This window comes from Nostoc favosum CHAB5714 (genome assembly GCF_020829495.1).
GTDB lineage: Bacteria > Cyanobacteriota > Cyanobacteriia > Cyanobacteriales > Nostocaceae > Nostoc > Nostoc favosum.
Genome location: NZ_JAIVFQ010000047.1, coordinates 1 through 55205, shown reverse-complemented (window position 1 = coordinate 55205; position 55205 = coordinate 1). Strand labels below are relative to the sequence as shown.

Annotated in this window: 44 protein-coding genes and 5 pseudogenes; 25 read left to right on the top strand and 24 right to left on the bottom strand. The window is 41.9% G+C overall.

Annotated features, from left to right (window positions below; genetic code table 11):
- Nucleotides 1–306: 306 nt before the first annotated feature.
- Nucleotides 307–1794 (bottom strand): annotated as a pseudogene (locus tag LC586_RS24610) (DUF3131 domain-containing protein).
- A gap of 147 nt (nucleotides 1795–1941) precedes the next feature.
- Here LC586_RS24610 and LC586_RS24605 point away from each other — a divergent pair.
- Both LC586_RS24605 and LC586_RS24600 read left to right on the top strand, forming a co-directional pair.
- Nucleotides 1942–2517 carry a TIGR04376 family protein gene (locus tag LC586_RS24605; RefSeq protein ID WP_229487267.1) on the top strand — a complete coding sequence of 192 codons (576 nt, stop codon included), beginning with the start codon at nucleotides 1942–1944 and terminating at the stop codon, nucleotides 2515–2517.
- 682 nt (nucleotides 2518–3199) lie between these two features.
- Nucleotides 3200–4318 (top strand): hypothetical protein, encoded by a 1119-nt coding sequence (locus tag LC586_RS24600; RefSeq protein ID WP_229487266.1) that lies wholly within the window; start codon nucleotides 3200–3202, stop codon nucleotides 4316–4318.
- A 246-nt stretch (nucleotides 4319–4564) separates the two neighbouring features.
- Here the strand turns inward: LC586_RS24600 and LC586_RS24595 are convergent, their stop codons facing one another.
- The gene (locus LC586_RS24595; RefSeq protein WP_229487265.1) at nucleotides 4565–4969 is read right to left on the bottom strand and encodes a DUF4112 domain-containing protein; all 405 of its coding nucleotides are present in this window, start codon (nucleotides 4967–4969) and stop codon (nucleotides 4565–4567) included.
- A 192-nt stretch (nucleotides 4970–5161) separates the two neighbouring features.
- Nucleotides 5162–5592 (bottom strand): annotated as a pseudogene (locus LC586_RS24590) (pyridoxamine 5'-phosphate oxidase family protein); the annotation flags it as partial.
- 43 nt (nucleotides 5593–5635) lie between these two features.
- Here LC586_RS24590 and pdxR point away from each other — a divergent pair.
- Together pdxR and LC586_RS24580 are read left to right on the top strand one after the other, a co-directional pair.
- Nucleotides 5636–6685: pseudogene (pdxR, locus tag LC586_RS24585) on the top strand (MocR-like pyridoxine biosynthesis transcription factor PdxR); the annotation flags it as partial.
- Between the two features lie 550 nt (nucleotides 6686–7235).
- The gene (locus tag LC586_RS24580; protein WP_229487264.1) at nucleotides 7236–7796 is read left to right on the top strand and encodes an ABC transporter permease; all 561 of its coding nucleotides are present in this window, start codon (nucleotides 7236–7238) and stop codon (nucleotides 7794–7796) included.
- A 3-nt stretch (nucleotides 7797–7799) separates the two neighbouring features.
- Here LC586_RS24580 and LC586_RS24575 read toward each other — a convergent pair.
- A pseudogene (locus LC586_RS24575) lies at nucleotides 7800–9216 on the bottom strand (collagen-like protein).
- Nucleotides 9217–9426: 210 nt separating this feature from the next.
- On the opposite strand from LC586_RS24575, the gene LC586_RS24565 reads away from it, so the two are divergent.
- The 3 genes from LC586_RS24565 to LC586_RS24555 all read left to right on the top strand — a co-directional run bounded on the left by LC586_RS24565 (nucleotide 9427) and on the right by LC586_RS24555 (nucleotide 13512).
- Nucleotides 9427–10803: an aliphatic sulfonate ABC transporter substrate-binding protein gene (locus LC586_RS24565; RefSeq protein ID WP_267921724.1), complete on the top strand. Its 1377-nt coding sequence runs from the start codon at nucleotides 9427–9429 to the stop codon at nucleotides 10801–10803.
- Between the two features lie 17 nt (nucleotides 10804–10820).
- The gene (gene ssuD, locus LC586_RS24560) at nucleotides 10821–11957 is read left to right on the top strand and encodes an FMNH2-dependent alkanesulfonate monooxygenase (protein ID WP_229487263.1); all 1137 of its coding nucleotides are present in this window, start codon (nucleotides 10821–10823) and stop codon (nucleotides 11955–11957) included.
- 187 nt (nucleotides 11958–12144) lie between these two features.
- Nucleotides 12145–13512: an LLM class flavin-dependent oxidoreductase gene (locus LC586_RS24555; RefSeq protein ID WP_229487262.1), complete on the top strand. Its 1368-nt coding sequence runs from the start codon at nucleotides 12145–12147 to the stop codon at nucleotides 13510–13512.
- Nucleotides 13513–13616: 104 nt separating this feature from the next.
- Here LC586_RS24555 and rbp read toward each other — a convergent pair whose 3' ends face one another.
- The 3 genes from rbp to LC586_RS24540 all read right to left on the bottom strand — a co-directional run bounded on the left by rbp (nucleotide 13617) and on the right by LC586_RS24540 (nucleotide 16081).
- Nucleotides 13617–13916: an RNA-binding regulator gene (gene rbp, locus LC586_RS24550; protein ID WP_100902586.1), complete on the bottom strand. Its 300-nt coding sequence runs from the start codon at nucleotides 13914–13916 to the stop codon at nucleotides 13617–13619.
- A gap of 706 nt (nucleotides 13917–14622) precedes the next feature.
- A complete protein-coding gene (locus LC586_RS24545; protein WP_229487261.1) occupies nucleotides 14623–14982 on the bottom strand; it encodes a VOC family protein in 360 nt (119 codons plus the stop codon).
- Between the two features lie 394 nt (nucleotides 14983–15376).
- The gene (locus LC586_RS24540; RefSeq protein WP_229487260.1) at nucleotides 15377–16081 is read right to left on the bottom strand and encodes a class I SAM-dependent methyltransferase; all 705 of its coding nucleotides are present in this window, start codon (nucleotides 16079–16081) and stop codon (nucleotides 15377–15379) included.
- Between the two features lie 195 nt (nucleotides 16082–16276).
- Between LC586_RS24540 and LC586_RS24535 the strand changes: the two genes are divergently transcribed.
- From LC586_RS24535 to LC586_RS24515, 5 genes are all read left to right on the top strand, one after another.
- Nucleotides 16277–17356 carry a sulfonate ABC transporter substrate-binding protein gene (locus LC586_RS24535; RefSeq protein WP_229487270.1) on the top strand — a complete coding sequence of 360 codons (1080 nt, stop codon included), beginning with the start codon at nucleotides 16277–16279 and terminating at the stop codon, nucleotides 17354–17356.
- A 12-nt stretch (nucleotides 17357–17368) separates the two neighbouring features.
- Nucleotides 17369–18103 (top strand): class I SAM-dependent methyltransferase, encoded by a 735-nt coding sequence (locus LC586_RS24530; protein ID WP_229487259.1) that lies wholly within the window; start codon nucleotides 17369–17371, stop codon nucleotides 18101–18103.
- A gap of 397 nt (nucleotides 18104–18500) precedes the next feature.
- Nucleotides 18501–20366 (top strand): bifunctional metallophosphatase/5'-nucleotidase, encoded by a 1866-nt coding sequence (locus LC586_RS24525; RefSeq protein ID WP_229487258.1) that lies wholly within the window; start codon nucleotides 18501–18503, stop codon nucleotides 20364–20366.
- Between the two features lie 136 nt (nucleotides 20367–20502).
- Nucleotides 20503–20997 carry a protein-tyrosine phosphatase family protein gene (locus LC586_RS24520; RefSeq protein WP_229487269.1) on the top strand — a complete coding sequence of 165 codons (495 nt, stop codon included), beginning with the start codon at nucleotides 20503–20505 and terminating at the stop codon, nucleotides 20995–20997.
- 44 nt (nucleotides 20998–21041) lie between these two features.
- Nucleotides 21042–21731, top strand: a complete 690-nt coding sequence (locus tag LC586_RS24515) for an SAM-dependent methyltransferase (protein ID WP_229487257.1) — start codon at nucleotides 21042–21044, stop codon at nucleotides 21729–21731.
- A gap of 77 nt (nucleotides 21732–21808) precedes the next feature.
- Here the strand turns inward: LC586_RS24515 and LC586_RS24510 are convergent, their stop codons facing one another.
- The gene (locus tag LC586_RS24510) at nucleotides 21809–22153 is read right to left on the bottom strand and encodes a type II toxin-antitoxin system PemK/MazF family toxin (protein WP_229487256.1); all 345 of its coding nucleotides are present in this window, start codon (nucleotides 22151–22153) and stop codon (nucleotides 21809–21811) included.
- Nucleotides 22126–22386, bottom strand: a complete 261-nt coding sequence (locus LC586_RS24505) for an AbrB/MazE/SpoVT family DNA-binding domain-containing protein (RefSeq protein ID WP_229487255.1) — start codon at nucleotides 22384–22386, stop codon at nucleotides 22126–22128. The genes LC586_RS24510 and LC586_RS24505 overlap by 28 nt, the downstream gene beginning before the upstream one ends.
- An 85-nt stretch (nucleotides 22387–22471) precedes the next feature.
- Here LC586_RS24505 and LC586_RS24500 point away from each other — a divergent pair, with 85 nt between their 5' ends.
- On the top strand, nucleotides 22472–22645 hold the full coding sequence (locus LC586_RS24500; RefSeq protein ID WP_229487254.1) for a hypothetical protein: 174 nt from the start codon (nucleotides 22472–22474) through the stop codon (nucleotides 22643–22645).
- 84 nt (nucleotides 22646–22729) lie between these two features.
- On the opposite strand, the gene LC586_RS24495 is transcribed toward LC586_RS24500, so the two are convergent.
- From LC586_RS24495 to LC586_RS24480, 4 genes are all read right to left on the bottom strand, one after another.
- Nucleotides 22730–23698: an FTR1 family iron permease gene (locus tag LC586_RS24495; protein WP_229487253.1), complete on the bottom strand. Its 969-nt coding sequence runs from the start codon at nucleotides 23696–23698 to the stop codon at nucleotides 22730–22732.
- 256 nt (nucleotides 23699–23954) lie between these two features.
- Entirely contained in the window at nucleotides 23955–24389 is a 435-nt protein-coding gene (locus LC586_RS24490; protein WP_100901802.1) for a ferritin-like domain-containing protein, read from the bottom strand.
- Nucleotides 24390–24620: 231 nt separating this feature from the next.
- Nucleotides 24621–25658 (bottom strand): 4-helix bundle domain-containing protein, encoded by a 1038-nt coding sequence (locus LC586_RS24485; RefSeq protein WP_229487252.1) that lies wholly within the window; start codon nucleotides 25656–25658, stop codon nucleotides 24621–24623.
- A gap of 172 nt (nucleotides 25659–25830) precedes the next feature.
- Nucleotides 25831–26856 carry a multicopper oxidase domain-containing protein gene (locus LC586_RS24480; RefSeq protein WP_229487251.1) on the bottom strand — a complete coding sequence of 342 codons (1026 nt, stop codon included), beginning with the start codon at nucleotides 26854–26856 and terminating at the stop codon, nucleotides 25831–25833.
- A gap of 827 nt (nucleotides 26857–27683) precedes the next feature.
- Here LC586_RS24480 and LC586_RS24475 point away from each other — a divergent pair.
- The 4 genes from LC586_RS24475 (at nucleotide 27684) to cofH (ending at nucleotide 32781) form a co-directional block, all read left to right on the top strand.
- Entirely contained in the window at nucleotides 27684–27875 is a 192-nt protein-coding gene (locus tag LC586_RS24475) for a CbtB domain-containing protein (protein ID WP_229487250.1), read from the top strand.
- A 307-nt stretch (nucleotides 27876–28182) separates the two neighbouring features.
- The gene (locus tag LC586_RS24470; protein ID WP_229487249.1) at nucleotides 28183–29352 is read left to right on the top strand and encodes a hypothetical protein; all 1170 of its coding nucleotides are present in this window, start codon (nucleotides 28183–28185) and stop codon (nucleotides 29350–29352) included.
- A 577-nt stretch (nucleotides 29353–29929) separates the two neighbouring features.
- On the top strand, nucleotides 29930–31531 hold the full coding sequence (locus LC586_RS24465) for a glycosyltransferase family 39 protein (RefSeq protein ID WP_229487248.1): 1602 nt from the start codon (nucleotides 29930–29932) through the stop codon (nucleotides 31529–31531).
- A 104-nt stretch (nucleotides 31532–31635) separates the two neighbouring features.
- The gene (gene cofH / locus LC586_RS24460) at nucleotides 31636–32781 is read left to right on the top strand and encodes a 7,8-didemethyl-8-hydroxy-5-deazariboflavin synthase subunit CofH (protein ID WP_438822931.1); all 1146 of its coding nucleotides are present in this window, start codon (nucleotides 31636–31638) and stop codon (nucleotides 32779–32781) included.
- Here the strand turns inward: cofH and LC586_RS40810 are convergent.
- Nucleotides 32778–32909 (bottom strand): hypothetical protein, encoded by a 132-nt coding sequence (locus tag LC586_RS40810; protein WP_267921723.1) that lies wholly within the window; start codon nucleotides 32907–32909, stop codon nucleotides 32778–32780. The genes cofH and LC586_RS40810 overlap by 4 nt on opposite strands.
- A 57-nt stretch (nucleotides 32910–32966) precedes the next feature.
- On the opposite strand from LC586_RS40810, the gene psb27 reads away from it, so the two are divergent.
- Complete coding sequence (gene psb27 / locus LC586_RS24455; RefSeq protein WP_229487247.1) at nucleotides 32967–33371, top strand: photosystem II protein Psb27; 405 nt, start codon at nucleotides 32967–32969, stop codon at nucleotides 33369–33371.
- A 269-nt stretch (nucleotides 33372–33640) separates the two neighbouring features.
- Here the strand turns inward: psb27 and polA are convergent, their stop codons facing one another.
- Entirely contained in the window at nucleotides 33641–36580 is a 2940-nt protein-coding gene (gene polA / locus LC586_RS24450; protein ID WP_229487246.1) for a DNA polymerase I, read from the bottom strand.
- 425 nt (nucleotides 36581–37005) lie between these two features.
- On the opposite strand from polA, the gene LC586_RS24445 reads away from it, so the two are divergent.
- Together LC586_RS24445 and LC586_RS24440 are read left to right on the top strand one after the other, a co-directional pair.
- Nucleotides 37006–37713 (top strand): choice-of-anchor E domain-containing protein, encoded by a 708-nt coding sequence (locus LC586_RS24445; RefSeq protein ID WP_229487245.1) that lies wholly within the window; start codon nucleotides 37006–37008, stop codon nucleotides 37711–37713.
- Nucleotides 37714–38042: 329 nt separating this feature from the next.
- On the top strand, nucleotides 38043–38912 hold the full coding sequence (locus tag LC586_RS24440; protein WP_229487244.1) for a Cof-type HAD-IIB family hydrolase: 870 nt from the start codon (nucleotides 38043–38045) through the stop codon (nucleotides 38910–38912).
- Nucleotides 38913–39091: 179 nt separating this feature from the next.
- Here the strand turns inward: LC586_RS24440 and LC586_RS24435 are convergent, their stop codons facing one another.
- A complete protein-coding gene (locus LC586_RS24435; RefSeq protein WP_306423288.1) occupies nucleotides 39092–39784 on the bottom strand; it encodes a DALR anticodon-binding domain-containing protein in 693 nt (230 codons plus the stop codon).
- A 525-nt stretch (nucleotides 39785–40309) separates the two neighbouring features.
- Here LC586_RS24435 and LC586_RS24430 point away from each other — a divergent pair.
- Nucleotides 40310–41029, top strand: coding sequence for a Crp/Fnr family transcriptional regulator (locus LC586_RS24430; protein ID WP_100901811.1), 720 nt, complete (start codon nucleotides 40310–40312; stop codon nucleotides 41027–41029).
- A 79-nt stretch (nucleotides 41030–41108) separates the two neighbouring features.
- Here the strand turns inward: LC586_RS24430 and LC586_RS24425 are convergent, their stop codons facing one another.
- From LC586_RS24425 to LC586_RS24405, 5 genes are all read right to left on the bottom strand, one after another.
- Nucleotides 41109–42155, bottom strand: a complete 1047-nt coding sequence (locus LC586_RS24425) for a PstS family phosphate ABC transporter substrate-binding protein (protein ID WP_229487242.1) — start codon at nucleotides 42153–42155, stop codon at nucleotides 41109–41111.
- 421 nt (nucleotides 42156–42576) lie between these two features.
- The gene (locus LC586_RS24420; protein ID WP_229487241.1) at nucleotides 42577–43980 is read right to left on the bottom strand and encodes an ABC transporter substrate-binding protein; all 1404 of its coding nucleotides are present in this window, start codon (nucleotides 43978–43980) and stop codon (nucleotides 42577–42579) included.
- A 65-nt stretch (nucleotides 43981–44045) separates the two neighbouring features.
- Nucleotides 44046–45092, bottom strand: coding sequence for a PstS family phosphate ABC transporter substrate-binding protein (locus tag LC586_RS24415; RefSeq protein WP_229487240.1), 1047 nt, complete (start codon nucleotides 45090–45092; stop codon nucleotides 44046–44048).
- A gap of 22 nt (nucleotides 45093–45114) precedes the next feature.
- On the bottom strand, nucleotides 45115–46515 hold the full coding sequence (locus tag LC586_RS24410; RefSeq protein ID WP_229487239.1) for a serine/threonine-protein kinase: 1401 nt from the start codon (nucleotides 46513–46515) through the stop codon (nucleotides 45115–45117).
- 333 nt (nucleotides 46516–46848) lie between these two features.
- The gene (locus LC586_RS24405; RefSeq protein WP_229487238.1) at nucleotides 46849–47862 is read right to left on the bottom strand and encodes a LysR family transcriptional regulator; all 1014 of its coding nucleotides are present in this window, start codon (nucleotides 47860–47862) and stop codon (nucleotides 46849–46851) included.
- Between the two features lie 212 nt (nucleotides 47863–48074).
- Between LC586_RS24405 and LC586_RS24400 the strand changes: the two genes are divergently transcribed.
- The 3 genes from LC586_RS24400 to LC586_RS24390 all read left to right on the top strand — a co-directional run bounded on the left by LC586_RS24400 (nucleotide 48075) and on the right by LC586_RS24390 (nucleotide 51914).
- The gene (locus tag LC586_RS24400) at nucleotides 48075–48797 is read left to right on the top strand and encodes an NnrU family protein (protein WP_229487237.1); all 723 of its coding nucleotides are present in this window, start codon (nucleotides 48075–48077) and stop codon (nucleotides 48795–48797) included.
- Nucleotides 48798–49211: 414 nt separating this feature from the next.
- Complete coding sequence (locus tag LC586_RS24395; RefSeq protein WP_229487236.1) at nucleotides 49212–49598, top strand: thioredoxin family protein; 387 nt, start codon at nucleotides 49212–49214, stop codon at nucleotides 49596–49598.
- A 213-nt stretch (nucleotides 49599–49811) separates the two neighbouring features.
- A complete protein-coding gene (locus tag LC586_RS24390; RefSeq protein ID WP_229487235.1) occupies nucleotides 49812–51914 on the top strand; it encodes an NAD(P)H-quinone oxidoreductase subunit 5 in 2103 nt (700 codons plus the stop codon).
- Between the two features lie 304 nt (nucleotides 51915–52218).
- Here the strand turns inward: LC586_RS24390 and LC586_RS24385 are convergent, their stop codons facing one another.
- Nucleotides 52219–52548 carry a type II toxin-antitoxin system RelE family toxin gene (locus LC586_RS24385; RefSeq protein ID WP_229487234.1) on the bottom strand — a complete coding sequence of 110 codons (330 nt, stop codon included), beginning with the start codon at nucleotides 52546–52548 and terminating at the stop codon, nucleotides 52219–52221.
- A 4-nt stretch (nucleotides 52549–52552) separates the two neighbouring features.
- Nucleotides 52553–52810 carry a hypothetical protein gene (locus tag LC586_RS24380; protein ID WP_229487233.1) on the bottom strand — a complete coding sequence of 86 codons (258 nt, stop codon included), beginning with the start codon at nucleotides 52808–52810 and terminating at the stop codon, nucleotides 52553–52555.
- 364 nt (nucleotides 52811–53174) lie between these two features.
- On the opposite strand from LC586_RS24380, the gene LC586_RS24375 reads away from it, so the two are divergent.
- Nucleotides 53175–54752: an NAD(P)H-quinone oxidoreductase subunit 4 gene (locus tag LC586_RS24375; protein WP_229487232.1), complete on the top strand. Its 1578-nt coding sequence runs from the start codon at nucleotides 53175–53177 to the stop codon at nucleotides 54750–54752.
- A 182-nt stretch (nucleotides 54753–54934) separates the two neighbouring features.
- Here LC586_RS24375 and LC586_RS24370 read toward each other — a convergent pair.
- Nucleotides 54935–55138 (bottom strand): annotated as a pseudogene (locus tag LC586_RS24370) (hypothetical protein); the annotation flags it as partial.
- Nucleotides 55139–55205: the final 67 nt, after the last annotated feature.

Sequence of the window (55205 nt, the reverse complement as noted above, 5' to 3'; positions counted from 1 at the left end):
CTATCGCTAACGCTACGCTATCGCTAACGCTACGCTATCGCTAACGCTACGCTATCGCTAACGCTACGCTATCGCTAACGCTACGCTATCGCTAACGCTACGCTATCGCTAACGCTACGCTATCGCTAACGCTACGCTATCGCTTTGCGCGTCGCTAACGTAATTCGTAATTAAAGGTACAGAGCAACTAACTAAAGTTTATGGAGACAAATAAATTTATTCCTTATTTCAGAGCAAGCGACTTCAGTCGTGGGGTAATAATTACGAATTACGTAAGCGACGCGCAAAGCGAGTCATCGAGCGTCATTATAAATTACGAATTATTTTGACTCCTGCCCAAACTGTAAGTGGCTGTCCAACTTGTTTATATAACAAGCTTTCTAAAATCACACCATTATTGTTGGCGGTAAGAGTTTTATTCGGCTGACGCAGAGATTCATAAAAACCGTTGTACCAGCCATCTTTAGATTTAAGGTTAGCTTGGACGAAATCAAATAACTGGCTGGTGTAAGTAGTATTGTAAAGCACATGCCAGCCGATCGCAGCTTTGGCACTGAGGAACCGCAAATCGTTGTGTTTTTCTCTGGTATCTGCGATGGTTGCCCAAGGTTCTCCGTTGACAAACAAGCTGCTGTAAACAAAGTATGGGGGGCGATCTAAGTTGTCTTCTGTAACAGCAGTTAATTGTTTTGTTACTTCATAACGCGCTGCTTGAGCAGCTAAAATCCGATCAGCGTATGCTTTAGGCAAAGCTTGAAACCCAGTTTCCATACCATCTAAGATATAAAGTTCGCTAAGAACGTAGTTATTGGCTCCAGAGTTTTTAAAGTCACGGCGATCGTAAGGAACTCCCTGTCCGTAAAGATCAACAAAGGCAGCATGGGATTGATAATCCAAAGCTTTTGTAACATCCAAGCCCCAAAGCTTCAGACCATAAGCTGCATAATTCTCATAGCCCAAGCGACCTTCTTGGTTGTACTGTTCTTTGCCTTTGATAACGGCAGTACCGTACATTTGTCCATTTTTGGTCAGACGCTTGACTTGCCAACGTTGCCAAATTGCTTCTGTTTCTAGCCGCATCTCTGGATATTTTGCCCCGACAATCTTCAGCCAGATTGCCATCCGACCTAAATCTATGGCTGACCAACCAATTTCTTCGCGTTTTTCTAGTTGACCATAATTAACGGGTACGAGGGTTTTTGCATTGTAGACTTTGTTGGGTAGCTCCCCTTTGTATAAAGGCATAGATGCCAGTGTCTTCAACATTTTGCTCATTTTGGCATCAAATTCACCTGCAGGCACGATATTGAGTTCTCTAGCACTAACCAAAGCTGCGATCGCTGCTGTCTGATCCCACATACTGACAGAGGCAAAGCCATCAACGGAATTGACTAAACCAGTTTCATTGTTCCAGTTGTGCTGGAAGTATGACCAAGCCTAACGGGCAGTTGTCGTTTCCTCTGGGGTCAGTTTTCCAACTCTAGGAGCAATGTATGGAATTATTGCTACTGTTAGTTGGTTCTTAGGAATGGGTTGACCTGGCAAAACTACGGATTTCGCATCAAGGCTGGCAACTATTTCAGCTTCTTTAGCAGAAGATACAGGGGGTTGGGGTTTCTGCGGTTGCCGTGCAGCAGTTTGGGATGTTGATATTTCAGGTTTTTCTATAGAAGTCTTGGAAACTTGCTTAGACCAAACATTTAAAATTGCGATCGCTATTAGACCGGTAACTACTCCTCCGACAGAAGCTAGTATGGATAAACTCTTAGATGGCGGTTGAAAATCAGAACTCATACTGATTAAAGCCTTATCTTGTAGGTTAGCGTTTTGCGTATTTTCACCAAATACATTCTTCCCAATTTTGAAATCTAACTAACACCCAGAAGTTCACCTGACTAGTACAATAAAATAGTCACGCACCCGATCTCTGGAGTTCTAGCAGTGGGATTATTTGATGATTTAAGTCGGTTTCTAGAAAACCGTTTAGAAGAATTCTTGCGTAACAATCCACATTTGGAGTTAGAGGCGCTGCTAGAACAGCTGCGTGAGCAAGAGGAAGGCACATTAAAGCTGATCGCAGATTTACGAATACAAGAGAAGCGATCGCAAGAAGAAATTCTGTCCACCGCTCAAGAAATTCAGCGTTGGCATATCCGTATTCAAAAAGCCAAAAACGCTGGCAGAGAGGATTTGGCAAGTGCGGCGGGTGAGCGAGAAGCAGCCCTGTTGCGCGAAGGAAATCAGCGCTGGGGACACATGCAAGGGCTGAAAGAACGCATTAACCAATCTCAGGAACTACTGCGAAAAATTCAGCAACGGCGACAGGAAGTGCAAGCTAAAGCTGCCGTTGCACAGACAGCCCGTGCTAAAGCGCAAACCCAGCAGCGTTTTGAAACCAGTGGCTGGTCAAATAAAACTAGCAGTTATTCTAGTGGGTTTGATGACTTAGAAGAGAAGTTCCGTAGCTGGGAAACTCAGGATGAGTTAGAACAAATGAAGCGGAATTTAGGAAAATAGTCATTAGTCATTAGTCTAAGAGATAGCACGCCCACTCAACGGCTTGCTCAGGGCATTGGTTGGGGCGAGGTATGTACCAAAAACTCTTTATCAAATGAGAAATGCTGATTTTGCCGTTAGTTCTTAACTTTAGTTGTGAACCAGACTACTTTAGACGCGTTTGCCCTTAGCACTAGCCCTTTCAAGGTGGGTAACAATTTTGGTCAATAAATTCCTCTTTAAGCTCTTTACTCTGTGTTGCGCCAGTTGCTTCAAGTCGGGAAACCCGCCCAACGCACTGGCTTCTCTGCGCCTCTGCGGTTAAATCAATCACTTTTAAACCGCAGAGGCGCACAGAGCGCTGAGAAAAAACAATCTTATTTTACGAGTCACCTTGAAAGGGGTACCCTTAGCACTTACGCACTGTACAAATGCATCGTGATGTGAATTAAGGATCTTGAGGAAGTTTTCAGGCTTTTCTTAATTATCCTGCGATGGTCAATAGACCATGCTGTAGGGGCACAGCAATGCTGTGCCCTTAGGGACTTCCAAATAAAAAAATATTCAATTATTTATTTGGAAGTCCCTAAACTCTCTTGGGTAGCTGTGGCTCACTAGATTTATTACTATATTTTGCCCAAGTTGGCACAATTACCCCTAAATATGTATGGTGTTATTTACCTGACTCATTGTTAAAGAAAGAATGAATTACGATATTTCGCACAAACGAAACCTTCACCGATTTGATCCTGTTGCGTATCTAGTTATTGAAAAATTTCGTCTTTCTCCTCTAACTTTTGGACTGTTGGCAGCAGTTACCGCTACTGTAGTTTATCTGTTTACTGCATGGATAACTGATACGCTGTGGTCTAAGCAAGGGCAGATGGGGTTGCTTCGAGACTGGATTCCCTGGTTACTAGGACTTTTCATCAATCCAGTAACATTGGGATATTACTTGTGGAGTTTTCAAGCAATCGATAAAGTAATTCAAGAGCTTGAAACATCTGACGTATTAGAAACTGACCAATCAGAGATTGATCAATTTGTTATTAACCTCTATTCAAAAAAATGGCGCAAGCTTTCAGCACTTGCCAGCGCTATCTTTTTCAGCACTATTGTTTTTATAACTCGACCAAGATTAGAAAATAGTTGGACTAGCTCTAGTCTTCTAGCAACTTTGACTATTACGATTGCCACATTTGCAGTCGTATATATGGGTAGTATGCTTGTCCTCAATCTTATTACAAATATTTGGATTTTCTACCGGATCTTCGGAAAGAAGAATCTTGATATTAATCCTCTTCATCCCGATCGCTGTGGCGGTCTTCGATGTCTAAGTGATTATTCACTTCAAACTGCCTATCTAGTTGGTGTATTAGGTATCTTGATTGGCGTGATTGAGTATCAGGTGATTACACAAGGTATCGAAAAAGAATTGTGGTTTGTTCATCTGGTAATTCCACTATATATTTTGCTATCAATGGGATGTTTTTTTGGGCCATTGCTGGCAGCACATAGCGGCATGAAAAGAGCTAAAGAAGAGTCTTTACATAAAATTGCTCGACAGTTCCGAGCAGAGTATTCAGGGATTTATACTAGTCTGGCTGAAGAGACAGAAGCTTTCAAGAAGAAATCTGAAAAAATTCAGCAGCTACGTGCCTTATACACTATGACTGATGAGTTGCCAGTTTGGCCCTTCGATGTCAAAACTTTCCGCCGATATCTCCTAACTGTGCCTACTCCTCTTATTGGTAGTTTAATTGGTATAGTTCAAAAATTGTTGATAAATCTACTCAAGCAACAGGGTATCAAACTTGGCTAGTTAAAGGCGTTATCAAATAAAACTCAAATTTGTTTGTCTAGGGACTTCCAAAGATTAAAGGAGGCAGGAGGTAAGTAAGTCGGTGCAAATAAATTGAACTATGTGTTTTGTAATGTAAAATTATTTAAATCGAGTTTGTAGTAAAGACTTTAGTCATAAAAGAAGGACTAAAGTCCTTACTACAAACCTTTAATTATTTACGCCGTTTTACTTAGTGACAAGATTAGTGATGCTATGACGACCAACTTAAACTTGGTTGAACTTACCAGAGTAAAGCTCATCAGACACTTCTTTGAGTTTTGGTTCAACTACTGTCAAATGTTGCTCCAAAATTGCCAAATTGCGAATATTAGACTTATAGAAAGCATCAAATAAATCACCCACTAAAGGCACAGTACCAACGACTGTTTCCAAACCAACATTAAAAATCATTTTGGCTAAATCTTGACGTGGAATGCCAAAACGGGTAGCTAAGAATATGATGTAAGCTGAAAACGCTGTACTGATTAAATCACCAGCACCTGGAACCAAACCGATAATTGGGTCTATTCCAATGTGAAAACCTGTTAGAGGGATGCGTATAGATGTATCCATCAGACGGCTGAGTTTGCGGATGCGGTTGAGAGTAGCAAGGCGTTTGGCAGCGTCCATAATTTCTGATATTTACACTACTCTTAAGTTGCACTATTTTTAGTTCTTTGTCCTGTACCGTCAGAAAGAAAAAGGGCGTTGCAGAACATTGGGATGAATTGGGGGAGGCAGGGGAGGATGAGGGAGCAGGGGGAGCAGGGGAAGCAGGGGAAGTAGGGGGGAATAGCTTTTCTTTCTTTGTGTTGTTTGAGGCTACGGCGTGGCTTTTGGTCTAATATAGTTGCTGATATATGTAGGTATGTCAATTTGAGGATGCAAGCCTGAATCGGCAATGGGTTTTGCCACATTCAATTGCAAGGGAATTTCCCCAGCCCATACTGGTAGTTCATAATCAGAGACATCATCATTAGGCCCACCCATGCGAACTTTAGCTGAAGCTTCAACTAGAGGTAGAGATAGCACTAGCGTTCCAGCTAATTCACTGCGATTAGGCGATCGCACTTGTTGCCAACGTCCAGGTATAACATGTTCGTAAATGCTTTCAAAGCAGCTAATTTTTGCTTTGAATCCTGTACAAGCGTAGCCGTACCAAATACTACCACCGAGCGATAATTCATTGAATGATGAAAAGCCGATCGCGCCAGTACCAAACCATCAAGTAAAGTTACTGTGACGCAGAGATCGTTGAAGCAGGAATCACGCGACTTTGAGTCGTGTGAGGTTCAAAAGTTCCCCATAGACTTGTGGCGCAAACTACTATTTCGCCATTGCCGTTCTCACCCAAGTGTGCTTGATTATACTAATGACTCAATGGGATATCAACCACTACGGCAGGCGATCGCTTCTTATCTTTCTCGTTCCAGGGCAGTAAAATGTACTCCTAAACAAATCATCATTATTGGTGGTTCCCAGCAAGGACTTGACCTGATCGCACGCCTGCTAATTGACAAAGGTGACTTGATTGCTGTGGAAGAACCAGGTTATTTAGGAGCGCAACGAGCTTTTTTGTCCCAAGGAGCTTGTTTATTTCCTATATCTGTAGATAAATCAGGTTTGGAGGTTACTAACCTGACAACAACCTCCAACATTAAACTTATTTACGTCACTCCCTCCCATCAATTTCCTACAGGGGCGGTGCTATCCTTAGAGCGCAGGTTAAAATTATTAAATTGGGCGCAGCAATCAGGAGCGATAATTATTGAAGATGACTATGATAGCGAATATCGTTATAGTGGTCATCCTATCCCAGCCTTACAAGGATTAGATCAGGGCAATTCAGTTATTTATATCGGCACATTTTCCAAGGTACTTTTTCCGGCTCTGCGTCTGGGTTATTTAGTATTACCAGATAATTTAGTGCATATATTTACCCATGCTAAATGGTTAACAGATCGTCAGTGTAGTTTATTAGAACAGCACGCCCTTACAGATTTTATTGGCGAAGGACATCTAGAACGTCATATCCGACAAATGCGATCGCTTTACAATCAAAGGCGGCAAATTTTGGTGCAGTCTTTAATTTCCCAGTTCGGTGATAGAGTCCAGATTCTGGGGGATAACGCTGGAATGCATCTGATGGTCAAAATAGATACAGATATGAGTGATGAAGTAATAGTCCAGAATGCTGCCCAGCTTGGGTTAGGTATTAGCGCAGCCCATCCCTACTACTTAAATAATAGCCCTGGTAGTGAATTTATTTTGGGTTACGCTGAATTAAATGAGCAGCAAATTCAGGAAGGAGTACGCCGATTAGCTGAGGTAATTTTGGGTGCTTAAGCTAATGTCAGTAAAACAGTTTAGAATCCGAGCAGCACACTGGCTACCCTAAACTATTTTTATTTTTGATTGACAAATTACCTCTGATACTTCCTATTTTAAAAATATTTTGTATTGCTAATAACAAACTTTGTTATTTATTTAATATTAAAAATTTTAGATATTCTTATTTATGCAGATTACCTATGAGATTGCTTCCGAAAAATTTGTTCAAGCCCCAAGCTTGATTTTGTGCCGCTTCACAAATAATTAATATTAGTACAATTATCAAACAAGTAAATTCTAGAAATTGTATTGAATTTACTACTCAGGATTTATTTTTCTGATAAGGTTTAGTAAAGCCAAGTTTTACCTCTTCTTTGTATTACTACTACCACATCGTAAGAATACCTAAGTTTTTGATTAGCCATCAAGGAGGAGAAAATATCAAAAATCTTGTGGTATTCAAAGATAACTGTGTAATTAAATACACTTTTCTATTCGCTATTTTGTGTTATTGCCACAGTATTTACCAAATGTTTTCCATGAGAACTGAGGCAGAGAGGATAATATGTTTGTAGACATTTTAGCTAGCCTGCAACGGTTATTTGTCGGTTACATTCCAGCCGTTGTCTTGGGTAGTTTTATCGGATATTTCATAGGGATTAATAACATGATTTATCAGCTATTTAGGCTGATATTTCAGATACCACATAGTATCCCTCCTATAGCTTTGCTACCTATTGCCCTAATAGCATTTCAAGAGAGCGAATCAGCTGCTATTATAGTAGTTTTTTTGGGAACTCTCTGGACGATGATTATTAATACGGCAATAGGGATGCGGCATTTTCATAGACAGAACAAGAACTTTAGAGTAGCTATATTTCATCTATTTCACGCCTTAAAAGTTAGCATTTGGGTAGCTTGGTTTATAGTTATTGCTACAGAAATGTTAATCGGGCCAAAAGGACTTGGCTTTACCCTCTGGGATGCTTATAAAGCTGGCAATGCCGATTACATCATCCAGGTGATTCTCTACATCGGTATCATTGGGTTTTTGCTAGATCAATTACTAGATTTCGCAGCCTATATTCTCTCGCAAATGGTTTCAGATGGGAAAAAATCTTCCTAAATTTTATCTAAGCTTGCGGATTGCACCCTGCCAGCTAATAGTTTGCTTCGCAGAACGTATTCCCAAAGAACGAGTTGCTACGACTTCAATATTAACGTTGACACCAGGGCGTAAAGCTTCGTCAGGAATTTTGAGCTTGCCCAAAGCTAGAGTAAAACGGTTGTAGTCACGAGTCACAAGTTCGCCCTAGAATATCACCTTCATATTCAGTTTTGTAGCCAGAAAAACCGTGCAAGCTATCCTGTGCGCGGAATTTTACGCGAAACTGAGTATTAATAGCATCAGACTTTGCTGCCAAATCGACTATTTTTAAGTTGAGGTTTTGTCCTGCATCAGCAAACTCTGCCACAGCTAACCGGGTAACATCTTTTTTGGGAATGGCATGGTTAACAGTAAATGTTGTCAAGTTAGCCTCACTTTTGGTGCTACCCTCAACCCATAAGTCCTCAGGAAAAGTAACTTCTACTTGTTTGCTGTCAGTGAAATTTAGTGTTACAGCTTGATTGCCAAAGCTGGTAATGGGTTGTCTTTCTTGCCAAACTATTTGAAAAGCCTGTTCTAGACGCTGTTCAAACTCACGGTAATTATCAGCGATCGCAGAACCAGGCGCAAGTAGAGAAGTTGCCCCTTTGCGTTGATTCCATTTATTCTTCGAGAGGTTGAACTGTTTGTTTGCCAGTTCCGAAATTGCTAGCTGCACAGTTGGAGTATCAGCTGCCAAAGGTTCCTTGCTATTGACAATACTCAAAGTTCCTAAGCGCCCTTGGCTACCATCGCTACCATCGCTGCCATCTTGCCCATCGTTACCGTCGCTACATCGATAAACCTTGTCAGTACACTTATAATCAGGGCTACCAGGAGTTCCCTTACAGGTTTTCACTTCCCATCTCCGTCTGTGACACTTGCAACCCTCAGTACCGTTGCCACCTCTACCACCGCGCCCGCTTTTCCCACCATTTGCCCGAACAGAAACGTTCCGTAAGTCTGCCAAATTGCTGTAATACACTGTGAGGAAACCACCATTTCCCCCATCTCCTCCTTTGCCACCGTTACCGCCACTACCACCATTTGGTGCATTTATGTCGTGGCTGACGCGTAGGCGTAGCCCGCCGTAGGCATCGCGTTGATAACCACAGTCCGGTTGATCACCATGTTCTCCGTCTTCCCCGTCTTCACCATCTTTACCCGACAAGTCAAGATTAACGGGTGAACCATTGACAAAAATATTTTGGTTTTCACCACTGCCACCATCTCTACCCGATCGCCCATCGCTTCCTGTGCGTCCATCTCTGCCATAATTTCTGGCTACTTTATAGTATTCGTCAGAGGCAACGGCGGGACATAAAACTGAACCAAAGACAGCAAGCTTCTGACTGATTACCAATTTTGGGCTGCTGTGCGATGGGTTATTAGGAAACACCTCATCCCACAGAGCACTTACTGATTCAGCATCAGATTCTTGATATGGTCTGATATTCATCTACATCTCTAAATCAAAGGACTTGCCTTTGCACATTGTTTGTGAAATACTACTCTATAAACTACGGTAAATCGGGAAAGTTTAAGTACTATTTACAAAACTTACCATAAAACATTTCGTCCTCAAAGCAATTACAGGCTAATCCCTTAGATGACAAACACAGAAATTCGCACCGCTCAAGTTAAAGTTCCTAACGATGATTTGCAAATTGATGCTCACTTAGCTGAACCAGCACAAAAGGGAACCTTCCCAGCCGTTATCGTGATTCAGGAAATCTTTGGCGTCAATATTCACATTCGGGAAGTTGCTGAGAAATTTGCCAAAGAGGGTTATGTGGCGATGTCTTCGACGGGCTACGCCTACGCACCGACTTTATTTAAACGCACCGCTCCCGGTTTCGAGGGTGGATACACCCCTGAAGATGTCCAGCAAGGAAGAGGGTATAAGGAGCAGACAACAGCAGATGAAATATTGAGTGATATTAAAGCTGCGATCGCCCAGCCACGAGTTAACATTTTCCAACGTTTTTCACTATTTCTATTACCTGGATTATTAACAATCTCAACAACTTTAATCAGTTGCTCAGTCCAAACCCCAAACTCAGAAAATCAAGCCACTGGTTTGAAAACCAAAGTTGTCCGAATGGGATATCAAAGTTCTGGGGATATTGTCAGACTAAAAGGATTGATAGAAAAGCGTCTACAGCCTTTAGGTGTTTCCGTCGAATGGGCGCAATTTGCCGCAGGGCCACAACTGATGGAAGCTATGAATGTGGGTAGGGTTGATATTGGCTCTGTAGGCGAAACTCCCCCGATATTTGCCCAAGCGGCTGGGACATCTTTAGTTTATGTTGCAAGTAGCAAACCCAGCACTGGTAAAGGAAGCGGAATTATAGTTCAAAATAATTCAACAATTCGCACGTTGGCCGACCTCAAAGGCAAAAAAGTAGTGTTTCAAAAGGGTTCTGCTTCCCATTACTTATTAATAAAAGCTTTGGAAGAGGCTGGTTTGAAATATAGTGATGTTCAAGCCATTAGTCTCCCACCTTCAGAAGCCCGTGATGCTTTTATTCAAGGAAAAATTGATGCCTGGGTAACTTGGGACCCTTATTTAGCCGTGGCACAAAAAAAGGCAAATGCTCGTGTTTTGAGAGATGCTAGTGGCATTTCTACTCAGGGCGGATATTACATGGCGGCGCGAAAGTTTGCCACAGAAAATCCGAAATTAGTGCGATTAGTTCTTGAAGAGATAGATAACACAGGTCAATGGGCTGAGAAAAACCGAGCAGAAGTTGTAAAACTTACTATTCCTCACCTCAAAATTGATGAAGATATTTTAACAACAATGGTTGAAAGGCGAACTTCTGGCTTAAGACCAATTACGCCAGAAATCATGGAAAATCAACAGAAGATAGCTGATTTGTTTGCCAAAGAAAAAGTTATTCCTAAAGCAATTAGTATCAAGGAAGCGATGCTGACTAATGAACAATATGCAGCCATTACACCAGAAACTATCAGTCAGAAATAGCGCTAGGAGATAGGAACATGGAAGTTTTTTGGTATTTACCTACACAGGGAGACGAGCGTTATTTAGGTACTACAATTGGTAGGCGACCAGCCACTTATCCCTATATGCAGCAAATAGCTCAAGCTGTCGATAAATTGGGCTATGGTGGGATGTTGATTGGTACTGGACAAAAACAGGATACCTGGATTGTAGCTACTTCGTTAATTTCAGTTACGGAACGCTTGCGGTTTCTTGTAGCCTTCCGTCCAGCAATTATGTCGCCTTCTTTAGCTGTTAGAATGGCTGCTACTTTTGACCAGATTTCTAATGGTCGAATTATTCTGAATGTTGTCACTGGTGGCGACACAAAAGAACTTGCTAAAGATGGAATTTTCTTAGATCACGATCAGCGTTATGAACTCACAGATGAGTTTTTGACAATTTGGCGATCGCTTATGCAAGGTGAAGAAGTAACCTATAGTGGTCGTCATCTGAAAGTTCAAGGGGCAAAACTCCAATTTCCTCCCATACAAAAGCCTTACCCCACCTTATATTTTGGTGGTTCTTCAGATGCTGCGCTCCAAGTTGCTGCTAAACATATTGATGTGTATTTAACTTGGGGTGAACCACCAGATCAAGTTGCCCAAAAGATTGTAAAGGTACGCCGATTAGCAGCAGAACAAGGTAGAACAGTCCGCTTTGGAATTCGGATGCACGTTATAGTACGTGAAACTACGCAAAAAGCTTGGGATGCAGCTAATGAACTGATTCAGTATGTCGATGATGAAACCATAGCTGCTGCACATCGGCGGTTTGCTGAATCTGAATCAGAAGGACAACGCCGCATGGCCCAACTGCATAAGGGTAATCGCCAAAACTTAGAAATTAGCCCCAACTTATGGGCAGGTGTTGGCTTAGTGCGAGGGGGTGCTGGGACTGCCTTAGTCGGAGATGCAGAGACAGTTGCAGCGCGAATGCTGGAATATGCCGATTTAGGAATTGATACCTTCGTTTTCTCAGGGTATCCCCATCTCGAAGAAGCCTATCGAGTCGCTGAATTAGTGTTTCCGCACTTGCCACTGCAAACTCCTGCGATTGCATTACCGCAGCAGGTTGCAAGTACATTCAGTGAATTTGTTACCAAAACAGATTTACTCAGACCACAGCCTGTATAAGCAATTCGTAATTCATATCATGTCCGCATAATTAGTTATGATTCCCACAGTCATTCCACCCCACCCCGCCAAAGCTACGCTTTGTCTCCCCTAAGAGCAAGCGGGGAGGGGATTAAGGGGTGGGGTTCTTCGGGTTTAATAAGTAATCAAGCGGACATGATATCACACATTCAAAATTCAAAAAAGCATGAGTACGAAAAAACCTCAACTTAGACTAGGTGCATTCTTGCCAAGCACTGGCCATCATGTTGCGTCATGGCGACACCCCGAAGCGCAGGCTGATGGCGGTTTGAACTTTCAACATTATAAAAGGCTGGCACAGACGGCGGAACGGGGCAAATTTGACATGATCTTCTTTGCCGACGGCGTGGCTGTGCGAGACCGCAATCAAGGAGCCGACGTTTTGAGCCGCAATGGTAAACTCGTCCACTTTGAACCTCTCACCCTGTTGTCGGCTCTGTCTGTGGTGACGGAAAACATTGGTTTGACGGCAACAGTATCGACTACATACAACGAGCCTTATCACCTCGCCCGTAAGTTTGCATCACTAGATTATCTCAGCGGCGGTCGTGCCGGTTGGAATCTCGTGACTTCTGCCACCGAAGCTGAAGCGCTGAACTTCAATCAGGAAAAGCACATGGAGCATACGCTACGTTATGAGCGTGCCAAAGAGTTTGTGGATGTTGTCACCAAGCTCTGGGATAGTTGGGAGGATGATGCTTTCTTACATGATAAAGAGTCGGGTATTTACTTCGATCCAAATAAACTCCACGTTCCCAACCACAAAGGCGAGCATTTTTCAGTGCGCGGCCCGCTAAATGTGGCGCGTCCCATCCAGGGTTATCCAGTGATCATTCAAGCTGGGTCTTCCGAGGATGGTAAGGATCTTGCTGCACAAACGGCGGAGGTAATTTTCACTGCCCAGCAGACTCTGGCAGAAGCTCAGGCGTTTTATACAGATGTGAAGGGGAGACTGGTTCAATACGGACGCTCACCTGACCATCTTAAGATTATGCCTGGTGTATTCCCAGTCATCGGCAAAACTGAGCAAGAAGCTAAGGATAAATTCGATCAGATTCAGGAGTTGATCGATCCGGTAGTCGGCTTAAATTTGCTTGGCTCAATGATCGGTGGATTTGACCTGTCCGGCTATCCATTGGACGGGCCGTTGCCGGATTTACCAGAGACTAACGGCGGTAAAAGCCGTCAGCAACTTTTGACTGACCTGGCTCGTAGAGAGAATTTAACGATTCGACAACTGTATTTATGGATAGCTGGAGCGCGTGGGCATCGTCAAATTTTGGGCACACCAGAACAGATTGCCGATCAATTAGAAGATTGGTTTGTCAATGGCGGGGCAGATGGCTTTAATATCATGCCGCCTTGGTTGCCCGGAGGATTGGATGAGTTTGTTGACTTGGTAATTCCTGAATTGCAACGTCGCGGTCTGTTCCGCACAGAGTATGAAGCACGAACCCTGCGCGAAAATCTCGGTTTACCTCGTCCGGTAAATCAGTTTAGCAAAGTTGCTACTCGTGAAGCTGCGATCGCCTAATTTTTTATCAAGCCACTTTTGCAGCAAAAAGGCTCAAGCATTCCTGCCTGAGCCACAACTAAATTCAATTTATAGATTAGCTTTAAGAGCTATATCTCTAAATCTTAGTAACGATTGCCGAAACTATTGTTTCCCCGATTTCCACCAAAGGAACCTCTGTCTTCTCTGGGTTTAGCCTTGTTCACTTTCAGGTCACGTCCCATCCACTCAGCACCATCAAGAGCTTCAATGGCAGCTGTTTCTTCAGCATCTGTGCCCATTTCCACAAAACCAAAGCCGCGCATACGACCTGTCTCACGGTCGGTAGGTAGCTGAACCCGCTTTACAGAACCATATTCTGCAAACACAGAATTCAAACCTTCTTCTGTAACTTCGTAAGAAAGATTGCCTACATAAACTGACATAAATTGTCTCCCAAATCATAGATGTGTGGAGTTTTAGATTTCGGAGAAAAGTCTGTGAATACCAAAAGGAAAAAGCCTGTCAATAATAAAAACAAACGCGGTCGCCGAATTAATTCTCACTTCCCATTATGACATAGCAAGCTAAATAATTACTGGGAGTTGATAAAATTGTTATAAAAAGTAATGTAAAATTCATCCCTAAGTACGTGGACATAATTAAATAATTCGTAATTCGTAATTCGTAATTCGTAATTAATAGGACTTACGCAAAAACCCTCTCAAACTCTCATTCCTCCGTGACCTCTGCGCCGCGCCAGTTGCTTCAAGTCGGGGAACCGCAAGGGCGCACTGGCTTCTCTGTGGTTCGTTTTCCGTTACCCGTGCGTAAGTCCTATTAAGTTTTGTAATGGGGATTTAACCCCAACACAAAACAAAATTTTTATTGAACCGGGGGACTTAAACCCACGGACAGGAGTTAAACGTAAAAAAAAGACTTCCGTATTTTTTGCTTGTTCGCTCACAGGTTGCCAATAAACCTGCTTCTACATCTGCCACTTTGAGAATTAGCGTATCGTTCAAATCGAAAATGATACTTTCTTGAGCTTGTAATTTGCTTATGTCTGCAAATATGTTACAGTGCCTGTGGATATGGTGGTAAAACCTTGTGATAAAGTAATGCCAAGATCCTTTTTGGGCTAAAAATTAATCAAGCAAACTCAACATACTCAATAATGCTTCCATCAGGATGCATTGCTCGCATATTGACTCCAGTGGGAACTTTGTTAGGTTCGGCCAGAATCACTGCACCCTGCTGAATAAGTGCTTCTCGAAAATCATTGAGTGAGTCAACGAGAAATGTTGCGTGTGTACTCTTGAATGAAGAGAGTGCTTCTGCCGAACCAGCAATTAAAAGAATAGAACCTACACCTGCGAGTTCCAACTCAGCCTCGGAATATTGAAACCACAACCAACATTTTTCTGTAAACAGGTTTTCATAGAAGGCGATCGCCTCATCCAAATCTATCGGACTAAGATAGACTCTAGTTAGTACTTTAAGAATTTGCATTGCAAACTGTCTGTTAGGCAGCTAGTGGATTTTATTGTGCTTGCTCGGCAATCATAGTTAAGTAAGATTAATCAATAAATAGCCTATCTTCAATTTAAAAAAGGTTTTCAACTTTCTGTTCACCTAGCTCTAGATAACGTTGTTCGCTGTAAATCAAAATACATTTCATTTTTACTCCTTTAGCCCCACATCAGTCATCTGTATAGTTATTACAAATATATATACATGATCAAGCATCAGTACAGAACTTAAGGAGTGTGTCATGGAAAATAGTCAGATGAAGCTTCCTCATACCATGTTGAATTGATGTCTCCATTAGAAAAAATACGTCTGATACTCCTATAGCATTTAGTTGATACTGAATCAGTGAGGCATAGTGTGAATTACGAATTTTTTAAACCTTTCTTCCATGTGCATAGATAAAATAGTTATCTGTCACCTTTACCTCAGCCTGAAAGCCTGTTATTTTAAGCTTGTCTTGAAGTTCATCAGGCTGATAAAAAATTTTGACAATTTTAAATTCTTGACCATCATTTAACTTACGGGTTTTATATATGTTTCCCTCGTCTTCCAGGATATGATTGTTAGCCGTGGATGTCGGTTCAAAGCGAGAGTCAATGATAAATACTTGTCCACTAATGCGAACAGATTGATAGACTTTCGTCAAAAATGAATCGAGTAATTTCGGCGGCACATGAGAGAGCCAAAAGGCAAAGAAAACTAAATCATATTCAGTGTCAGGTTCCCATGAAAATAAATCGATTAGGTGATATTCAACACTCGGTGAATTTAACTTCGAGCGATTAATTGCAATCACTTCTTCAGAGGCATCGATCGCAGTAATTTTTTTACCGATACTTAAAAGCTCCTCTGTCCAGATACCTGTACCAGATGCTAACTCTAAAATATCATCCACTACGCCAATTTGGTGTAATGTATTTTTGATAACAGCTACTTCATCAAACCAACGTTGGTTGTTTTGGGCACTGCGATCGTAGCGTCCTTTCCTATAGAACCACTCATCATATTCGTTGGCTCTAGCGCGATAGTACTCAATTTGTTGTTCAAGAATATTATCTGTCATCGTGTGCTTTTTCATTTGATTGAGTTTAGATTTGATGTTGCTATAACTTTTAGGGAAAATTTTTCTTCAGCGAATAAACTTGCATTTCAGCTTTAATTATGTGATATTTTTATCATTCCATAATCATACGGTAAATCAATAAGCTTGCCGGAGTTATACCGTAAGTTTGCTGAAGTGTGATATTAATTTACCCCTGAAAGCAGAGTGATGATGTTGACTAAGTTCTTTCCAACCCGACTGTTGGGTATGGCTTTTGCCTTCCTGCAAAGGTTCCAACAACGAAGAATCCGCACTTTTTCTCTACTGTTTGCAGTGGGACTTAGTTTAACTCTGGCTGTCTCTGCTTGTTCTCCAAGCGCAAGCGACAACTCTGGCACACCGCAGACAACCCAAGCACCGAGTCCAGCAACTAGCAATACCACAGTTCGCATAGGCTACCAGAAAGCGTCAACTGTGCTCTATGCGCTGAAGGCGAGAGGGGAATTAGAGAAAGCCTTTGCAGCTTCAGGATCTTCCGTAACTTGGGCGGAATTTCCGGCTGGCCCCCCACTCCTAGAGGCATTGAATGCAGGCAGCATTGATTTTGGCTATACCGGAGAATCACCACCTATATTTGCTCAAGCTGGGGGTATTCCTTTGGTTTATGTTGCCTACGATCCTTGGAGTCCCAAGGCTGAAGCCATTCTAGTGCCCAAGGATTCACCTATTAAAAGTGTGGCTGAACTCAAGGGCAAAAAAGTTGCTTTTGCCAAAGGTTCTAATGCTAACTACCTATTGGTGAAAGCACTGGAAAAAGCAGGGGTACAGTACAGTGACATCCAACAAGTAACTCTCACTCCCGCCGATGCTCGTGCTGTTTTTGAGAGAAAAAACGTTGATGCTTGGGCAATTTGGGACCCTTACTTAGCCGCAGCAGAAGCAGCAACAGGCGCACGCACTTTAATAAACGCGACGGGATTAGCTCCCAATCGTGGTTATTATCTGGCTGCAAAATCTTTTGTTGATGCCAAGCCAGATGCCTTGAAAAGAGTTCTCGATCAGGTGAAGAAAGTTAGTGAATGGGCAAAGAATAATCCTAGTGAAGTTGCTAAATTTCTTTCCCCAGCTTTGGGTATAGATGCTCCTGTGTTGGAAATCGCAGAAAAGCGACGTGAGTATGATATACTTCCGCTCACAGATGAAGTGATTACGAAACAACAAGAGGTTGCAGATACCTTCTACAAGATTAAATTGATCCCAAAAGAAATCAAAGTTAAGGAAATTGTTTGGCAAGGCAAATTGAATAAATAGACGAGTCGCAATATGAAAGAGTGGTACAAGGACGATCTCGCATATATCCATGATGTCGGTTATAGTAATTACGCTCTCAAATCTGCTCCCGGCATTATAGAAATCCTGCATCGGAGCGAAATCCGGGATGGGCTAGTGGTAGATTTGGGGTGTGGAAGTGGATTATCAGCGCAAGAACTCACGAAGGCTAATTATCGTGTTCTCGGAATTGATATCTCTCAGTCAATGATTGAAATCGCTCGCAAAAGAGTGCCAGATGCAGAGTTCCGAGTCGAATCATTTTTCAAAGCTGAAATTTCACCGTGTCATGCCGTAATATCGATCAGTGAATGCTTTAATTACTTGTTTGATCCAGATCCCCATCTTCAAACGCTGGTTGATCTGTTTGACCGCATATACAACGCTTTAGCTTCTGGAGGTGTCTTAATTTTCGACATTGCAGAGCCAGGACAGATTGCACCGGGAATTACAACTAAGGGATTCAATGAAGGAGAGGATTGGATAGTACTTGTTGAAAAAAAGGAGGATCAAAAGGAGAGGATACTTACCCGTAGAATTATCACCTTTCGTAAAGTGGGAGAACACTACAGGCGGGATGATGAAGTACACTATCAGCAGTTATATGAAGCGACAGATATTGCAGAAAAACTTCGTCAAGTTGGTTTCCAAGTTGAGATTGTGCGTAGTTATGGTGAGTATAATCTGCCCAAAGCTCATGCTGCATTCATTGCCCATAAATCTGTATGAGACTACAACAAAATATGCGCGATTTTAGTAAGAAAATAAAACGAAAAGAATTACAGATTTTATTGTAAAGATGTAAAACGAATAATATAAATAGTAAAATATATATGATTTTAGCATACATTTGCGCTGAATGGCTGGGGGTTAAATAATTCGTAATTCGTAATACTTCGGCTACGCTCAGTACAAGTTCGTAATGGGCTTCTCTTCGAGACGCTAAACGCGAACGCCCCGCTGCGAAGACAGTAAATTTTGTTTTGTAATGGGGATTTAACCCCAACACAAAACAAAATTTTTATTGAACCGGGGGACTTAAACCCACGGAACTGGTTAAATATTATAGCTTCTGGTTGTAATAAACTAGAAAATTATTCATCACTGATTAACTCTAAAATTTATTATGTCTTTTTTAGATAATAAAAACCGATTTTTAAGTAAGTTTAATAGCCGACATTCAAATGCTAACCAGTTAAGCTGGCTAATGATATCTAGCATCTTTTTATTTATAGGAACTCGTGGTGGTGTGGCGCAAGTCAGAACAGCACCTAAGACTGGATTCACACTGCAACTTTTACATACTTCCGACCAAGAAGCAGGTGTTCCGGCGCTGAAGGATGTACCAAACTTTTCTGCGGTGTTGAATGCACTCAAAAATCAGGATGCAAATCGTGACGGCAAGCCTGATTATCCTAATACCTTAATCCTTTCATCTGGAGATGCCTATATTCCCAGCCCTTTTTTATTTGCAAGTGACACAGTTTTTGGTGGACAGGGAAGAGGAGATATTTTAATTTTAAATGCTCTAGGTTTTGGTGCGATCGCATTTGGCAATCACGAATTTGACTTAGGTACGGGTCTTGTTGCTGACTTAATCCGACCTAAAGAAGATTACCCAGGTACAAAGTTTCCCTATCTCAGTACAAATCTAGACTTCAGCACTGATAAAGACCTGGCAAACTTAGTTACTGCTGATGGACAAGAAGCAAGTAAAATTCCTAATAAGATTGTGCGTAACACCATTATTACCCTCAATGGCGAAAAAATTGCTGTAGTTGGGGCGACAACTCCCACACTGCGGACTATTTCCTCTCCCGGTGGTGTGACTGTGTTGCCTAAAGAATTTAATGACCGTGATGCCGCAGACATCGCCGCCTTAGCTGCTGAAATTCAAACTTCTGTTGATACACTGCTGACAAAAAACCCAAAGATTAATAAAGTCATTCTGTTGGCGCACATGCAGCAAATTGCGATTGAGCAAAAGTTAGCAGGATTACTCAAGGGAGTAGATATTATTGTTGCTGGTGGTTCCAATACCTTATTAGCCGACAAAACAGACCGTCTGCGAGTGGGTGATAAATCTGCTGGAACTTACCCAATCCTCAAAAAAGCAGCAGATGGTAATCCGATAGCCGTAGTTAATACTGATGGAAACTATCGCTATGTTGGTCGTCTAGTAGTTAACTTTGATGCCAATGGAGTGATTATTCCGTTTAGTATTGACTCCAAAATCAGTGGTGCTTATGCTACTGATTCCAAAGGTGTAGCTGCTGTAGGTGCGAAACCTGACCCGAAAGTTGTCGCCATTACAGAGGCACTTAAAAAAGTAATTATTGCCCAAGATGGTCAGATTTTCGGGAAAACCAACGTTTTCCTCAACGGCTGGCGGGGTGATGTCCGCACACAAGAAACCAATTTAGGGAATTTGACAGCCGAAGCTAATTTAGCGATCGCCAAGCGATATGATCCTAAAACTGTCATTTCTATCAAAAATGGTGGTGGTATCCGTGACAATATCGGTATCTATACCTTTCCCGCAGGTTCGACTCGCTCACAGGATGTTATCAAACTGCCACCTCAAGCAAATCCTGTGGCAGGTAAGAAAGCAAAAGAAATTTCCCAACTTGATATCACAAATGCTCTGCGTTTCAACAACGGCTTGACTTTAGTTACTCTGAATGCTGGGGAATTACTGGCGGTGATTGAACACAGTGTAGCAGCGATCGCACCCGGTGCTACCCCTGGCAGTTTTCCCCAAGTAGCGGGATTAGTCTTTAGCTTTGACCCAGATTTGCCAGCCGGGAAGCGTGTCAAGTCCCTTGCTATCAAAGATGGAAAAGGCAAAATTATTGATGTCGTGGTTAAAAATGCAGAGTTAGTGGGTGACTCTAATCGGGTCTTCCGCACTGTTACCCTTAACTTTCTCGCAACTGGTGGTGATGGCTATCCTTTTGCCAAAAGAGAACGGGTTGATTTGACAAGATGCTGATAAAAGCAAACGCACAGGTTTAGCCACCTTTGCTGCTGATGGTTCGGAGCAAGATGCATTAGCAGAATATCTGGCTGCTAACTTTAAGCAGATTCCATTTGCTCAAGGGGATGTGCCACCCGACAAAGATACTCGCATTCAAAATCTCAAATTGCGTAAAGATGTGGTGTTATCAATACAATTCATGAAGTGCCAAGATATCAAGCGGGTTTGTTGCCTTCTTCCTAATCAACAGCTAGCTTCTTACTCTAATCTTCTGGACACCTACAAACAGGAATTTGGTAATCAACTAGTTTCTTGGGCACCAATCGCAGATTTCCATCTCTGTGATTTAGAAACCCTCACACAGAAAATACTTCCTTTCTTAATAGAAGCAGATAAACAAAATGAGAAAGTCGTTGTACATTGCTCTGGTGGAATTGGACGTACTGGACATGTGTTAGCGGCATGGCTAGTTAGTGTCCGAGGATTATCAAATCAAGCTGCAATAGCTGCTGTCAAAAAAACAGGTAGAAATCCTTATGAAGCTGCAATGACTGCTGTGTTTAGAGGTAGAAATCCCTTGAAAGTTGTAAAAGAACTTGACGTGCTTCTCAATGATTGCCGTCTCGCAGTGAATAAAATATTTTGATGCTATTATCGCTGTTTAATCAGTCTATTGACGAGGTAAATTATATGGCAATGGTTCTAGATAAAGTAGTTCCTTTTGGAAGGTCAATGGATGAATATATAAAAATATTCAATTTAACAAATGCAGATTTAAATAAAAGAATTGTTGGGATTGGGGATGGCCCGGCAAGCTTTAATGCAGAAATGACACGTCAGGGTAAAAGTGTAGTTTCTGTTGATCCACTCTACCAATTTTCCGGTGATGAGATATTGCAAAGATTTAATGAAGTGGTAGATAACATCATTAACCAAGTCAAGGCTACATCGAATGATTGGGTATGGAGCTATCATAAATCTCCAGATGATTTGCGACACAATCGAGTGAAAGTTATTCAAGAATTTCTGTCTGATTATGAAATTGGTAAAAAGTCCAATAGATACACAGTCGGTGAATTGCCAAAGTTAGCATTTAAAAATCAAGAATTTGACATAGCCCTTTGTTCACATCTATTGTTTTTATATTCAGACCATCTCAATTACGATTTTCACCTAAATTCTGTAGGTGAGATGCTGCGTATTGCTAAAGAAGTCCGAATATTTCCCCTCATAACTTTAATGTGGAAACATTCACAACATTTAGATGAAATAGTAAAATATTACATTTCAAGGGGTTACAAGATAGATATTGAAACGGTTGAATACGAACTACAGCCTGGTGGAAACCAGATGTTGAAGATAACCAGAGATATTATATAATTCGTATTCATAGAGAATTGGTATAACCATTACCGTGGAATCTCATAACCATCCGGTGTATAGGATTATTAGACATATTATTCGGCAAACATTTCAGCTAAGGTATCTAAAACTGCTTTTTGTTTATCAGAGTCAATCTGACCTAGCTTTTTGACTAATCGAGTTTTGTCAACTGTACGAATTTGATCTAGAACGATTTGCCCATCCTTGCCCTGAAACTGACAAGCAACACGAGTCGGATAAGACTGTCCTTTAGTTGTCATCGGAGCAACAATAACCGTGGCAATATATTTATTCATCTCATCTGGTGAAATTACTACACAGGGTCTTGTCTTCTGAATCTCACTGCCAATCGTTGGGTCGAGGTTAACCAAAAACACATCAAATCGATTGACTACCACTCCCACTCTAGATGCTCCCACTCTGTAGTTACGCCATCATCGAGCAGTGCATCGTCGTGTTGCTTTGCCATTGTTGCAAATGCTTCCTCCCACCCCTTACGCGATTGAGAAGCAGCACGGACAATTAGGTGACAATCTTGAATTTCAATTTCCACCTCTTCACCAATACCACTTTGTTCCAGCAGAAGTTTAGGAATGCGGATACCTTGAGAATTCCCGATTTTAACAATACGGGTTCTAATTGCTGTCCCCATGAGGATACTTATCCTTGATTGTAATTACATTGTGATTACTAATCAGGCTTTTGTCAAGAAGCGCTCAATTTTTCAATAATTTTTAATGCGATCGCTCTTAAAATTACCAGATGCGATGTCTACGACGGGCTATGACGCTCGCGGACTCGCTAACGCTTCGCTATCGCAATACGGTTCAGTTAAGCAAATTTATCTGTTAAGGCAGGCAGGGGGAGCAGGGGAGGCAGAGGAAGCAGGGGGAGAAAAAAAGCTTAACTGAACTGTATTGGGCGACAGCCCCCCAAATAGGCATTCCCAGCCTAAGACTGGGAAGGAGGAAAAAAATATAAAATTAACTGTGCTTTTAATCCTTTGTAGAACTAATTGGTTTTTGACCAAAGGGGATATTCTTTTTACCTTCAGGAGAAGCACCTCCAAGGCTGCGGAAATACAGTCCTCCAATAGTGAGTAAAAATGCCACATATCCCACTGCTTGCACAAGATAGAGATTGTCTCTGTAACCAAATAAAGATTTGAGGATAATGCCAGGAAACTGTTCGTCAGGCAAGATTGTGGAAGTATTTGAAACTATTGGCCCCAAAATACAGGAATGGACTTTTGTAAAACGTTCGTAATAGAAACAAAGGCTTTCTGTGGCGCGACTGCTAAGGGCAAGGTTAGCTACAGCGTCATCAAAATGTTTCAAAGCTGAAACTACTAACCCAGCAACAATTAACACTAATAAAATGCCCATTACTTGGAAAAACTGACGGATGTTAATTTTGACACCCCATTTAAATAGCAGCACCCCAATGGCAGATGCCGTTACCAAACCACCAATAGCACCCAATGCTGGCATTAATCCCTGTTGAAAATTAGCAGCAACGAACAGAACAGTTTCAAAGCCTTCTCGGACAACGGCAATTAAAATTAAAGTAAAAACACCCCAACCAGCATTTGAGTTTTGTGTCAGTGCTTGTGTAACTGCTCCCTCAACTGTAGCTTTCATGAATCTGGCTTGTTTAGTCATCCAGATTAGCATCCAACTGAGCATTGCGATCGCTAACACACTAAACACACCCTCCAACGCTGGCTCAACTACGGTGGTGTATTGAGGGTTCGCTGCTCCCAGTATTTGAATTATCCAACTGAATAGCACGCCTATTAAGGCACTGACGACAATACCAACGCCGACACCAGCATATACCCAAGAGTTGAGTCGGGATTGTTTAGCTTTTTTCAGTAAAGCTAGCACAATACCAACAACAAGGGCAGCTTCCACTCCTTCTCGGAGCGTTATTACAAAAGTAGGTAGAGCAGTACTAAAATCCATCTTTTATCCTTTGTCTTTTCTCCTTTGCCATTAGTCATTTGTCCTTTGAATTTGACTAATAGACCTCTTGCAAAAGTCGAACATCCACCCGAAAATAAATTTTCGGGCTAATAGCTCAAGTCGGTTTAAACCGACTAATAACAATCATTTTAGTCCGTTTAAACGGACTTTTGCTATTAGCCTGGGACTTGAGTCCCTGGCGGATCAAGGATTTTCGCAAGAGGTTTAATGACTAATGACCAATGACTAATGACTATTAACTAAAATCGCGTAGCATCTTTTTCAGTTCGAGATTATGCATCTCTTCTTGCCCAATCATACCGCGAGCGAATTCTTCAAGATAAATGCTGGCATTAGTAACAGTATCGAGCAGATTTTTATACAGATCCAATGCCTTTTTTTCGTGGGATAAGCTTTCTTCCAAGATATCCTTGACTTTATGCTGGTAGGTTTCTTCCATTGGGGCAATTTTCAGGGAGGGATGCCCATCTAACCCGGTGAGAATTTCTCCCACTTGTTCGGCATGAAGTAAAGATTCACTTGCCTGTGCTTTGAAAAAGGCCACAATTGGAATACGGTTAGGGCCAGTCACCATCAAAGAATAATGTGTATAACGCACTACCCCTGCTAGTTCAAATTCCATGATGGCGTTCAGCAGGTCAATGGTCTTTTTATGGTCAAGTTCTTGCATCAGTTGTTAGTTCAAGTAACGAATTTTAATGAGTTAGGAGTTAGGAGTTGGTAGTTAGGAGTTAGGAGTGAGGAGTTGGTAGTTAGGAGTTAGTAGATCGGGATTCATAACTCCTAGCTCTTAACTTATAATTCATAACTCCTAACTCTTAACTCTTAACTCCTAACTCCTAACTCCTAACTCCTAACTATTTTAAACTCCTTATCATATACTTCCCATTAAAACAATGTGTTATCGCTGTGCTTGGGTATTAGATTTGTCAGCCACTTTTTGAGAGTTTTCCTCAATGGTTTTCACTAGCTTGGTAACATCACTAGGAGTTTTGACTGCTTTTGCTGGTGGGATGGCAGAAGGCCAAACTTTTATCAGTTCAGCGAAACTAGTATCGATCGCTTTGTGTGCTTCGGGATCTGCTTGAGCTACTTGACTAGAAATTCCTTTGTATAAATCATTGGCGTAAACCACAAAACCACGGGAGTCTTGATACTCAATTGGCGCGGTTATTTTACCATCTGCGATCGCAGCGCCATATTCGGAGTTGGCTGAATCTAGCAATTCGTTAATTACCTGTAGCACAAATCCTGGTTTTGAGCGTTGATCTGCTGGCAAAGCTGCGATCGCTCCATCAACTGCTTCTACCGAAGAAGTAAAATTAGTTTTAACCTTGCTATCCTTCGGGCTAGATTTCACTAAATCTTGCAAACCTACCAATGTTGTCTTAAATTCTTTGACTTTGCGCTCATTAAGTTGATCTTCTACATCAACGTAAATTTCTTCAACTGGATGTCCAATATGAGGTTCTGCCTGTTTCGGCTGATTCTTATCCAGCAGTTCTTGTGCTACCAAAAGATGCCCTTTCATTAAGCCTAATTTAGACATATAGTCAACATCTTTTGCTTCGCCCGTGAGTGCCACTTCTTGAACACCAACCTGGTCTTTAATTTGGTCGAACTGCTCTTGAGTAATTACTTTTTTAGTAACTAAATCTTCTGGGCTACCATAAGGACGACTTGCCTGGATTTTGTTCGATAAAGCCGGAACACCTAGTTTTGCTTCAAATTTATCTAATTCTGACAATATAGCAGTGTTAATGTTAATTTTTTCTTTGCCACCGTGACCACTGTGACTGTTACTACTTACTGCCTCTGTAGCTGGAGGGCTAGCAACTGGTGCTGATGGATTTTCTGCGGTTGGTGTACCACTACAGGAACTCAAGGTAACTATTAAGGCTGCTGCTGCTGTTAAACAGATATAACGAACTTTTATCATCTTTGCTCCTCGCACAACTAAAAAAGGTATTAATTGAAACATTTCAAACTACTACTAGAAGCTAGTTTGTTTGACACATTGTCATAGATTTTACTGTCTCATGTAATGAGATTTTTTATCAACTATTTACCTAAAACTTTAATAAATTAATTAGGAATTACTAATAATATTGTCAGGACTTATTAACAGAATTTTGAGAGCTACTCTGGGCAAGTACTTCAAATTGACCCATGCAACCGTTTTCTGCGATCGCATCCTGATGGGGATGGAACATATACTTACCTGGGTAGCGAAAAGCAAATTCCAAGATGTGCCTTTCTGCGACACCCATCGTAATCACATCAGTTTTCTCGCTAGGAGTCATACTCATGCCATTGCGATAGACATCAAAAAAGTTGGCATGGAGATGAAACGTCACCGCCGGATCGTATTCAATGATGTTGAGAACATACAGCCGAATCAACTGATCTTTGTAAATGCGAATCGGGTTATGCATGTAATAGTGGGGCAGACCGTTGAAGGCGTAATAATCATTATGGCTATCATCATTCACGTCATATCCACCCATCACCAGTACGATTTCATCAGCCGGCGGACGGGGAGTAGGTGGATCGATGATGAACATGCCGTACAGTCCCTTGGCAATGTGGCGGGTGACTGGTTCAATATGGCAGTGGTATAAGTGAACGCCATAAGGTTCAGCATCAAATTCATAAATTGTGGCACTACCATTGCTGATTGGGCGAACACCATCCATTTCCGCCGGATGAACGCCATGAAAATGTAAAGAGTGAGAATGTCCCGCCTTGTTGAGAAATAGTACCCGGATGCGATCGCCCTGTTTTGCCCGTAGCGTTGGCCCTGGTATGCGACCGTTTAAATCCCAGATGTTGTAAGAGACAGCACTATTGAGTTTTATTATGGAAGTACCCGCAGTTAACTGAAATTCCCGGATAGTCCGCCCATTTTCTTGCTTTACCGTCCCATAGTCAAAATCCCTTAACATCTTCATCGGGTTAGTAACGTCGTCTGGTGCTGACCTATTGAATGGTGGCACTTTGACCATTGACTTACTTTGTAGATTTAGCATCTGCCAAAGTCCAGCTGCACCAGTCACTCCAGCACCTGCTAGTCCCAGCTGCAATAATTGACGGCGGCTCCAAGGTTTTCCGTTACCTAGAGCGAAGTTGTTGGGCATGACATTTTGTTACGGTTAGCGCCAAAAAAGAATTGCAAAAGATTTTCAATTGCTTTTAAATATTAGAGGAATTAATAATTATTGTCAATAATTTTATAGCGCCTCAAAACAGCTAGTTAAGTTGCTAAATCTAGAGAAAGCTAGAATCAGTCCCTGAAAAGTATAGCCAATTTTTTTTAATTTTAACAGTATTTATACGTTTGCTTTATGTATAAATCATATTTAAAGAAAACTAACTGTTTCATGCCTATTCCTGATATGCTTATTGCTTCAGCAGTATTTTAAGTACAAACAATGAGTATAATTGCACCTTTAATATAATAACTGTTGCTAATCTGTGGCGTATTTAATTGGCTTAGAGATAACATAAATTGCATTTCAAGGAATTTTGGATGCTTGGCAACATGACCAATTTTAAATTTTAACTAGTTCCGTGGGTTTAAGTCCCCATTACAAAACTTAATTACGAATTACGTTAGCGACGCGCAAAGCGATAGCGCAGCGTTAGCGAGGAACGAGCGTCGGAACGAGCGTCATTACGAATTACGAATTATTTAATCTGTTACCTTCGTGTTATCAGCTTTGAAAATGCCGTCATTCAAATCCATGTGTCATTCTTTTGTTATTTGTATGGACTTTATGTGGAGATTTATGCTTCATGATGAGCCGATCTTCAAAGGATAGTATAGTATTCACTAAAGCCCAATTACTCAATACATTTGATACACACTTGTCAAAGACAAAGTTGATCGTATATCTTTTTGCAATCAAGCAGCATAATTCCCTTTGATTGATGAATTACCCAAATTTATTATAGGAGTTCAAAAATGACTACTTTTTCTCATATTTCAGTATTTCAGAAGACCGCAGGTATTACTTTATCCAAGCCGATGCAGGTAACACTCTATATGCTGCTATCTTCTTTAGTTATCTGGACTGTGTTGTTCTCTACCTATCCTGCGGCTCATAACACAGCACACTCAGCGCGTCACCACACATTAGGCGTTCCATGTCACTAAATTATCATAATCCCAAGATTTTTTAGGTGCATGAAGCTTTGCTAGGTAACATAACAAAGTTATGACGCTAAAATAGCGCGGATTTCATGCCAGTGTTTTTGCTTGGATATAACTTTTAGGTTTTGTAGAGATGGTTTCTTTGACATCTCTACATCACCTGAACTTTATTTAAGATGATGTCTGATTTATGACTAATTCTTTGACTGGAATTATTTTACTTAGTAATAATCTGAAGTAATTCTCATCCACTGTTATTAAGGTTTAAGTTGCAAAAAGTGCATTAGTTTCACCTTTACCGTAAGTTTTTATGAAAAAATATCGATTTTTTGGAGTTATCAGCGCTGTTTGCGTCACTTTATCAGTTCTTTTTTCCTTTGTGGGAAGTTCCCAAATTCCTACATCTAGAGTGCTACTCTCCACCAATCCACCTTTAGAACGTATTCTCCCCTTTGAAGCAGAGGCAGAAAAACCACAATCTCCCGTTACCCTGACGTTACAAGCTGTTGATGCTGCGGGTAAATCGTTAGAAAATACCAAAATTAGCTTACAAATTCTGACGCCTAATCGGAATCCTTGGTTAACAACAGATTTCCCCATTGTTGAGGGAACAAAATTGCTGCAAATGGATGCCGCTGCACCTGATGGTAAGCTAGAAATTCAGCAGATGTTACCCATCCGTGGTAATTATCAATTGCGGGTGAATGTGTCACCTTTGGTAGCAAATGCTTTTGCTCCATATCAGCAAACTTTAAATCTGAATGTCCGGGAAAATCCAATTAAATATAAATATTTTGTTGTTATTGCAGCTATTTTACTATCACTTGGATTATTGGGTGGTTGGGTTATTGGCGGACAAGAAGAACTACAACAAGGAGAAATTGCACCACAGTCAGTCCGCCTTTTATTAAGTGCATTAACAGTGGTGGCTATAGTAACCCTATTAGTTATCAACATTAGTGCAGAAGTTGCCGAAGCTCATGGCAGCGAACACCACTCAACTAGTACCGAAGCTATCGCACCATCATCTCAAAAATCTCAGGGATTGGAAATTAACCTTGAGGGAGATAAAAACGCAACTGTAGGAAAACTTGCGAATTTAGCGCTACAAGTGAAAGATAGCGCAACCGCACAACCTATCAGGGATGTAGCGTTGCAGGTGAAAGCGATCGCCACAGAACATAATTTAACAGTCTTTGACTACAAAGGTATTCCCGACGAACAAGGGAAGTTAACATGGCTAGAACAATTTTTTGATGGTTCACCCCACAAAATCGAGGTGGAAGCAACTCCTCTACCAGGATCTAGCCGTCAATTTGCACCAATGAAGGTAGCACAAGAAGTTGAAGTTGAAGCGATCGCACCACCAATTTATATCCGATTGATTGGTTTATTCTACTTTACAGCCTTTGTCGGCATTGGTATGGCGATTGGATTGTTAATACAGCACCGACGAACACCACAAGCAGGGGGAAATTAGTAATACAGCAGATTTCAAGTTGGTGAGGTACACAAGCTAAGTCTGTTATCCAGGTATAAAGCGTGTTTTACTCCTGAATTCTGTATTCTCAATTCTGAATTCTGCTGTATCAGTCTTTTAGTGAGAATTGCAGCCAATATAACAATATGCATTAAGTAATATCATGTCCGCATAATTAGTTATACTAACCACAGTCATTATATCAAGTTCGGATAATTACCCATAATAAAATAACCCCACCCCCAACCCCTCCCGAAGAGCGGGGAGGGGAGACAAAGCGACGATTGTCGGGGTGGGGTTCTTCGGGTTTAATAAGCAATCAAGCGGACATGATATAAATGGGTAAGAAGAAATCAAACTACATTACGCAATGTCAAATAAATTGGATTGGCTTGTAGTAAGCGGCTTTGTCCCTTACTACAAACTCCCTTAATTGCTATATTATTTTTAATTAAAAGCTGATCTATATGATTGCAACGGTTTTGGAATTGATTAATTCTAAACATCTAAACAACTGCTTTATAAACTCTGTTACTTGACTTCATGAAACCTCAATCTACGGTATAGTTAAATATCTATGATAAACAGACAATCATTAATTGCGAAATATTTTCCTCCTATTGGGCTACGATTTTTAATTATTATTTTGTTAATATTAGGGATATTTTTTCGCTTCGCCTATCTAGATCGAAAAGTCTACTGGCATGATGAAGCTTATACCTCATTAAGAATTTCTGGTTACACTAAGACAGAATTTGTTCAGCAAGTGTTTAATGGGCGTGTGTTTGCTGTTGGAGATATACAAAAATATCAACAGCCTAATTCTGAAAAAGGTTTAATCAATACAATCAACTCTTTGGCGGTGGAAGATGCCCAGCATCCTCCACTTTATTACGTGATGCTTAGATTATGGATGCAGTTTTTTGGCAATTCAGTAGCGACTACGAGAAGCTTGTCAGCCATAATTAGCTTAATAGCCTTTCCTTGCATTTATTGGCTGTGCTTAGAATTATTTCAGTCACCCATAACAGCATGGATAAGCGTAGCTTTTCTAACAGTCTCGCCCTTCAATGTGCTGTACGCCCAAGAGGCAAGGGAGTTGAGTTTGTGGATGGTGACTACTTTGCTAGGGAGTGCTGTACTGCTGCGAGCAATAAGACTGGGTAGCAAGCACCTTTGGGGGATTTATGCAGTAACAGTGGCACTAGGATTGTACACCTTTTTGTTTTCTGCGTTGGTAGCGATCGCCCACGCTATTTATGTATTTGCCATTGAAAGCTTTCGATTCACCAAAACGGTTAAAGCTTATCTAATAGCAACTAGTGTCGGGTTTTTAGCTTTCGTTCCTTGGATTTTAACTGTTATTAATAGCTTGTCTGAAATTCACCGCACAACAACCAGCGCTCAAGCCAGGCAATCTGTGTCAGCTTTGGTTTCTGGTTGGATTAGCAATATTAGCTATTTATTTGCTGATTTTTGGCGCTACGAACCATTTTTTCCAGATTTGAATTTGCCAGTTTTGCGCTGGGGTCGATTTTTAATTCCCTTACTACTAATCTTGGTAATATACTCATTCTTATTTCTTTATCGTCAAGCAGGAACACGAGTTTGGTTATTTGTTTTTATCTTAAGTGGAGTACCTGCTTTAGCTCTCATATTGCCTGATTTGATTATTGGAGGTAAGGTCAGCCTGCGAGCTAGATATGTCATTCCGTCTTATGTAGGCGTTCAGCTAGCTGTTGCTTACTTGCTGGCGGGTCAAATTATTTCTTCTAAGTTAATAGCCCGCAAATTTTGGCAATTAGTAATGGTAGTAGTAATTTCCAGTGGAGTTGTATCTTGTGCCGTCAGTTCTCAAGCCGAGACATGGTGGAATAAAAGCAGCCATGCCAATCCTCAAATAGCTCGCATCATCAATAAAGCTAATAAGCCACTATTAATTAGTAGTAATTATTCTCTAAATATTGGGGATATAATGTCTCTAATTAATCTGTTAGATACTCAAGTGCAGATGCAATTGGTAATTGAACCAAGTATGCCAAATATTCCTGACAGTTTCAGTGAGGTATTTTTTTATAATCCTTCTAAAGAATTGAGATATGAGCTTGAGAATAAATACAAACTAGTCGAGGTTTTCCAGTATAGTAGGCTGTGGCGGCTAGAACAGAAAAGCAGCTAAATTTTATATGACTGAGATTCTTCTGAGCTTGGTGTATTTATTAAGTAGAATTTTATTATTTCCAAGAGCATAAAATTAAGATTTACTCAGAAGTTAAGAAAGTAATGCTGACAAAAATTACTGTTGAAAAAATTCTTGACCGTGCCTTGATGGGATACGACTTATCCCTCGAAGAGGGAGTGGTGTTGTTACAACAAACTGACCCGGAGGCGATCGCAGCTATACGTGCTACATCCGATACACTCCGCCACACTCAAGCAGGCGATACGGTTACTTATGTAATTAATCGTAATATCAACTTTACTAATATTTGTGAGCAGCACTGTAGTTTTTGTGCTTTCCGTCGAGATGATGGTGATGTTGGTGCATACTGGTTAGATTCGGCGCAAATTTTGGAAAAAGCGACAGATGCAGTGCAACGGGGTGCGACGGAAATCTGTATGCAGGGCGGATTAAATCCACAAGCACAGATAAATGGTAAATCTTTGCCCTATTATCTCAAGGTTGTAGAAACCATCAAACAGGAATTTCCCCAGATACATTTACATGCTTTTTCTCCCCAAGAAGTGGAATTTATCGCCAGACTTGACGGACTTGGGTATGCTGATGTCATTGCTGCTTTGCGCGATGCTGGTGTTGGCTCAATGCCGGGAACAGCAGCTGAAGTGTTAGACGATGAAGTAAGGCGGATATTGTGTCCAGAGAAGATTAACACAGCCACTTGGCTAGAAATTGTCAGCACCGCTCACAAATTAGGCTTGCATACCACCAGCACCATGTTATCTGGACATATTGAAACCCACGAACAGCAAATCGGGCATTTAGAAAAATTGCGATCGCTCCAAAAAACCGCCATTAATCAGGGATATCCAGCAAGGATCACAGAGTTTATTTTATTACCCTTCGTTGGGCAAGAAGCGCCCAAACCCTTACGTCGCCGTGTCGGACGCGATCAACCAGTTTTGAGTGATGCACTGCTGCTAGGCGCTGTGGCGCGGATTTACTTAGGTAATTGGATTCCTAACCATCAGCAGAGTTGGGTAAAACTGGGGCTTGCAGGTGCAACGGAAGCCTTAGTTTGGGGTTGTAACGATATCGGTGGCACATTGATGGAGGAGCATATTACCACAATGGCAGGTGCTTTGGGTGGTACGTGTATGGAAGTGGAAACCTTGGAAGGTGCGATCGCTTCTTTAGGAAGACCTTACCAACAACGCAATACTTTTTATCAAAAAGTCATTAGTCATTAGTCATTAGTCATTGGGCATTGGGCATTGGGCATTGGGCATTGATTATTCGCCTTGTCTCCCTCATCTCCCTCATCTCCCTCATCCTCCCCTGCTCCCCCACTCCCCACTCCCCACTCCCCACTCCCCATTCCCCAAGTTACCAATCCAAGATACGATGGACGTTGATTTACGTATTCTTTTACTTAATGCATATGAAGCGCTATTGGTCGCGTTTGCTTGCGCTGGTTTTGGTTGTATCTATCGGCTTAATGGGCTGTTCTGGCAGTCCAGATAGTTTGACTGGGGATTATCGCCAAGACACCTTAGCTGTGGTCAATGTTATGAGACAAGCTCTGGATATATCACAAGATTCACCAGAAAAAGCAGCAGTTCAAGCAGAAGCACGTCAAAAAATTAATGACTTTTCAGCTCGCTATCAGCGAGTTAACTCTGTTTCTGGTCTTGGCTCCTTTACAACCATGCGAACAGCCCTCAACTCCCTGGCTGGACACTACAGTTCTTACCCAAATCGTGCCGTACCCGAAAAACTCAAAAATCGTTTAGAGAAGGAGTTACAGCAGGTAGAAGTAGCACTGAAGCGTGGCGGTTAATTCTTAACTATTGCCTACTCCATCATCAAGAGTCGATACTTTTGACTCTTGATTATTTTATCAACTTGATATAAATCAGAGTTTTAAATTTTCAACTAAACTGATTGACACTTTTCTAGCTAAAAGTCTGCTCAAAGTTCAACTTAGGGACTTCCAAATTAAAAAACATCCAAAAATCTTATACAACAATCCTCTCTCATCTTCCTTTCTTTGCGCTCTCTGCGCCTCTGTGGTTCGTCTTCTTAGATAATTTATTTTTTAGAAATCCCTTACTTCGTCTCCATCCAATTTTCACCCACACGCGCATCCACCAGCAACGGCACACTCAACTGGACTGCGTTTTCCATCACCGACTTAATTTGTGGTTGTAATTCTTCCCATTCATGAGGGGGAATTTCAAACACTAATTCATCGTGAACTTGCAACAACAAACGCGCCTGATAGTTCTTCAAAACCTCATGCAATCTCACCATTGCAATTTTGATAATATCAGCATTGGAACCTTGAATTGGTGCATTAGCAGCAGAGCGTAGTAAACCTGCATCATAAGCACCCAAATTTTTCAATTTACTCAGATCAATATCTTCTGGGTTGCTGCCTTTTAATTTGCGTAAACTGTTATTAGTAAAGTCAAAATAACGACGGCGACCGAAAATAGTTTCTACATAACCAAGAGCGATCGCTTCTTTTTTCACTCGCTCCAAATATGCAAATACTTTCGGATACCGTTCATTAAACCGCTTAATGAACTCATTGGCAACGGTCTTATCTATCCCAGTTGAGCGCGAAAACCTTAGAGAACCCATTCCATAAATCACGCCAAAATTGATAGTTTTTGCTATCCCTCGTTCTTCTGAGGTTATATTTTCTTTTTCAAACACTAACCGCGCCGTAACAGTGTGAACATCTTCATTTTGCTGATATGCTTGTACTAATATCGGCTCTTGACTCAAATGAGCCAAAATCCGCAATTCAATTTGTGAGTAATCAGCAGCCACCATTAACCAACCCGATTCTGGCAAAAACGCCTTCCGAATTTGGCGACTAAAAGCTGTACGAATGGGGATATTTTGCAAATTCGGATTAGAAGAAGATAACCTACCAGTTGATGTTGCTGCTTGATTAAAATCAGTATGCACTCGCTGTGTCTCTGGACGCACCAATGCAGGTAATGCATCAACATAAGTAGACTTTAATTTAGATAGAGTACGATACTCAATTATCGCCTCAACAAATCCAGTGTTATCATCTTCTTGAAGTCTTTCCAGCGTTGCTGCATCTGTAGAGAAGCCCGTTTGAATTTTACGAGAATGTCTAGTGCTTAACCCCAACTTTTCAAACAAAATTTGGCTCAATTGCTTCGGAGAACCCAAGTTAAAATTTTCCCCAGCTATTTCAGTTGCTTCCTCTTTCAACCTGGCTAACTCAGTTTCTAAATGCTGCGAAAGTTCTTGTAAATAAGCCGAATTAATACGGACACCCGTGTATTCCATTTCGGCTAAAACCGCTTCTAGTGGCTGTTCCACTTCCACTAATAGCTTAGACAAAGTTGGAATTTTATCCAGTTCTTCACGCAATTTCGGCACTAAGCCAAAGGTAGAATAAGCATCCATACCGCAGTAATCTGCTACGGCAGGAATATCTATATCAGCGATGGTTTTGCCTTTAGGAACTAAATCCAAATAACTTTTTGCTATCAATCCCAAATATCGCTGCGACAAATCCATCAAATTATGACTTGAATCGGGATTTAGAATGTAACTTGCCAGCATGGGATCAAACACTACTCCCGCCAAATTAATTCCTTGACACTTTAGAACTAAGCGGTCAAATTTGGCATTTTGCAGAGCTTTGGGATAATCAGCACTTTCGAGAATTGGGCGTAAAGTTTCTAGCACCAAATCTTTATGCAAATTTTCCCCAGTTTTGTGCCCCACAGGAATATAAGCTACTTCATCTGGTTCCGTTCCCCAACAGCAACCAATTCCTACTAACTCAGCATCTCTTGGTTCTAAATCGGTGGTTTCAGTGTCCCAAGCAACGGGAGTTTCTGGGTTAGTGAATTTTTGCAAAAGTTTCACCAACTCAGTTAATTTTGCTTCAGTGTTGATGATGCGTGGTGTAATTGGGGAAGTAGATTGTTGTGTAACTGCGGCTGTATCACTAGCACTGAAAAACCACAAATCATTATCTTCATCATCCCTTAATTCTGAGTTAGTATTGGGATTGATTGCCTCTGTTTTGGCTTCTTGTTTGTCTTGAAATTTGCCACCAAAACGTTGCTGTAAGTCGTTGATTTTGCCTAAAAAAGACTTGAATTCTAATTTTTCTAAAATTGGTGATAAGACGTTTGTATCAAACCCTTTTAACTTGCAATTTTCTAAATCAAATTCTATAGCAACATCTAAAACTATGGTTGCCAAATAGCGAGACTTTTCAGCATCTTCTTTACCCGTTGCCAGTTTTTTCTGAGTTGCGCCTTTAATTTCATCTAAGGCAGCATAAATATTATCAAGTGAACCATAAGTATTTAACAGCTGCACTGCTGTCTTTTCGCCAATTCCCTTGACACCAGGAATATTATCTGATTTATCACCACAAAGAGCTTTAAAATCGACAATTTGTGAAGGTAAAACGCCCATCTTCTCTTTGACTTGTTCTGCTTCAAATTCCGTGATGCTATTTGTAGAGCGTTTTAGGGCATCTGGACTAAAATTCAGAACAGTGATTTCTTTGTCAGAGTCGATCAATTGAAATAAATCGCGATCGCCAGTGAGAATCTTCACCCTATACCCAGCAGCAGTTACTTGCTGTGCTAAGGTTCCCAAAACATCATCTGCCTCGTAACCAGGGGCAGTGAAAATTGGTAGATTGAAGCCATTGAGCAACTCATGCAGGTTTGCTAAGTCGGGAATGAAGTCTTCTGGCGTTTCTTTGCGATCAGCTTTATAAGTATCGTCAGCTTCGTGGCGAAAAGTGGCCTCACCCAAATCAAAAGCGATCGCCATTGCTTGGGGCTGTTGTGTTGCCATTACCTCCAGCAGGCACTTAACAAAACCAAAACATATACTGGTAGGAATCCCCGTTTTGGTACGCAGTCCTCCATCTCGCCCTTTGGCGAAAGCAAAGTATGAACGATAAGCCAGGGAGTGTCCATCTACGAGGATGAACGTGGGGCGTGTTGCAGTTACAGAAGTGATTTCAGACATAGCCCTATTTTAGCCAGAAGCTTTGTCACATAGTTAGCAATTTCAGATGCTAATGCAGTTTGGCTTTGGCGATAATAGCGCAGTTTTTACGTAGCAATTCTTCACAAGTATAATTATAAACTACATAACGTCTACGCATTTGCAGCTTTAGTACGGAAGCCGAGTAGAACCAACTTTTGGCAGGCATAAGTACGTCAGTAGAAAGAAACATTCGCCACATAATTACCCTTATATAAAGCCTACAAAGCTTCTTCACCTTAACAAAACTTTATATAAACCCACACAAAGGTATATTTATCGAAGAATTTGAACATGGAAAATTTACACTAGTTTACGTGTATTTATCCAGCCTATAACCCAAATTTCAGAGTTAAAAATAAGTTAGCAATCCTGTAATAATTCGTTTCAGAAAAGCATCTTCCATCATGACAACAAAACTATTCAACACTCTAGCTGCTGCCGCAACTTTGGCAGGAATTGTTGCAACTTCTGGAGTAGCTAATGCAGCTTCTCTCTCGTACACTAGTTCCACTAATTACGAGTTTACAGATATCATTGATGCACCTTTGAGCATTCAAAAATTTAACTCATCTCTCGGCACACTCCAAGGTGTAAAGATAGAATTTACTGGTGACATACTTGGTAATGCAGGTTTTGAAAATAGAAGTCCAACCCAAAGTAAAGCCACAGTAAATCTTGGCAGTCAATTGAGCTTACAACTAAATAATCAGTTATTATTGGGACTGAATCCACAATATACTTCCAGTTACCAAGTTGCCAGATACGATAACATCACTGATTATGGTGGCACATCTGGAAAGACTCTTTCTAACTTAACTGCCACACAATCTGGTATCCAGACTTTCACTGATACGCAATTATTGCAGTCTTTAATTGGTAATGGCAATATAGACTTTTTGTTCTCAGCTATAGCCGACTCACTAGTTACAGGATCGGGCAATATGAGATCCTATATTGATACTTATGCCAAAGCAAGTATCACAGTAACTTATGACTATGAAGAGGCTAAATCAGTACCTGAACCCTCCACCACACTTGGAGTTGGTTTAATTGCTGGGCTTTGTCTGTTGTCACAACGCAAAAAAAGCTGGCTCAAGGTGTCCAATTCATAAACTTTATTGAAGAGGTAGGTTTTTTCCATACTATCTATCAGTGAGACTATCTAATCTAATTTAAATGAAAATCCCCGATTTTTTCGAGAATCGGGTTTTTTTGTTGCGACTATTAGCCAAAGTTTTTAACAATTTAATTGTGTTATTCCATTTTCAAAAATCCATGCAACATAATGAATCGGGTGTAGAAGCGTACAACTGTATGCCCCTAATCAAGCATCCTCACTGTAGGAAAATTGTGTTGACTAGAGAACCCAATTTTTTCTACTACTCACCACAGGCTGCTAGAGCCTGTTAACCTCTTACTGGAACTTAAAATCTAGGAAATTATGCAGAAAGCATCTGCCACACATTTGGCATTGACTGATAATCAGGCTGTTGCAAAAGACATTAAGCTATTAGTTTTGGATATAGATGGCACGATCGCCGGACACTCTAACACCATCAGCGAACCTGTAAAGCAAGCTATTGTTGCAGCGCAAGCACGAGGAATTCAAGTGGCGATCGCTACAGGTAGGATGTATCGTTCAGCCTTGCGCTTTCACCAAGATATCGGCTCTACCCTACCATTAATGGCCTATCAAGGAGCCTGGATTCAAGATCCGATCACCCGAAAAATTCATCGCCATTGGGCTGTTTCCAGGGAAATCGCCTACCAGTTACTCGATTATTTTGAACAGCCTGAGTTGCGATCGCTCCTATCTGTCCACTTCTACATCAATGATCAACTATACGTCCGTGAATTAACCAGAGAAACCAAAATTTATGCAGAACGTTCTGATATTACCCCGATTCCTGTGGGTGATTTGCGCCAAGCCTTAACGAATGAACCAACAAAAATTCTCGCTTTGTGTGATGACACTGATGTGATCGACAAGCTATTGGGAAATTTGCGCCGTCAGTACACACCTGCTGAACTTTATCTCACAACATCTGTTGCTACCTTCTTTGAAGCAACTAACGCCTCTGTGAATAAGGGAACTGCTGTGCGTTACCTAGCCGAAGAATTACTGGGATTACAGTTGGCCAACGTCATGGCGATTGGCGATAACTTCAATGATGTGGAAATGCTGGAGTATGTTGGACTTGGCGTAGCTATGGGCAACGCACCAGCAGGAGTGCAAGCGATCGCACAGTGGGTAGCTCCTAGCGTAGAGCAAGACGGAGCAGCAGTAGCAATTGAAAAGTTTTTGCTGTAATGAGGGCACTTTTTCAAACCCAACCCATATAAATCAGAAAGGACACCGACGACTGGCCGTGTTTCGTCTCGGTGTCCTAGCTGGTTCGCTCCTCACACACCTGTTAATGTAGCTGAGGTGATGCATTGAGTCAATAGATATATAAAAGTTTTTATTTTTGCCTAAGCAACATTACCGATTTATAACTCCAAGGGCGCAAAAACACCCAAGTTTTCCTCTAGCACAAATCTTAATACTGACCCAGTAGCCATAAGCAATCCGAGTCTGGCTTGGGCTAACTCTGGTGAGGTAGTTTTCACCTCACCCCAAATCCGGCAATTAGACCAAAACTTTTCAAAAGCTTGGCTCAAACTCAGCGCTACTTTTTTCCATTTCACAGAACCCTTAACATCAGCGCACTCTATGTTGTCTACCACTTGTATTAACTCACCAATTAGACGACGCTCATCTGGGTGATTTAGCCGCAGTGTTCCGTCACAATTAAGCCAAGGTAAAGGGTTAGGAGAGATAACACTCCAAAAAGCTGGACTAGTATTTGGAACTGGTTCTCTAAGTTTAATTAATCCCTCTCGATGAGCCAGAAGCACTAGCGAACAGCAGCGTGCATGGGCATATTGAACAGTAAACAAATTGGGCATTGGGCATTGGGCATTGGGCATTGGGCATTGGTTATTCGCCTTGTCTCCCTCATCCTCCCCTGCCTCCCCTGCTCCCTCATCTCCCCCACTCCCCTCTACGAGACTTTGTAACCAAGTCGCTAAGGTTGAGTGAGTTAATTCAAAATGTATCAAACCAGGGGGAACTATTTGGATGCTAAAAACGTCGCCACAAATCCCTGATATATCTGAGGCGATCGCACTGGCAAGCTCCATCGCTTTTCGATTCTGAGATTTTGATAGTCCCAGAGACACATTTGAGGTGTATAAAATTATATGATCATCTCTACCTTTATGTAGATGAATTTTTTCATTTTTTATGCACCTATTTTCCGCTTTATAAGTATTAATGCTTAGTGATTTTATTAAATAACTGTACACTAACTGTTTGATTGACGTATAGTTGCTAACTTGTAATTTATAATGCACGTAATATTATTTAAATCATCATGTAAGATATATTTGTTACTTTTCTGTCATCTATCTTGCGGTATAAATTTAATTTAGATAAAGAAAAATGAGAAGAGGATAAAATTTGATGAATAATCGATGAATAGTAAGTAAACTTTACTACCATCATTGTACAGTAGGAAGTATAACAAAAGAGTAGAGAGTAATTTGCTTTCTATTCTTTGTATTGGCTGGCGCTGTTAGGCGTTAAGCCTGCCTCGCCAACACAAAGACACTCCTTGCACCCTTTTATTTACGTCTTTGTCTTCAGCCGAACGCTCTTTGTTACCTATGCAATCTCCATCCTCCTTTTCTGAGGCATCACGGCCTTTTTTAACTTGGCAACGCATTCTTGACTGGGCTCAAGAACACTATCGCTGCCGTACCTTTAGCAAAGATGAGCGCATTCCAGCCCGGCCTGGATTGCTATATTTGGTGCAAAGGGGTGCGATCCGTATGGTAGGAACCGCCCAAGTTAGTGCGACTGCCAGCCAGCTAACGTCTCGACGAATTAACAGAACCCCAGAAGAAGCGTTCTTGGGTTTTGTGGGAGCGGGACAGCCATTTGAAATTGTTGCTCAATCACCATTTACACTCCAGTCTTACGCCCATGTTGACCAAACTGCGGTGTTGTGGATGTACTGGCACGATTTAGACAACTGGCCTCACTTCCGGCGCGAAGTTATGGATGCCTTTAGGTATCAGCACCAGCGTAAGCTACTGTGGCTGAGTGCCTTGGGACAACGCCGCACAATTGACCGACTCTTAGGATTTCTCACATTGTTAATTGAGGAATATGGAGAGCCAGCAATGAGCGACACTGATCCTGATGTGATTCGCGGTTATTGTCTGCCCTTCCCCCTTACCCATGCCCAAATTGGTAGTGCGATTGGTTCCACTCGTGTTACCGTCACCCGCTTGATGGGTAAGCTGCGTCAACGTGGCTTAATCCTGACTCAAGGCGATAATCTCATTTGCTTGCCAGCAGAGTCGATTAATAGAGCTGGTTAAAGCACAGTTCAGAGCGGCGATTTCCGCCACTCTGTCTTGAGTGCGATGGGCTACGCCCCGCCGGAGACGATCGCAAGAGTCAGCGAATTTTGACAAACCCAGCTTGGCTAATCAGTTCCTGTCCCTGCTCAGTCAGCAGTAAGTTGGCGTAAGCGACACCTGCTTGCTGCTCAGTCTGACCATTCTGTTTGACCACCACAAACAGATTGCGGGTAATCGGGTATTTTCCTGATTGGAAAGCCTCAATGTTCAATTTGTTTCGTTTACCAGGACATTCGGACGGGAGGACAGATGGTTCTTGGTATGGAGCAATGTATTGCCCTTGCGTTCGCCCCAACGGCAAGGCTTTGATTGAGCATTGAGGAATCACCTCTGGGGCAGAAGCGTAGTAGATGCTACCAGGACTACCAGCCAATTTTTGCAAGGCTTGGGTGGTTGTGGAGATAAATTCCACATTGGAACTAAAAGGTTGACCACCCAAGATATCTTGCAGAAAAAGTTCGACCGTACCGCCATCAGCAATGCGGCGGGAATAGGGCTTAATCGGGATATTGGGGCCACCCACCTGGCTCCAATTATTGATTTTGCCTGTGTAAATTGACTTTAACTGGTCTACCGTTAGTCCTGAGATATTCAGGTTGGGGTTAACTGCGACTGCTAAACCATCAATTGCCACAGGAATTTGTTTTAAAGTGAACCCACGCTGCTGGGCACGGCTTAACTCTGGATCTAGAACTGGTCGAGAGGACTGGGCAAAGGCTAGTTGACCGTCTATTAGAGATTGAATGCCAGTACCAGAACCAGGAGATGCATTACTAGGTTCTACATAGCGCAGCCGAAGTTCTGGCCGCGCCGCTTGAATTGCTGGATCAACTACCAGCCGAATCGGTGCCCAAGATGTACTGCCACCGTAATTGAATAATCCTGTAGGAACATCCTGTACTGAAGTGAAAGTATTGCCACTAGGCTGTTCTGATGCAGCTTGGGGCGTTTTGGTGTTAGCAGAATTAATTGTATTTAGGTTAACACCAGACTTTTTAGTAAACCACCAAAAACCGCCAGCTATTAGCCCGACGGTGATTAGGATGGATAATACAAGAATAGTTGTTTCATTTTTTTGGGACATAGTATAATTACCCGCGCGTCCATTCAATATAAGTGCTTGACTTGATAGGTGCTTGCTACTTGAGATTGTATTTGGAGGACGGGGGTTTTGTTGGCGAATTCTGACAAATCCTAACTTCTGACTACTTTAGAAGCGAAGGTATAATAATTTCACCTGGATTATTCGTCTCTTTTCTCAAGGCTTGAGTGTTTGTGAAGAGAAGTTGCTAGTAGTCTGTCAAGTTTAAATTGATGGGTAAGCAAGTTCGTAGTCAGGACTTTAGTCCTAATTTTCTAAGCACTAAAGTGCTTACTACAAACCATCAAAACTAGCTTGACACACTACTAGTTGACACTAAGATTTTTGCCCATAAAACTCAATTTCTCATGTTGAGAGTTTTTTTAGGTTAACTATTGGTTAATTTTTAATTTTTTATTGCTGATTATCGGACTGGTTCAAAGTCATAACCCGTGCGAGAACGGGAACCAGGAACAATTTTTACAAGTTGGACTGGCGCATTGCGATCGCCTGATGCTAAAAACCGAATTGTACCAGAAGCGCCGGTGGCAGAAAAGTCAGAGGATAAGAGTGCTTGTTGGACTCCAGAACGTGTGGGGTTGCGTCCTAAAGCCGCAATTAGAGCAACAGTGGCATCATAGCTGAGGGCACTTCGCCAACTCACATCACCGCCCCATAACTGCCGGGATTTCTGAGGAAAATCTGACTTAGGATCGCCCTCAATATGCCAGGGAACTGCCAATACCATCCCCACAGCTTGTTCTCTGCCAATTTCTAAAGTTTTAGTGGTGTAAACATCATCTCCCGCCAGCAGAGTTAACTTTTTCTGGTTAATCTGAATTACTTGCAGCGCTTTATCGAGAGTTTCAGTGTTAGCAGCTAACATCAACACTTCTGCACCTTGCTTAGTTGCTTGTTCTATACTTTTAGCCGCACTAAAATCCACCTGAGACAAATCAAATTCGCTAGATACTTGTCCACCCTCTAGGGAAACAGATGAGACAAACTCCGACTTTAAAGACTGGCTATAGTTACTCTGAGAATTAAAGAAAACCACTGCATTTTTTTTCTGCAAGGTTCTCACCATATAGTTGGCTAAACTTCTAGCAGCCATAAAATCACTGGGAACCGTGCGAAAAACGTAGCGGCTAAAGTTAGAAATTTTTACAGATGTACTGGTAGGGGAAATTGCTACAAGTTGTCCAGAAGTATAAATAGTACCTGCGGCTAAAGTGGAATCGCTAGTATTCGGCCCAACTACACCTAATACTTCTGAATTGCTGACTAGGTTAGAAGCGATTTGCTTGGCTATTTCTGGATTGTCATCGTCGTTAGCTATCCCCACCCTCAACGGCACTCCCTTGACTCCCCCAGAGGTGTTAATTTCATTTTGGGCTTGGGCGATGCCACGTAAAATTTCTAAAGAAGCATTGGGGTCAGTGCCGAATGGTACAGAAGCCACAATTGTGTAGCTCTTGGAAGAACCGATACGGGCATTGTTAAGAAAGATTAATGCTTCTGGATCGTTACGGTTGAGTTTTAGGGCAGCTGTGAAATTAGCGATCGCTTTATTATAACTTTTAGCCGCGATCGCCTGTACTCCTTCTTTTTTAACTGGAGAAATTTCACCCAAAGTAAAGGATTTTTCACCAAAACTAATCCGGTCTTGTACGGATGGATTGCTGCCTGCTTCCGAACCTGGAATGATGGTATTATTATCAATTTTGACCCCAGAGCCTTTAGTAAACCACCAAAATCCACCGCCAACTATGCCAACTGTCAGCAGCAGGGCCAAAGCTAAAATTGTGGTTTCATTCTTTTGCGACATGAACTAATTTAAATAAATAAAAAATGTTTATTATTTGATTATTTAGCTAAATCTAACCGCTTTGATCATTTAATTCTGACAAATCCAGCTTTTTCGATCAGTTCTTGACTCTGAGGTGTCAGCAGCCAATTTGCATAAGCAACACCTGCTTGCTGATCTGTTTGACCATTCTGTTTAACTATTACAAATAAATTGCGGGTAATTGCATAGTCTCCACTACGAAACGCTTGATTATTCAACTGATTACGCTTACTGGGACATTCAGATTGAGGTACAAAGGGTTCTTGGTAGGGTGGCACAAATTGACCGCTTGTTCGCCCTAGCGGTAGGGACTTAATTGTACACTGGGGTACAACCTCTGGGGCAGAAGCATAGTAAATTGCGCCACTATTCACCGCTACTTTTCGTACTGCTTCTGTGGTCGTGCCAATATAACTAACGTTGGCACCAAATTTTTCTTTATTTAAAACATTTTCGACAAAGAACTCCACTGTACCCCCAGCTTCTTGACTGCGAGAGTAGACTGTAATTGGTAAATTTGGGCCACCCACCTGTTGCCAATTAGTAATCTTGCCAGTGTAGATGTCTTTGAGTTGGGCGACAGTTAAACCAGGGATATTCAGATTGTGGTTAACTGCGATCGCAATTCCATCAATCGCAACCGGAATTTCTTTCAAACTAAATCCTTTTTGTTTAGCTTCGGCATTTTCTTCAGCTTTAACTGAGCGAGAAGATTGAGAAAAAGCTAGTTGATTATCTATCAACATCCGAATACCAGTTGCAGATCCTGCTTGACCTGAAGGAGGTTGAGTATAGCGTAAAGTAAATTGAGGGCACAGGCTTTCTAATACGGAGTCTACGTCTTTACGGATGGGTGCCCAGCTTGTGCTACCACCATAGTTGAATGTTCCCTGTGGGAGATTTGGCACGTTACATCTGTTGTTGACAAACTGCTTTGTGGAATTATCTGTGTTGCTACTCCCCGAAGGTTTAGCAACAGTTCCATTTAGTTGTGCCCACCGTTCCATAAAAAACCATAAGCCACCAAAGATTAAACCAATGGTGATGACAACGGCTAAGAAAAGACTAAGTGTTTCATTTTTTTGAGACATAGGTGGCTGTTAGCAGCAATTTTTAAAGTATTAGAGATAATAATTTATAAATAAGTCGAAATACGGCTGTTAGGGAAATCGCTACTAAACCTGCTCCAACTGCTAAAAAAACTACTACTTGAATGCCAAGCCCCCCTTGTAAAAAGGGCAGAAAAAAAATAATCGCAAAACTAATTGTTGGAATAATTAATAAATCGAACTTTTCAATCCACCGCCTGGTTTGGGCAAATATCAGTATCCCCAAAATTACACATGCAACAGTGAAACTAACTATTGGTAATTTTACTAGACTGAAGAGAGCGATCGCTATCAATGCCCCTTCAAATCCACTAAATGCCGCCCCACCCAACAATTCCACTGTCGAGAACGCTGGTTGAGTTGGTGAACGGCGGGGGACGACGGGACTAGAACTGGGTGGTTGTGGCGGAAGTGTTACAGAAGGCGAATTAAGTTGTGTAGAAGCCTGAGCCGCCTGTGAGTTCAGTGCATCTAAAACCTCTTGGGCTGACTGGAAGCGCTGATTGGCAGCAGGTAGCAGCATCTTATCTAAAATGTCAGCAAGGCGAGGGCTGACAGTCACTTGGGTTCGCCATTTCCACTGGTTGCTATAGGCATCAAATAATTGAATTGCTTCTTGATTTGTCAACAAAGTAATAAGAGTCACAGCCAAAGCGTATAAATCCGTAGATGGAAACACTTGACCCCCAGCCATCTGCTCTGGCGGTGCAAATCCCATAGAATAAATTCCTGTGGAAGAAGCAGCAGAACCAAGTGCAACATTTGTTACTTGCTTAACTGCGCCAAAATCTAGTAGAAAAAGTTTCCCATCACGACGGCGCATGATGTTAGAGGGTTTAATATCTCTGTGGATAATGCCTCTATGATGGACAAACTTTAGCACCTTCAGGATTTCTTGCAGCACCTCCAACACTTGTTGCTCAGAAAATTTGCCTTGTTGAACTAATTCTTCCTCTAAGTTTTGCCCATCAATGTATTCTTGTACCAAGTAAAAAAACTGGTCTTGCTGTCCTGGTTGCAAACCATTAACTATCACTGGGAAGAAAGCAAACAAGTCAGGGATTTGCTCGTGATCGTTACCAAGTTGTGATAAAACTTCTGCCTCTCTCTCAAACATCAACTGTGCTTGTTGCAGTTGATTTAAGGTTAAATTTCCCGCAGGTTGAAACTGCTTAACTACGCATTGACGCATTCCCGGTATTCGGCGATCGCGTGCCAAAAAGGCTGCTCCAAATCCCCCCCTTCCCAGTAGCTTCACGGGGACATATCGACCATCTAGCAGCAATGGCATACCACAGGTAGTACAGTACTTCTGCTGCGTTGTTTTCAGCGTCGTAATATCATCTAAATCGGCAAAATAGTTTTGTGGGCGTGGGCAACGTGGACGAGTACAGTAAACTTCCATTTTCGTGATTAGTCATTAGTCAAAATAATTCGTAATTGATAATGCGTAATGACGCTCTCTACGAGACGCTAAAAGCGAACGCGGACACGAGAAAGCGCGTCGCTAACGTAATTCATTCAGGTTACATAGAAACTAAACTTCTTTCTCAAGAACAGGAAACTTTTTTACTGATGTCAAATTCTTAGCTTGCCTAAGCTAGGCTACGGGAAAAGCTATGAAATAATCATTACGAATTACGAATTACGAATTACAAATTATTTGCTCATTGGTCATTTACAAAGAACATCGGACAAATGACATAGACGCCCTAAGGGTAGGACTAATCAAAAGATTTTAGTCTTCGGCGGCAGAGGTGGACGTCGCTATATCCAATGTAGTTATCACTATGCTTTTTTGTGCCAATGTTAACACATCTTGACTCCATCCAGGATTAGCAAACTGGGGCAAAATTTCCCGACTAAAAGCTTCTGCGGCCTTGGATCTATAGCGATTAGGATTAAAAATCAGCCACAGTGTCCGTTTGACGACGACGCCTTCAATGGGGGTACGGTGCAGAACACCCATTTGTAATTCTTTAGCGATCGCACTAGTTGAAACAAAGGCAGCCCCTAAACCAGATTGCACAGCATTTTTAATTGCTTCAATGGAATTTAATTCCATTTCAACTTTAAAACGTCTGGTATCAATTTCACAGCGTGCTAGCACTTGGTCAATTACTTTGCGGATAGTCGATTGGGAATCTAGGGCAATGAATTGTAATTTGTATAGGTCTTCTTTTTGGATTTTTTCCAGTTTGGTAAAGGGATGAAAGACAGGTAGAATGAGCGCTAGTTCGTCTTCAGCGTAAGAAACAACTTCCAAAGATTCTGATAGTTCACCGGGAATTTCACCGCCGATAATTGCCAAATCAACCTGTCCGTTAGCGACACTCCAAGCAGTCCGCCGGGTAGAGTGGACGTGTAATTGCACTGCCACATCTGGATATTTTTGTCGGAACATACCGATCATTCTAGGCAAAAGATAAGTGCCAGTGGTTTGAGAAGCACCGACAATTAAAGTACCGCCTTGGAGATTTTGTAAATCCTCGATCGCGCGGCAGGTTTCCTGACACAGACTGAGGATTTTTTCACCGTAACTTAGGAGTAGATGCCCTGCTTCGGTTAATTGGGCGCGTCGTCCTCCCCGATCGAATAGGGGGACATCTAGCTGCCGTTCGAGATTTTGCACTTGCAAGCTGACGGCAGGTTGGGAGACGTAAAGACTATCAGCGGCACGCTTGAAGCTTCCTTCTTGTGCGATCGCTTTGAGTATACGTAACTGATCTAAAGTGAAAGGAAGGTCAGACATAAGGCTCAAACCACAAACTTTGAAAGGAGCGGATGCACACAACAAATCAGGTTTGGCAGCAATTAGCCAGTTATGATTTGTTGCATATTAAACTTGAAACCTTGACTCGAAAAAGACAGTAGCACAACATCTTGACTAAAGTCTCCCTTTGAATACTTTGTGGTATTGGTTGTACTGAGTTCCATTTTCTTTAAATTATTTCACCCGTGTATATGCTGTTGATTTCTTGGTTGACACCCAGTCATTTTGTCATGCTGGGGCTACAAATAGTTTTTGCGATCGCTCACAGTGGAGGCGCTGCTTTGCGTCCTTGGGCAGAAAAATATATTGGCCCAAGGCTTTATCGCGTTCTCTTTGCATTAGTTAGCCTACCTTTGGCTGTCATATTAATTATTTACTTTTTTGGGCATCGCTATGATGGTTTGCAACTTTGGCAGGTACAAGGAGTACCTGGAGTGCGAGAATTTGTTTGGCTGTTGTCAGCTATCTCGTTTTTATTTTTATATCCTGCTACCTTCAATCTACTAGAAATTGCTGCCATTCAAAAGCCCCAAGTTCATCTCTACGAAACAGGAATTATTCGGATTACCCGTCATCCCCAGATGGTAGGACAAATAATTTGGTGTGTTGCCCATACTCTGTGGCTGGGTACTACCTTTACCCTTGTGACTTCCATTGGATTGGTGTTGCATCACTTGTTTGGAGTTTGGCACGGCGATCGTCGTCTAAGCGATCGCTATGGGGAAGCCTTTGAAATTGCCAAACAACGGACTTCTATTATTCCCTTTAAAGCAATTATCGACGGGCGTCAATCTATCAAATGGCAGGAATTTATTCGCCCTTCCTATTTGGGAGTTGCCATTTTCATAGTTTTGCTTTGGTTATCGCACCCTCTGTTGCTGGAAGCAACTAGTAAGATAAGATGGGAAATCTAGGCGATCCCCAGTGTCAGCATAAAATCCAAAATAGATGAGGATTTCAGCTTATCAATTGCCCTAAATCAATGTAGGATAAGTTCAAACATCTATCGATGGGGGTGGTCTGAGTCGAGTTAAGATTTTAAATTGGTAGTTGTTGGTCAGTTGCTTTTCCTTGGGAAAAAATCGCAGATTCAGTCAGATCCCCAGGTGGCCACGGCAATCAGGAGCCTAACGTCCAAAAAAGCCAGCGCGAATTCCACGGTGGCTTTTTTGTCAGAGACACATCAACGCGCTCAATTTTTGCTTAATTATTTTGTGTCCTGAGATTTGGTTCCTGAAAGCATCTATCGGCAGTTACTGACTTGCCAATCTTTCACTTCAATGCTGATAGGTAGTTTAATATAAAAACCTTATAATCCAAGAGGCGTCATGGTATTGTCGGTTAGTGAGCGGACATTTACTCAAGAAGTTTTAGAATCTCCTATTCCTGTTTTAGTTAATTTTGAAGCACCTTGGTGTGGCTTGTGTCGGATTATCCACCCACTGTTATTGCAATTTCAAGCCCAATGCGGGGAAGAAATTAAATTAGTTGGGGTTAACGCCGATCAAAATTTTAAATTGTCAACTACTTATAGGCTCAAATCACTACCCACTTTGCTATTGATTGAAAATGGCACTATTCGCCATCGCTTGGAATGCTTTCGCGGTAGAGAAGATTTACGTCTAGCTTTAGAAGAGATTCAAGCTAAGTACAGCAGTTGCCCGAAAATTTACAAGAGTTCAAAAACAGTGGACTTAGAATGTCGGTCAGCCTGATGGATATAGGGCATAGGGCATGGGGCATAGGGCATAGGGCTAATGACCAATGACCAATGACCAATGACCAATGACTAATAACCAAATCTAAAACCATGCTTAACACCCCACCCAACTCAGTCTTGGGTGGGTTATTTTATCCTAAAGGGTGTGTGTCACAATTATTAACAGTTCCGACACGCTAATTAAGAATTCTAAAAGTAGGCGTCAGTGATGGAAGTAATCTATCAGTATGCCTGGCTGATTCCGGTGTTCCCTCTTCTTGGGGCAATGCTGGTCGGTCTAGGGTTAATCTCGTTGAATCAGGTGACAAACCGCCTCCGCCAGCTTAACGCTGTGGTGATTATCTCCATGATGGGAGCAGCTATGGGGCTGTCGCTTGCCTTGCTATGGAGTCAAATTCAAGGACATGCGCCTTATATTCGCACCTTTGAGTGGGCGGCAGCAGGTAATTTTCACCTGAGCATGGGCTACACTATTGACCACCTGACAGCCCTAATGCTGGTGATTGTAACAACGGTAGCGTTGTTAGTCATGGTTTACACCGATGGCTACATGGCTCACGATCCCGGTTACGTGAGGTTTTACGCCTATCTCAGTTTGTTTGGCTCTTCAATGTTAGGTCTGGTGGTCAGCCCCAACCTAGTACAGATTTATATATTCTGGGAACTGGTCGGGATGTGTTCCTACTTGCTGGTCGGTTTTTGGTACGATCGCAAGTCAGCAGCAGATGCCGCTCAAAAAGCGTTTGTGACCAACCGCGTCGGCGACTTTGGTCTATTACTCGGCATTTTGGGGCTGTTCTGGGCAACAGGAAGCTTTGATTTTAATATCATGGGCGATCGCCTCGCCCAACTTGTCGAATCAGGTACTATCAGCAATTTTCTCGCTGTCCTGTTTGCGATTTTAGTTTTCTTAGGCCCAGTTGCAAAATCAGCCCAATTCCCCCTCCACGTCTGGCTACCAGATGCGATGGAAGGCCCCACCCCCATTTCTGCCTTGATTCACGCGGCAACAATGGTGGCGGCAGGTGTTTTCCTTATTGCCCGGATGTACCCAGTATTTGAAGACGTTCCAGCCGCAATGAATGTCATTGCCTTTACTGGGGCGTTTACGGCGTTTTTGGGGGCAACCATTGCCATTACCCAAAACGACATCAAAAAGGGCTTGGCTTACTCCACCATTTCCCAACTTGGTTACATGGTGATGGCAATGGGAATAGGTTCCTACAGTGCTGGACTATTCCACCTGATGACCCACGCCTATTTCAAGGCGATGCTGTTCTTGGGTTCAGGTTCCGTAATTCACGGTATGGAAGGTGTCGTTGGACACGACCCAGCCTTAGCCCAAGATATGCGCTTGATGGGTGGACTGCGGAAGTATATGCCCGTCACAGCAACTACTTTCTTAATTGGTTGCTTGGCAATTTCTGGTATTCCACCCTTTGCTGGTTTCTGGTCAAAAGATGAAATTCTGGGTAAGGCTTTTGAGGCTAACCCATTTCTCTGGTTTATCGGCTGGCTAACTGCCGGGATTACGGCTTTCTATATGTTTAGAATGTATTTCTCGACATTTGAAGGCAAATTCCGGGGTAATGACGAGAAAATCAAGGAAAAACTCAAGAAGGCTGCGGCGACAATTGTCCTGGAATTAGAGTCAGAAGAACCAGTCCCGAATTTTGGGCCTGGGGCGATGAAGAAAGGAGAATTGGCGGCAACTAGTCAGCAGCATGATTCCCATGACTCCCACGGGCATCACAGCGACTCCCCCCACGAATCGCCGTGGACAATGACGCTGCCGTTGGCACTGTTGGCTGTGCCTTCGATTTTGATTGGTTTGGTGGGAACTCCCTACGCCAATTATTTTGAAGAGTTTATCTTTCCTCCTAGCGAAACCCTTTCCGAAGTTATAGAAAAGGCTTCCGAGTTCAATCCAACGGAATTCTACATCATGGCGGGTGCCTCAGTCGGAATTTCTTTGATTGCGATTACCCTGGCTTCGCTGATGTATTTGCGCCGTAAAATTGACCCGGGTGCGATCGCTGCTCAAATCAAACCACTTTATGAGTTATCCCTCAACAAGTGGTACTTTGATGACATTTACCATCGGTTTTTTGTCCTCGGCTTGCGTCGCCTAGCTAGACAAGTTATGGAAGTAGACTTCCGCGTTGTAGATGGTGCTGTTAACCTCACAGGCTTTTTCACCCTTGTTAGCGGTGAAGGTCTGAAGTACCTAGAAAACGGTCGCGCTCAATTCTATGCCTTGATTGTATTTGGGGCGGTTTTGGGCTTAGTGATTGTTTTTGGTGTTACCTGATTTTAATAGGGGTGGGCGGATGTCCGCCCCTAAATTATTTCTTGAATAATGAAGTTAGTCTTATTAAGATTCATCCCAAAAAATTGGTTGCAGACTTTATAACTTACCATAATCCGATAGAACAGAATAAGAAAAAAATATATATATAGAATAATCTTTTTGCGCCGTAACCCACCATTAATTATCAATACTCATGGTGGGTTACGCTATCGCTAACCCACCCTACAAATTAATATAAGCCCAAGATTTAGCAAAATAATAAATTTATCACTAATTAAAATTTAAAAAAATAATTAATGTATTGTCAAAATCTAGTTTTATTTGCATCTTCAATCTCTTCTAAGCTCACATCTGCCTGATCCGATTTTGCATAAATGAGTAGAAGTAAGACGCATTCAGGTGAGACAACTTGATAAATCACTCGATATCCACCACTTTTACCCGTCGGGATATCACTGTTTTTTGCTCTAACTTTAAAAACAGTCAAGTCTATCCCAGAGATTTGATCGCCGATAAAATTTCCAGCCTCTAGCTGATCGATAACGGGTTGAATGTCAATTTGAATTTGCCGATAGCGTTGAGTCAGAGTTTTGAGACGGCGTTTGAAGGGAAGTGTAAAACGAACTTCTGCCATAAATCTAGGCTTCGATATCGTCCCAAAGCTCTGAAACTGGGAAAGTTTGTCCTGCTGCTGCTTGTCGCACGGACTCTTGCAGATCGGCTAACATTTGTGCTTTTGGCTCTTGTTCATCAATCCAAGCTAAACCACTGACGTTATCAGAATTTATGGAACTTATAAGCTGTTGCCAAAGTTCTACAGGGACGAGTACATCTGTTGTTTCTCCATTTACGTTGGTGACATAACGAATCTGACTTTCAATTTGTGGGATTATCATTATGGTTATTTATTTTGTCATGCTTTTTTGCACTGAATCGCTTTTTTCAACAACCACGCATACAGCATCGTGTATTTTTAGCGATAGGTTGGGCTACGCGTAGACGCGGAGCGGCTTGTCGTAGACATCGCACCCCTAAACTATAATTTTAGCGGCTTTTTTAGGGTAAATTTTTGACTTGACTGGGAGTATCACAACGCACATTCCGCACCCGCAACTGTCAAAAAAGACTCCCAAGAGAAAAAATAGGGGATTGCCAATTTAATTAAATCAACCTAACGAGGAAGACGAAATCCTCAAAAAGCTGTTAGTTAATAACTAGTGACTTTTTGCCAAACATGATTTTGATAGCAGACGAATTGTGATGAATACAGCTAATTTTCCGTGGCTGACGACGATTATTCTGTTGCCGATAGCCGCTTCACTACTGATTCCCATCATCCCAGATAAAGAAGGCAAAACAGTGCGCTGGTACTCCCTTATCGTAGGGCTGATAGATTTTGCACTAATTGTTTATGCTTTTTATACTGGGTATGATTTCTCCAATCCAGATTTGCAGTTGGTCGAAAGTTACCCCTGGGTACCCCAACTAGATTTGAATTGGTCAGTAGGGGCAGATGGCTTATCCATGCCCCTAATTATTTTGACTGGATTCATTACCACGCTGGCGATTTTAGCAGCTTGGCCTGTTACCTTCAAGCCGAAGCTATTTTACTTCTTGATTTTGGCGATGTATGGCGGTCAGATTGCCGTGTTCGCTGTCCAGGATATGCTGTTATTTTTCCTGGTGTGGGAACTGGAACTGGTGCCGATATACTTTCTGCTGTCGATTTGGGGAGGCAAAAGGCGGCAATATGCAGCGACCAAATTCATTTTATACACTGCTGGCGGTTCGCTGTTTATTTTGCTGTCTGCCCTGACAATGGGATTTTACGGCGATACGGTGACGTTTGACATGCGATCGCTCGCCTTAAAAGACTTCGCCCTCAATTTCCAACTTGCCGTCTATGCTGGCTTCCTGATTGCCTACGCCGTCAAGTTGCCGATTATTCCCTTGCACACCTGGCTACCTGATGCCCACGGTGAAGCTACAGCGCCCGTACACATGTTATTGGCAGGTATTCTCCTGAAAATGGGCGGTTACGCCTTAATTCGGATGAATGCCCAAATGCTCCCCGATGCCCACGCTCTTTTTGCACCAGTGTTGGTGGTTTTGGGGGTAGTTAATATCATCTACGCTGCCTTGACATCCTTTGCCCAGCGCAACCTCAAGCGAAAAATTGCCTACTCCTCAATTTCCCACATGGGCTTTGTGATGATTGGTATTGCCTCCTTCACCGATTTGGGATTGAGTGGGGCAGTGTTACAAATGGTTTCCCACGGATTAATTGGGGCGAGTTTGTTCTTCCTGGTTGGCGCAACTTACGATCGCACACACACCCTGATGTTGGATGAAATGGGCGGTGTTGCTAAGAGAATGCCGAAGATTTTCGCCATGTTCACCACCTGTTCGATGGCTTCTTTGGCACTGCCAGGGATGAGCGGTTTCGTGGCAGAATTAATGGTATTTGTTGGCTTTGCTACTAGCGATGCTTATAGCTCTACCTTCAAAGTCATTGTGGTATTCTTGATGGCAGTGGGAGTAATTTTAACTCCGATTTATCTGCTGTCGATGCTGCGAGAAATTTTCTACGGAGAAGAGAACAAGGAATTAGTTTCTCACCAAGCTTTGATAGATGCCGAACCCCGTGAAGTATTTATCATTGCCTGTTTGTTAATTCCAATTATTGGTATTGGTTTCTATCCAAAATTGCTGACTCAGATGTATGACGCCACAACTGTACAATTGACGGCAAGATTGCGTGATTCCGTGCCGACATTAGCACAGCAAAAAGAAGAAACACTCAAGGTTTCTTTGAGTGCGCCCCAAATCGCTGATTAAGTTGCGATCGCTAGTTTAGTTTAAAGATTTTTTGCTTTGAGGGCAGGTACAAAACCTGCCCTTTTTTGATGTACATTGCTTAGAGGCAATCCAATACTGCGTAGCTTTTGCCTAAAAAATAAAAATGTGTAGGTTGGGTTGAGGAACGAAACCCAACAAACCCTGCTAAATGTTGGGTAACGTTCAATAGCTCTTTGTTGAAATTCTTTATCTAGAAATTCGTAGGGACGTTCCCAATCAATTAATGCAGAAGTTTCTGGAAAAAAGAAATGCATTGCTTGGGGAAAATAAGCTTCTATAATTTCTTTCCAAGGGCTATCAAAATCCAGGGTAAGCTCATCTAATTTGGTATAGGGTGAGCTTGACAAATTAAGTAAGATAAGCATAAACAAAGGCGGAAAAAATGCACTTGACTTAAGAACAAGATCAATGAGAAGACTTCAATACTGTTGT

What these genes read in the sequence shown, in the direction of transcription:
- LC586_RS24600 (WP_229487266.1), top strand. Translation starts at nt 3,200, where the DNA reads ATGAATTACGATATTTCGCACAAACGAAACCTTCACCGATTTGATCCT.
- LC586_RS24595 (WP_229487265.1), bottom strand. Translation starts at nt 4,969, where the DNA reads ATGGACGCTGCCAAACGCCTTGCTACTCTCAACCGCATCCGCAAACTC.
- LC586_RS24580 (WP_229487264.1), top strand. Translation starts at nt 7,236, where the DNA reads ATGTTTGTAGACATTTTAGCTAGCCTGCAACGGTTATTTGTCGGTTAC.
- LC586_RS24565 (WP_267921724.1), top strand. Translation starts at nt 9,427, where the DNA reads ATGACAAACACAGAAATTCGCACCGCTCAAGTTAAAGTTCCTAACGAT.
- ssuD (WP_229487263.1), top strand. Translation starts at nt 10,821, where the DNA reads ATGGAAGTTTTTTGGTATTTACCTACACAGGGAGACGAGCGTTATTTA.
- LC586_RS24555 (WP_229487262.1), top strand. Translation starts at nt 12,145, where the DNA reads ATGAGTACGAAAAAACCTCAACTTAGACTAGGTGCATTCTTGCCAAGC.
- rbp (WP_100902586.1), bottom strand. Translation starts at nt 13,916, where the DNA reads ATGTCAGTTTATGTAGGCAATCTTTCTTACGAAGTTACAGAAGAAGGT.
- LC586_RS24545 (WP_229487261.1), bottom strand. Translation starts at nt 14,982, where the DNA reads ATGCAAATTCTTAAAGTACTAACTAGAGTCTATCTTAGTCCGATAGAT.
- LC586_RS24540 (WP_229487260.1), bottom strand. Translation starts at nt 16,081, where the DNA reads ATGAAAAAGCACACGATGACAGATAATATTCTTGAACAACAAATTGAG.
- LC586_RS24535 (WP_229487270.1), top strand. Translation starts at nt 16,277, where the DNA reads ATGTTGACTAAGTTCTTTCCAACCCGACTGTTGGGTATGGCTTTTGCC.
- LC586_RS24530 (WP_229487259.1), top strand. Translation starts at nt 17,369, where the DNA reads ATGAAAGAGTGGTACAAGGACGATCTCGCATATATCCATGATGTCGGT.
- LC586_RS24525 (WP_229487258.1), top strand. Translation starts at nt 18,501, where the DNA reads ATGTCTTTTTTAGATAATAAAAACCGATTTTTAAGTAAGTTTAATAGC.
- LC586_RS24515 (WP_229487257.1), top strand. Translation starts at nt 21,042, where the DNA reads ATGGCAATGGTTCTAGATAAAGTAGTTCCTTTTGGAAGGTCAATGGAT.
- LC586_RS24505 (WP_229487255.1), bottom strand. Translation starts at nt 22,386, where the DNA reads ATGGGGACAGCAATTAGAACCCGTATTGTTAAAATCGGGAATTCTCAA.
- LC586_RS24500 (WP_229487254.1), top strand. Translation starts at nt 22,472, where the DNA reads ATGCGATCGCTCTTAAAATTACCAGATGCGATGTCTACGACGGGCTAT.
- LC586_RS24495 (WP_229487253.1), bottom strand. Translation starts at nt 23,698, where the DNA reads ATGGATTTTAGTACTGCTCTACCTACTTTTGTAATAACGCTCCGAGAA.
- LC586_RS24490 (WP_100901802.1), bottom strand. Translation starts at nt 24,389, where the DNA reads ATGCAAGAACTTGACCATAAAAAGACCATTGACCTGCTGAACGCCATC.
- LC586_RS24485 (WP_229487252.1), bottom strand. Translation starts at nt 25,658, where the DNA reads ATGATAAAAGTTCGTTATATCTGTTTAACAGCAGCAGCAGCCTTAATA.
- LC586_RS24480 (WP_229487251.1), bottom strand. Translation starts at nt 26,856, where the DNA reads ATGCCCAACAACTTCGCTCTAGGTAACGGAAAACCTTGGAGCCGCCGT.
- LC586_RS24475 (WP_229487250.1), top strand. Translation starts at nt 27,684, where the DNA reads ATGACTACTTTTTCTCATATTTCAGTATTTCAGAAGACCGCAGGTATT.
- LC586_RS24470 (WP_229487249.1), top strand. Translation starts at nt 28,183, where the DNA reads ATGAAAAAATATCGATTTTTTGGAGTTATCAGCGCTGTTTGCGTCACT.
- LC586_RS24465 (WP_229487248.1), top strand. Translation starts at nt 29,930, where the DNA reads ATGATAAACAGACAATCATTAATTGCGAAATATTTTCCTCCTATTGGG.
- cofH (WP_438822931.1), top strand. Translation starts at nt 31,636, where the DNA reads ATGCTGACAAAAATTACTGTTGAAAAAATTCTTGACCGTGCCTTGATG.
- LC586_RS40810 (WP_267921723.1), bottom strand. Translation starts at nt 32,909, where the DNA reads ATGGGGAGTGGGGAGTGGGGAGTGGGGAGTGGGGGAGCAGGGGAGGAT.
- psb27 (WP_229487247.1), top strand. Translation starts at nt 32,967, where the DNA reads ATGCATATGAAGCGCTATTGGTCGCGTTTGCTTGCGCTGGTTTTGGTT.
- polA (WP_229487246.1), bottom strand. Translation starts at nt 36,580, where the DNA reads ATGTCTGAAATCACTTCTGTAACTGCAACACGCCCCACGTTCATCCTC.
- LC586_RS24445 (WP_229487245.1), top strand. Translation starts at nt 37,006, where the DNA reads ATGACAACAAAACTATTCAACACTCTAGCTGCTGCCGCAACTTTGGCA.
- LC586_RS24440 (WP_229487244.1), top strand. Translation starts at nt 38,043, where the DNA reads ATGCAGAAAGCATCTGCCACACATTTGGCATTGACTGATAATCAGGCT.
- LC586_RS24435 (WP_306423288.1), bottom strand. Translation starts at nt 39,784, where the DNA reads ATGGAGCTTGCCAGTGCGATCGCCTCAGATATATCAGGGATTTGTGGC.
- LC586_RS24430 (WP_100901811.1), top strand. Translation starts at nt 40,310, where the DNA reads ATGCAATCTCCATCCTCCTTTTCTGAGGCATCACGGCCTTTTTTAACT.
- LC586_RS24425 (WP_229487242.1), bottom strand. Translation starts at nt 42,155, where the DNA reads ATGTCCCAAAAAAATGAAACAACTATTCTTGTATTATCCATCCTAATC.
- LC586_RS24420 (WP_229487241.1), bottom strand. Translation starts at nt 43,980, where the DNA reads ATGTCGCAAAAGAATGAAACCACAATTTTAGCTTTGGCCCTGCTGCTG.
- LC586_RS24415 (WP_229487240.1), bottom strand. Translation starts at nt 45,092, where the DNA reads ATGTCTCAAAAAAATGAAACACTTAGTCTTTTCTTAGCCGTTGTCATC.
- LC586_RS24410 (WP_229487239.1), bottom strand. Translation starts at nt 46,515, where the DNA reads ATGGAAGTTTACTGTACTCGTCCACGTTGCCCACGCCCACAAAACTAT.
- LC586_RS24405 (WP_229487238.1), bottom strand. Translation starts at nt 47,862, where the DNA reads ATGTCTGACCTTCCTTTCACTTTAGATCAGTTACGTATACTCAAAGCG.
- LC586_RS24400 (WP_229487237.1), top strand. Translation starts at nt 48,075, where the DNA reads ATGCTGTTGATTTCTTGGTTGACACCCAGTCATTTTGTCATGCTGGGG.
- LC586_RS24395 (WP_229487236.1), top strand. Translation starts at nt 49,212, where the DNA reads ATGGTATTGTCGGTTAGTGAGCGGACATTTACTCAAGAAGTTTTAGAA.
- LC586_RS24390 (WP_229487235.1), top strand. Translation starts at nt 49,812, where the DNA reads ATGGAAGTAATCTATCAGTATGCCTGGCTGATTCCGGTGTTCCCTCTT.
- LC586_RS24385 (WP_229487234.1), bottom strand. Translation starts at nt 52,548, where the DNA reads ATGGCAGAAGTTCGTTTTACACTTCCCTTCAAACGCCGTCTCAAAACT.
- LC586_RS24380 (WP_229487233.1), bottom strand. Translation starts at nt 52,810, where the DNA reads ATGATAATCCCACAAATTGAAAGTCAGATTCGTTATGTCACCAACGTA.
- LC586_RS24375 (WP_229487232.1), top strand. Translation starts at nt 53,175, where the DNA reads ATGAATACAGCTAATTTTCCGTGGCTGACGACGATTATTCTGTTGCCG.